The sequence below is a fragment of the Arsukibacterium sp. genome (genome assembly GCF_033721375.1).
Lineage (GTDB): Bacteria > Pseudomonadota > Gammaproteobacteria > Enterobacterales > Alteromonadaceae > Alishewanella.
In genome coordinates, this window is sequence record NZ_JAWWAP010000007.1 from 1 (window position 1) to 57671 (window position 57671).

Below are 57671 nucleotides of genomic sequence, written 5' to 3' on the forward strand. Positions count from 1 at the left end.
CAGCACACTTTGTTCTAATTCGTATGCTATTAATTTTAGTAAAGTGGCAGCTAACCGCCTGGCTTTATCAAGAATGATTGATCATATAAATCTGGTGCTTAGACCAAAAGGTGATCAGCAGTTTTCACACAGCCTGAGCGAATAACGGACACTCAGGTTAATTAATTTGTAACATGTGCTACCCTGCAAAATAGTTAATTCCATCAGGTCACACGACCAACTCAAGTCGCTTACAGGGAAAGTCTAAATGCGCACCTTTTTCTTTTTAATATTGCTAGCAACCACAACTCAGACCATTGCCACACAACAGGCTCCTGACGTTTTGTTATTTGAGGGAAAAGAACTAAGGCTTACAACAAGTTGGGCTTACCCATCGCCTCTAGAGACTTATTACAAACAATCAGGACAAACGTCACCTTTCAAGGCGACAGGTACAGCTTTATATAGAGGGCATATAGCCACGTGGTTAATTGAAAACGAATACCTGTACCTCAACAAAGTTGAATCTAATGACAAAGAGATTCAGCCATCAGAAATAGGAAGTAAATTAGGCAAAAAGCAATCTTCCAACGGTTCTCTTTCTGCGGATTGGTTCAGCGGTGTGTTGAAAGCGACTGAACTGAAATATACCGAAACAAACGATATATTTGTGGCTGATTACTATCTTAATATTCAGCATGGTCGAATCCTAGAATTAGTGCGGTTAACCAGAGAAGATTACGATAATTATGAACAGAACAGAGCAAACGAAGATGCTCAATCAAAGAAGGTTGCAATAACAGATCTTTACCAGCGTTACACTGATTACTATTTTCGCTTGAGTGAACCAGACGAAATAAATTGGAATGGCAAAGCGTTAAAGTTGAAGACTACTTCAGGCATGAGTCCACTCCTTCAGCTATATAATAATGATCACTTGAATTGGCCTTTTAACTGGAATAATAAATCAAAGACTGGGGCACCAAACTGTAAATGGTATATTGACAAAGACAACCGTCTATTTATTGATGAGATTCAATTATTAACAGGTTCAAATATATATAAAGCTGAGAAAAGTAAACTCCTGTTGAGTGAGGTGATTCCGAAAAATGACAATGAAGAAGCACTTTTTGCTAATTGGGTAAACGGTATATTTATCTTTGAAGAAGGCAATATGGTTGAAGAGAACGGGTATTCTTCGTTTAAAGCAGATTTTGCACATTTTGTAAAAATTGAGAATGGCGTTCTTAAAGAACACTATGAAATCGATGCTACAGCCGACATGAAACAACTTGAATCAAGCTCTAATCAGGGCTTAATAAAGCTTTTTAAAGAGTGGAAGCAGAAAGCTGAAATATAAAAATGATCATCAATAACCGTGTCAAAAAGTGGCTATGGTTTCAACTTCTGCTTTTGGCACCAAGCAGCCAGATGGTTGAATACCGCTAGCTAAATCGCCTTCTAAACAAAAGTACGTATCCCTGCTTTTTGCAGATAAATAAAGGCATTCAACAACATGTCTGGGAATTGTTTGGTTTACTGAAGACGATGCCGCGTTGCTGGCTATCGACTATCGAAAAAAACGCCGCCCTTAGGCGGCGTTTTTACGGCTAATCACTGAATTTTTTGGCTTTTAGTGACTTAACCGACTTCACCATCTTACTAAACTTCCGCTCGTGGGCGCGCCTTTGTTTCAGTGACGCCGCGTTGCGTGCCTGTTCAGCATTCAGCTTCTGATAGTTGGTTAATCGCCTTGCTGCTAAAGCTCCTTGCGTTATAGCCTGTTGTACCGCGCAGCCTGGTTCAGCAACATGCTGACAGTCACTAAAGCGGCATTGACTGGCTATAGCGTCAATGTCGGCAAACGCGCGGCGAATGCCGTCATCACAGTCTGTCAGCTGCAGTTCACGCATACCGGGCGTATCAATTACCACAGCACCACCGGCAATAAAATGCATGGAGCGCCCTGTTGTGGTATGCCGGCCTTTACTGTCATCCACTCGTATTGCTGCGGTTTTTTGTCCACCGCGGCCAGTGAGAGTATTCACTAACGTCGATTTGCCAACACCAGAAGACCCCACCACCGCCAAGGTGTTACCAGCTTTACACCAGTGCTGCAAGGTACTGCTGCAGCTGGCATCAAGTGCATTAACCACCTCGACCATCAGCATGGCGTCTAGCTGTTTAACCTGTCGCAAAAAGGCATCTACATCGGCGCATAGGTCCATTTTGGTTAATACCAGTAACGGCTCGGCACCGGCATCGTGCGCCAGGGTTAGAAAACGCTCTATCCGGCTTAAATTAAAGTCATGGTTTAACGAGCAGACAATAATCAGCGTATCGACGTTAGCGGCAATAAGTTGCTCGGCCAGTTGGCTACCCGCGGCTTTACGTTTAAACAACGACTTTCTGGTTAACAGGCGCACAAAGCCGCCGCCGGCATCTAGCAGCAACCAATCGCCAATGGTTATCGGCGGCAAAGTGGTGCTGGCCATTAAACGGCAGGAGCCCTGCAGTGTTATCAGCTCATAACCACTGCGGTGATGTGCCGTAACCCGGGCGATAATGCCGTGTTCAAATTCCGGTAAAGTAAGTTGTTGTTGAAAAAAAGCCTGCCACCCCAGGTGTTGCAATGTTGGGGGTAAGTTCATGTCATTTCCTTCTGCCCACAGTGAAGCACTGCGCGCACAGTAAAAATGGTTAGGAGCTCTGGAATAAGGCTAAGGTAACCGTATTAATCGGTTAGCAGAGTTCCCGGTCAGCAGACACCGGGCAAAGGCAGGTTAAGGCAAAAGGTAAAAGTTTTACTTACGCCGCAGCCTTCGCCGGGTGGGTCATTGCAACAATCATCAAACTTTCCTTCTGAGGCTAAATAACGCACAAAAGTATACCGATAGTGAACGGGAAAAGCCAATTGGTTGTGCAGTAACACGATGCTGTCTGTTTTCACATCTGTTTCACGCCGCGGTCGTTACGCTTTCATGCCTAAACCATTGAAGAGGTAACCGCATGTCGCTATCTGCTTTAAGTACCATAGCACTGACGAATGTCAGTCAAAGCTTCAGCCACCATGGCCATCAGGTGCAACTGTTTCAGCAGCTGAGCCTGTGTATTGAACAAGGCCGGTCTTATGCTATTACCGGGCCGTCGGGCTCGGGCAAGTCCAGTTTGTTAATGCTGATGGCAGGGCTGGAGCAGCCAAGCGCCGGCCAGGTGGCCTACCTGCAGCACGGCCGCAGCATGAAGCTGACGCAGTTGCGACAAGACATTGGCTTTGTATTTCAGCAGTTTCATTTATTGCCGGAGCTGACAGTACTGGCTAATGTGGCCTTGCCGCTTAAACTACGCGGCGAAAAAAATGCCGAAGCCACAGCCAGCACCTGGTTGGAAAAAGTCGGCCTCGGCCACAGGCTTAACCACAAACCGCAGCAACTCAGCGGCGGCGAGCAGCAGCGGGCCGCCATTGCCAGAGCGCTGGTATTTCAACCAAAGTTTATTTTCGCCGATGAGCCCACCGGCAATCTCGATAGCAAAAGTGCCGCTAACGTGGCCGATCTGCTGTTTGACTGCTGCCGGCAAAACGGTGCGGCGCTGGTAATAGTAACCCATAGCCCGCCATTGGCCGCACGGGCACAGCAGGTGCTGGCCTTTAATAATGGCAACTGTGCCTTATTGGTAAAGCCGCAGATGGAGGTGCAAGATGCATGCTACTGAGCAATTACGGCAGAACCTGCAGTTGGCCTGGCATTTTTATCAACAACAAAAGCAGCACAGCAAAGAGCGCGTGCTGCGCTGGGTACAAGGCATTCTGTTGCTGTTTATTATTACACTAAGCCAGACCAGCGCCAGCATTCAGGTTTATCTGGGCCAGAATTTAGCCAACCTGCTGGGCGCCGACTTAGTGCTAAGCCAACCGCGTGCGCTAACGGCCAGCCAGCACAATGAACTCAGCGCTATGGCAGAGCAAATCGTACTAAGCCAAAGTTTAACCACGACTTTGACCTACAACGACCAATGGCAACGGGCAACGCTAAAAGCCGTGGCTGAAGATTACCCATTACAGGGTGAGCTACGCAGTGCGGCATTTCCCGGTGGGCCGGACAGCGCCAGCAGCCAGGGCCCGGCAATTGGTGAAATCTGGCTTGATTCGCGCTTACTGGCCGCCTTAGGGCTGCAGATTGGCGAACCACTGCGTATTGGCGACCAGCAGCTGACTGTATCGCGCATTTTACTGCATGAGCCGGACCGGCTGATGGAGGGCCATAATGTGGAGATGCGCGCCCTGCTACACCGCCAGGACCTGCAGCAGTTTCGTGCTGCCGAAGATATTATTCAGCACCGCTATCTGGTTGAAGCTAATACCCAGCAAATCGCTACTATCCGGCAGTGGCATAAAACGCATTTGCCGGCGGCACAGCTGCACCATAAGCACGGAGCCCACCCGTTAGCCTTGTTTTGGCAGCGTACCGAGAATTTTATTGGTTTAGCCTCGATATTATTATTTTTTATGGCCGCCATCGCCATGCAGCAACTTAGCCGGGCGCAACTGCCGCAACAGCAGTTTTTCAGTGCAGTGTGCTTAAGCCTCGGGGCGTCGAAACAAAGGGTGCTGCAAATATCAGTGCTGAAGTGGCTGTTCGGCTTGCTGTTGTTACTGCCGCCGGTACTGCTGCTGTCTGCGCTGTGTCACTGGTTGGCGCTGCAATGGTTAAAGGCGCACGTCTTTGCCGGGCAAGAGCTGGCCGGCAGCGTCGCCACGCTAATCTGGCAGCCCGACATAACGCTGGCAGTAAAAACCGTATTTGCCAGCGCGGCGATCTTTATTGTGTTCAACTTACCGTTGTGGCTGGCGCTGCGCCAATGCTCGGTTCGGCAGTTAATTCAGCAACAGCAGCGCAGCATCAGTAACGCCGTGCTGTTTGGCTGCGCCTTGCTGGTGTTGGGAGGTGTGGCGGCACATTACTCGGATAACGGCCTGCTTACCGCTATGCTGCTGGGCTCGATGATAGCAAGCATTGCACTGCTATTAGTGCTGAGCTGGCTGGCACTGTCGCTGGGCGAAAAGCTGAGCCAGCCGTTTTCCGGTTTGCTGCCGTTTGCGCTGTATATGATGAAGCAGCGTTTGCTGAGCAAAACCACCCAGATTTTAGGCATAGGGTTGGCCGCTTTTTTATTGCTGTTTACCCTGATGCTGCTAAAAGATTTGGGCGACAATATGGCGGCCCATCAGCGGGCGCATGACGGCAATTTGTTAGTGACGCAGGCAAGTGCAACGCAAATGGCCGACATAGAGGTATGGGCAGCGCAGCACAACATTACCATTCGCCAGCACAAGCCGTTTATCTACGCCCAACTTAGCCATATCAACGGCGGCCTGCTAACTGAGGTGATGCAAAAACCCAGCGACAGTCTGGCAGCCTTTAACCGCCCGGTGCGGCTGCATTGGAGTGCAGATATGCCCGGCAATAACCGGCTGGTAAACGGCCAATGGTGGCACAGCGCCGCTGACAACTGGCAGCAGCTGTCGGTAGAGCAAGAAGTGATGACCGACCTTGGCCTGCAGTTGGGCGATAAGTTAGAGCTGGTAATTGGCGGGCACTCTATCGAGTTCAGCATTGTGGCCTCGCACGCCTACCAAAGCGGCGCGGGCGCTATTACATTCTGGCTGCAAATGCCGCCTGCTGCGCTGGCACATATCAGCGCGCCGCAATACAGCATGGCCAGCCTGGAGCTGCAGCCACAGCAGTTTTCGTTGCTACCCCAGCTGTGGCAGCAACACCCGTCACTGCGCATGGTATCACTGCAAGAACTTACCCAGCGCTTTGACAGCAGCCTTGCCATGGTAACCCGGCTTATCAGCGGCTTCGCCGGCTTAATTATGCTGCTGGCCGGCATTGTGATGCTGTCTTCGGTGCACGCCGTTGAAGCCAAAGAGCAGAAAAAGAACAGCATTATTCTTAGTTTTGGCCTGTCAAAACGCACCTGCCTGCAGCTGACTATGATCGAGTGGCTGGTAACCGGCGCTATTGCCGCCTGTGGCGCCATTGTTGCCACCTGGCTGGCCGGTTTACTGATATATCAGTCGCAGTTCTCCCTGACTTACCAGCCTGATATGGGCTGGTTGCTGGGCACTCTGGCCGTCATTATCACACTGGTGACAACACTGGGTATGCTGCTGAGTAAACACAGCTTGTCCGGCTCGGTCCGTCAGCTACTGGCGGAGTAAAAGCGGTGGCCCAAAAACAGCGCCGCCATTTTTCTCTTTCGTTTTTTCACATTCGTTTCACAGCGGCTTTGCCATGCTGGCAGCGCAACCCCATTGTTAAGGAGCATTAAAATGAAACAACTGACACTGTATATATTAGTTATTGTTAGCCTGCTTAGCGCCTTGGTTAGCGAGATAACAAATCGCGCAGCAATGGCAGCGGTGTCCGACAGCAAGCGTATTTTTATGGTGCTTAGTGGCTACGGCCAGCCAGATCAGCAAGCACCGGGCTATGAATTTGATGAATTTGCCAAAGCGTATTTAATCTTTCAGGCACATGGTATCAGCGTTGATATTGCCAGCCCGCAAGGCGGCAACATTGAGGCCGATAAGTACGACCCGGCCAAAGCCTATAATCAGCAGGTGCTGAGCGACGCGGCGATTATGGCGAAGTTAAACAATACCCTGAGCACAGCGCAGCTAAAGGCCAGCGACTATCACGGCATTTTTATTGTTGGCGGCAAAGGCGCCATGTTTGATTTACCAAAAGATGCTGCCCTGCAGCAACTAATTGCCGATATTTATCAGCAGCAGGGTTCGGTGGCCGCGGTATGCCATGGCCCGGCTGCGCTGGTAAACGTTACATTAGCCGACGACAACTATCTGGTGGCCAATAAAGCGGTAAACGGCTTTACCAATGAAGAAGAGCGGTTATTTGGCAAAAAGTGGCTAGCCAAATTTGACTTTATGCTGCAGGACAAACTGATTGAGCGCGGCGGCCGCTTTGAGCACAGCCCGATGATGCTAAGCCATGTGGCGGTGAATAACCGGTTGATCACCGGACAAAACCCGGCCTCTACGGTGGCGACAGCCAACGCGCTGCTGGAATCACTGGGCATTACCCCGCAGCCGATGGCGCCGCACAAAGATGATGCCACCCTGGCCCTGGTGGCTGAATTTTTAAACGGCAAGGTGACTGCAACGCAGCTGTTAGCGGCCGATGCCGCGCAGTATCAACTTGAATTGCTCGGCATGTACGGGTATTACTACGTGAATACTGCCAACACTACACAAGAGAGGCAGCATGCGCTAACGCTGATGCAAGCGGGCCAAAGCGCCATTAACAATCCGTCGCTGGATATGACTATTGCGCAAACTCAGCTTAAACTGGGCGACAAGGCCGCAGCACGGGCCACTCTGCAGCAGATTTTGGCCGCTAAGCCTGATTTTGCCGCAGCAACAGCATTGTTAGCGACGTTGTAGCTTTAAACTGTACTGATTTAGACCCGAATGGATTGATTGATGAAAGAGCCCGCCGCCCTGCAGGTACTGCTGATTGAAGATGAGCTGAGTATTGCGAAAAACATTGCCGGCTATATGGAACAACAAGGCCATATCTTTGATTTTGCCAGCAATGGCAAACATGGGCTGGCGTTGGCGCTGCAACAGCATTACGACCTGATCATTCTGGACTTAAACCTGCCGGGTATGGATGGTCTGCAGTTATGCACAGCGCTGCGACAACAGGCCGACCGCCATATCCCACTGTTAATGCTGACCGCACGCGACAGCATCGATGACAAGCTTGCTGGTTTTCACGTCGGCACCGACGATTATCTGACCAAACCCTTTTCGTTACAGGAGCTGGAAGTGCGTTGCCTGGCGTTATCGCGACGTCATCTGTTGCAACAGCAACACACGATAACCCTGGGGCCGTTAGTGCTGGATAAACAGCGCCGAATAGCCAAACGCGATGACCAGCAGCTGGCGCTAAATGCGATGGGCTATAAAATTCTGCTGCTGTTGGCCGAAGCCTACCCGCAGGTGGTCAGCCGCAGCGAACTAAGCCGGCAGCTTTGGCGCGATGAGCCGACAGAATCTGACGCGCTGCGCTCGCATATTTATCAGTTACGCACTGTGCTGGATAAGCCTTTTGCTTATCCGCTGTTAAAAACCGTATTTGGCGTCGGTTTTACGCTGGAGATAACCGAAGCATGAGCGCAAAATCCCGTAACATCAGCACCAAGTTTCACAGTTTAAGCCGGCGTATCGTCGTGCAGTTCTGTATTTTCACCCTGGTGATTTCTGCCGTTTACAGCCTTATTTCTTTTATCCTGATGTATACGCTGGAAGACAGCTTTATTGAACAGCAATTGCAGCAAGAAGCAGCATACCTCAGTACCAAATATCAGCAAACAGCTAGCTGGCCCGCGCCAAGAAGCCAGTCGATGCAACTGCACTTTAGCCGCGACAGCCTGCCCGATGAAATACGCCCAAAAGCGCTGGCAGAGCCAGAACGTAAAGAGTTCTTCGGCCAGCAGGGCAGGCATTATCACTTATATACGGTTAGCGCACAGCCAGAAGTGTTGCTGCTGGCAGAGGTGAGCCGGCAGTTGCTGGTGCGGCCTATTAGTGGCGGTGTGCTGCAATTTCTGCTGGTCAGCGCCCTGCTTGTCAGCAGCATTGCCTGCCTTATCGCCTGGTTTGTCAGCCGCCGCACCACCCGTCCACTGAAACAGTTGGCAGCGCTGGTTGATAGCGCTGCCCCACAACAGTTGCCGCAGCAATTTGCCAATCAGTTTGCTAATGACGAAGTGGGCATTTTAGCCCGCACACTGGAGCAAAGTTTAGGCGGGATCGCTCGCGCGCTTGAGCGCGAAAAAAGCTTTACCGCCGATGTCAGCCACGAGCTACGCACGCCCCTGGCGGTGATTAAAAACACGGTGGAGCTATGGCAAAGCCAACAAACCGGCTATCAACAAAATACTCAGCAACACACTGCTCACCCACGAACAGAACCTGACGCTGATCAGCTACTAATAACGCGCATTTATGATGCTGCGGTGCAAATGGAAAAAACCGTGCAAACCCTGCTTATTCTGGCCAGAGAAGAGCATACCGCCGCTAAGCACAGCAGCACGGCACTGATGCCGCTGGTTGAGCGGGCAATTTTAGACAACAGCATGCTGCTGCAAGGCAAGGCGGTAACAGTGCAGCTGTGTGACAGTTGCCAGGTCATCATTAACGCCAATGCCGACATGCTAAAAGTGCTACTGGATAATTTGCTGAGTAACGCCTTTAAGTACACTGAAGCCGGCGAGATCAGCATTGCATTTAGCGATAACTGCCTGCTGATCCGCGACACCGGCCCGGGCATAGAGGCCAATATTTACCCGCATGTTACCGAGGCCGGAGTAAAAGGCCGGCAAAGTACCGGCTTTGGTTTTGGCTTAGCCATCGTTAAACGATTATGTGAACATCAGGGCTGGCAGATGAGCGTTAGCAGCGACAGTGGTAGTGGCATTAACGATAAAGGCAGCAGCGACCACAGTAACTGCAGCCCCGTTAGAATGAGTACGGGCACCATGGTCAGTGTCGGGTTTAGTCACTAACCTTGCCATCGCTAACATAGCGATAGTCGGAGAAAGTGTCGGTTGAGACTTCATCAATTTGCGTAAAAAAGGCAAAGGTGCCTTTCATCCTCATTTGCTGCTGTTGTGGCAGTATTGCATTGTCGATTTTAGTAAAGCGTAACGTCAGGTTAAATTCGCTGATATTGGCACTAAACAGCGGCGAAAAGTTTGCCGTGTTGCTAATTTCAATGCTGTCGATATAGTGCAGTGTTTTATTAAAGCGCAGCGAGCCTTGCAGTTTTTTACTGACATCATTACCCAGCTGACTAAGATGCACCCCAAAACTGGCCTGCAGATACTGCGGGCTGTCAAACGTCAGTTGCAAGCTATCGAGTTGAATCAGCTCACTAAGCTTCACCGAGAAACTCTGCTGCCCAGCCGCTTTGGCCTGCTGTTGTTTCGCCGCAGCAAACTTTCGCTGCTGTTTGTTATCCGGTGTGCGGCCATTAATGCTCAGCAACTGCCATTGGCTGTCAGGTGCATTTGCCGGGTCATACAGCTCGATACTGCTGCTGATATCGCCCTCTTCGTTTTCATAGCGATCAATACGATAAGCCCAGTCCCGCCGCGAGCGTTGCTCAAACTGGCTAATTGCAGCTGCAATAGTGCTTTGCAAATCTGCCGCTGCAGTGGGCGACTCATCAACCGCCGCATGCTCTGTACCACTGATATCTGCTGCCTGCAGCTGCGCCGCCAAACCAATGCCAAGTAGCAACCGGGAATATTTTTTAGCCATACTATGCCTTGTTGATAAACCAAACAGGCAGTCAACTTAACCCAGGGCTTGTGAAACCGGCGTGAAATGATAATGTCAGCAGCGAATGCAATGGCAAGGCCGGGAAACTGCAACAGACTGCCCGCTCCAGCACATCAGCCGTAAGCCAGCTTTTTGTTTGCTATAGCCGACCATTGGGTTGTCACGTTGCGTGTTAGTTCAACTGCAGCAAATCCCATTTATTGCCGTATAAATCCTGAAATACGACCCAGTGCCGTAACTTTCTTCTCTGGGCTGCTCGTTAAACTCCATCTGTTTGGTTGCTCAGCGGCACTAGCCTGCCCCACACACACGACAGCCTGGGTCTTTACTAAGGGTAAACTGGCGCCACTGGCCGGTTAAGCCATCAAACAGCTGCAATTTGCCATACGACGGGCTACCGACACCCGCGAGGATTTTTACTGCTTCCAGTGCCTGCATTACGCCAATAACTCCCACAACCGGGCTCAGGATCCCCGCTTCCATGCAGCTTAGCTGCTGCTCGCCAAATAGCTGGCTTAAACAGTAATAGCAGGCTTCATCGCCCTGCATACTAAAGCTGGCCAGCTGGCCTTCAAAACGAATGGCCGCACCGGATACCAGCGGTACTTTGGCATTAACACAGGCAGCGTTAATGGCATTGCGGGTAGCCAGGTTATCAGTGCAATCGAGCACGAGTGAAAACCGGGGTACCAGTGTGGCTAAATCTTCCGCGCTTAAACGCTGCTGCAACGCATCGATTTTAATTTCAGAATTTAACTGGCGTAAACTGGCCGCTGCTTGCTGTACTTTACTCTGGCCAATATCGGCCTCCCGGTACAGGATCTGACGTTGCAGGTTGCTGCGGTCGACAGCGTCATTGTCTGCCAGGGTAATACTGCCTACACCACTGGCAACTAAATAAGGTGCAGCAGCGCAGCCTAAGCCGCCCATACCGACAAGCAGCACGTTACTTGCCAGCAGCGCTTCCTGGCCCCGGAAGTCCAGAGCTGGCAGCATTAACTGCCGGCTGTAGCGTATAGCCTGTTCGGTATTAAGTTGTATTGTCATGCTCTTACCTGATGATTGGCCCGCATTATCGACTGCCGGTGCTATCATAAGCTACACTCTAAAATATTACCAAAGGCTGGTTCTTGGGGGCCTTTGGCTTAACCGCCAGAACTATTATGTCATCTAACGTTAAACTGCTGCTGTACATTTTTCGCACCGCCGAGAATATCCACAACATCGCTTAAAATACGTTATATTTTATTGAACCAAATGTAGCGCGTTTCGTCTGCTTATATGTTTTAGCAACAAACTGGCAGCTTTAAACTTGTTTAAGCATCAGCAAGGATGGATTATGAATAAGAATATTAATCATACCGACCCCGCCAAAAATATAAATTCAGCACGTGGTAACGGCGGTGAACCCCATCAGAAAACAGACAAGCGCACCCAGGCGCTGACGACTCAGCAAGGTGTCGTTATCACTGACAACCAGAATTCGCTGAAGGCTGGTAGCCGTGGCCCTACTCTGCTTGAAGATTTTATATTACGGGAAAAAATTAATCATTTTGACCACGAGCGTATTCCTGAACGCATTGTCCACGCTCGCGGCAGCGCCGCCCATGGCTATTTTCAGCTGACCGAATCATTGCAAGAGTACACTACCGCAAATATTCTGTGTGAAACCAATACAAAAACTCCCTTATTTGCTCGGTTTTCTACTGTTGCCGGCAGTAAAGGCTCAAAAGATACACCGCGTGATGTTCGGGGTTTTGCCGTAAAATTGTATACAAATCAAGGTAACTGGGATTTGGTAGGGAATAATATGCCTGTGTTCTTTATCCAGGATGCCATTAAATTCCCTGATCTTATTCATGCGGTGAAACCAGAGCCCGATCGCGGTTTTCCGCAGGCAGCGTCTGCTCATGATACGTTTTGGGATTTTGTTTCTTTAACTCCGGAAACGATGCACAACGTGATCTGGCTGATGAGTGATCGGGCTCTGCCACGCAGCCTGCGAATGATGGAGGGGTTTGGTATCCACAGTTATCGTTTGCTCAACCAGCAGGGTAACAGTACCTTTGTGCGGTTTCATTGGAAACCAGTACTGGGTGTGCAGTCGACCACATGGGACGAAGCCATAAAAATATCAGGGGCCGACCCGGATTATCATCGGCGTGATTTGTTTGAGGCCATTGAGCGAGGCGACTTTCCTGAATGGGAATTGGGTGTTCAGTTATTCACTGCAGAGCAAGCACAGCAGTTTCCGTTTGATCACTTAGACGCCACCAAGCTTATACCAGAAGAGCTGGTGCCGGTTAAAATCGTCGGTAAAATGGTGCTGGATCGTTACCCTGACAACTTTTTTGCTGAAACAGAGCAAGTGGCATTTTGCCCTTCTCATGTGCCGCCTGGCATTGATTTTAGTAGTGACCCGTTACTGCAAGGTCGACTATTCAGTTATCTCGACACGCAATTGTCTCGCTTAGGCTCAGTTAATTTTGCGCAATTACCCATTAACGCCCCTAAGTGTCCCTTTGCCAACATGCAGCGCGATGGCCAGATGCAAATGCAAGTGCCCAAAGGCCGTGTTGCCTATGAACCGCAAAGTTTGGATCCGGATATGCCACGTGAAAGCGCTAAACGTGGCTTTACCTCATTCGAGGAGCAGCTTGATGATGGAGTAACAGGCCGCATTCGGGCAGAAAAATTTGCCGATCATTACAGTCAGCCGCGTCTGTTTTATCGCAGTCAAACACCAGCAGAACAGGCTCATATTGCTTCGGCCTATGCTTTTGAACTGGGCAAAGTGGATACGCCGCATGTACGGTGCAGGGTGCTCAGTCATCTGCGGCTTATTGATGAAAATTTAGCCAACCGTGTTGCGGCAGCACTTGGTATGAAGTTACCAGCAGCAGCTGACGCCGCCGCTGCGGTGCAGGATCTTGCTACCTCTGATGCGTTACAAACTATCGGCCTGACACCTGCCCGTTTAACTGGCCGGCAAATTGGTATGCTGATAGCAAAAGGCTCGAAGCACAGCGAAATTAAAAAGTATCAGCAAGCCTTAGAAGCTGAGGGCGCCAGTATAAAGCTGGTTGCACCGGGGCGGGAGGTTGAGCTTGATGATGGCACACGCCTGCAATCTGCTGAACGCATTGCCGGCGCACCATCTGTATTTTTTGATGCGGTGGTCAGTATTATTATGCCTGAACAAGCCAAAATATTAGCCAACGATAGCTCAACCCTGGATTGGTTTACCGATGCGTACGTGCATTGCAAGGCCATTGCGTATTGCGGTGCAACAGATGAATTTATTTTAAGCAAACTGCCACTGGAAAAAGACGCTTATATTACCCCACTGGCCGATATTGATACCTTTATCGATAATGCCAAATCACGTTTCTGGGATCGTGAGCCCAGGGTGCGTGATCTGGCGTAAGCCTGGCGGCTGATTCGCGGCTATTGAAACTTAAAGCTCAACCTTTGGGTTTCGAAGCAGTTCTTGCTGTTACGATATTCCCCCCTTAACGTAACCACCGCCGTTGATGAAAGCCGCTATTTCCAGCCAATGGTTAGTCTATCACCTCATAGTGAATGGGCTTGTAGGAAAAATTGTTTGACTGACCAGCAGAGCATGCGGTTAATCCGACAATTAAATCCATTTTTGCTTTGAAAATAGTGTAGTCGCCAGCTTTACTTTTCGGTGGTAAAACCTTGATCCGGCCTTTTTCATCGACGGCCACATTCATAAAAGTATTGAAAGTAGTACTTATAAGATGCTCGGGAATACCATAGTCGGCAAAGGCATTAACTAAATTGCCGTAACAGCCTGGCACGGCCTCTTCTTCCGGATAGAAATGGCTAAAGGTATCCTTGCTGCAGGGGGTTAGTAAGAAGTCGTGATCCTCAACTTTATCTTCAATAATTTCAAACATCTCGTTGCTGAAATTGGAGTAGAGTTTGCTGCCCCGGCAAAAGTGCAGCGACTCGTTGTAATCAAGCGAGCGCCCCGACGACAAGTATTCATGAAAGTTATGCTGATTAAAACAGTACAGATCAGCCACCTGTTCTCCTTCAGGATCAATAACCTTAAGCAACTGGCCTGCTTTCATGCTAAATGCGGTGCCACTTCTGGGCATTATGACTTTACTCATTATCTCTCCTTGCTGAAAATGGACAGCGCCACTTAGCGCCGACTGCCCGGCCACTATATTGGCGCGCTTCTGAAACTTCACCGTGATCAGCCAGCACAGGGTTAGGCTCACCACAAAATACGGCATCATTTTTGCGGATTTGTTGTCGCATACTATGAAATTTATTTTCTTCTTTCAGCTGTTCGAACTGATTATGCAGATTAAAAACAATAGCCGGGTAGCGAAACTGCCGTGACTTACGCTGACTATACGGATTTAAACCAATAATAAAAAACGCTTCACCTCCCAGGCTAAAGCTGAAATGCGTCTCTGCCGGCAAATCACTTACCCGGCTATCCCATTTAAAACGTTCGCTGTCTTTATCGTGCAGTGCCTGTAAACGGGCCCACAGCGCGCGTTCAAAACCGGCATCGCTGCCGGTATCGCAGTCCGGGAATACACAGACCAGGCTGAAGAAAATATCATTTTGCTGCTTAAACTGAGAAATGAACTGATAAATGCAGCGTAATATTGCTTCATCGTCTTTGTCACTGCTGATATCACCGAATTTATGAAGTTCAATCCGACGTTTATTCCGCGCTATTTTCGCTCCGACACAAGGATAGCCGTGCTGCGTTATAAACTCATCAAAGCACGCCACCCACTCCGCTCCGTCATCCTGCTTCATCCCCGTATTTACTGGCTTAATTACCGCGTGTTGCATAGGACACCTCTGCAGCATCATCTATATCTGTCAACATCTGAGGCGAAATGCATGCCAGAAAGCTGACTGTGAGGTGAACAAACACACCCAGGGAATAAATACAATATATATCATTAACTTAATGAAATGCTGCGAATAATCTGTAGTTGCCCACTGCTGACCACGTTACAAATTATTGGAAAATAATTCATAAAATTGTATATTTTTCTGTTTTAACGGCAGGCGTTAGTTAGAAGCAGCATGGATTGGTGCCGGTGGTTTAATAACCGCAGCATAAAATGCTACAACTGGGATTTTATCAGGTTAGCCGCTAAACTTTAGATACTGTTGAGTTGCTCAGAAGGTTTAACGATGCGTTTATTACAGCTGATGCTTTTAGGAATTTGTTTACTGGTGCCGCAGGCACTGGCAGAAGAACATCATCATAACTATATTGGCAACCATGGCATGGTGTTATTTGCGGCAGATGATATTCTGCTCGGCTCGTATTTACCACTAAACCAGCCGCCTTATGATTACCAGCTGATTTACCAGCTGACACTCCCCCCAAAAGCGCAAACCGCCGTGCTAACGTTTCTGCAAGCCGGCCGCCAGCTGACATTAATACCAGAGCAATTGAATTTGAACAGGCTGATAGCGGGTGATAGTTTTACCGCTAACGGCACAATTTTTTATGATCATTTTGCCCATGCCGGGCGGGTCTGGTATGAGGATATCGCAGTCAGATTTGCCCGCCTGCTGTACCAGCGGCCAATAAACCAGCCAGGCGATATCACAGAGTCGCGCTATGACGTGCTGAGAGTCAATCAAAGCTACTTTTTAATTCACCAAATTGCTGCCAACGCCGGTTATGATCAAATTTTGCGAACCGATCAGGCGCCACCAGAACCGCTGATATTAAAAGCACCAGCGGATGTCACCGCCCTGCAGCAGCTGAACGCTATGGGTATTCAGGCTACCGAGGTTTATCTGCAAATGGCAGAGCGTAATTAAGCCAACGATGCTAAACGTCAGGGTGTACTGCTCTCTGTCAGCCGGGCGGCGGCAATATCGGCTAACAGGCTGTCAAGCTGTTGCCGGCTTAACCACTGGCCGCGCACCATCACACCAGCAGGCTGATTCAGCACGCTCAAATCGTCTAACGGGTTACCGTCAACCAGCAGTAAATCGGCGCGCTGGCCGGCTTTAACCTGGCCAAACTGATCTTCATCAGCAAAATACTCGCCAACCAGCACGGTGCCACTGCGCAAAATGTCGTAGGGGCTCATGCCCGCTTCAAGCATCTTTGGTATTTCCCGGCGTAATGACAACCCCGGTACACTGAACAATTGCGGCGCGTCAGTGCCCAGTAAAATAGTTACCCCGGCCCGGTATAGCTCGCCCAGCAACAAGCGGCGATTTTCAGCGTGCAGTGCAGCGGTAGCCCCCGTGTAGTAACTGCCACTGGCTTGCTGTAAATAGCGCTGCCAGCCGTCTACTACCCGCGCTGGCATATATTTAAGCTCCGGATAAGCCTGTAGCTTCTCGCTATCGGCAGCGCCGATAATGGTTTGCCATAATGCTTCGGTAGGCACTACCGCCACGTTATGTTGTTTGGTCAACGCCACCAGCGGCGCCATATCTTCGGGGGTTAACACCGTATCAAAACCATCCAGCGCTGCCATATAGCCATCGAGATGATCAATGGTTCTGCTACCCAATAAAATGGCCTGCTTTATACCCACAGCTTCTGGCACATGGCCGGCAAAATCAATATTTTGCTTATTGGCTTCAGCAGCTATCGCCTGGTAATGCTCAAGACTTAAGCCGGGGTGGATTTTCAACAGGTCCCAGCCCTGCTGCTTGTGCTCGCGTACCCGCTGCCGCGCTTGTTCTGTCGACGTTACCGTGTGCTGATTAAAACTGGGGCCGGCCAGATACAAGGTCGGGCCCAGGCGCTTACCGCTGGCAATATCATCTTTAAGCTGCAACTGCCTATCATGGCCCAGCATACCGCGCACCGTAGTGACCCCGCCCGCTAAATAAAGCGTTAATACATCATCCAGATAGCGCTTAGGCACACCACTGAAATCAGCCAGCGGGGGTACATGGCCATGCATCTCGGAAAGCCCTGGCAACAGGTAGCGGCCAGCGCCGTCAATCAGCGTTGCGCCTTGCGGTATTGCAAGCTCATTGGCGGCGCCAACGGCAATAATCCTGTCGCCTTGCACCACCACCCGCTGTTTGCGCAGCACCTGTTGGTCGGGTGCAACCGGCTCGGTATGCATCGGCAATACATGCACCTGGTCAAATACGATATAACCTTGTTTAACTGATGGCTCAGCCTGCTTGCTTTGCGCTGCACCGCTTACTGACGGCAACGCCAGTACCAGCACCAACACCATAAAATAACTAAACCGGAATAATAATGTTTTCAGTAACATGGTACCGCGCCTTATGCCGCCATCAGAGCTTGGTATGATGAACAAGCCTCTGCAGTTTGGCAATGCCTGATAAAATGTTTGGCAATGCCAGATACGATGTTTGTCACTCACCAAACATTTTCTTTGCCCGTTGGGCAATTTCTGCCTCGGTCAGATCCTCAGTATGAGTGGCAAACATCCAGCGATGGCCAAAAGGGTCAACCAGACAACCAGTGCGGTCTCCCCAAAACTGATCAGCCACTTCCATCGAAAGCTTAGCACCGGCCGCTGTGGCCTGTTTAACCAGCGCATCGACATCTTCAACATAAACCATCAGGCTAACCGGACTGTCACCCAGCATATCCGGGCTTTTGCTGCCCCACTCATCGCTTTGCTCGCTTAACATAAACAGCGCAGCACCAATTCGCAATTCGGCGTGCATGACCGCACCATTGGGCATATCCATCCGGCTGATTAGTTCTGCGCCATAGGCCTTTTGATAGAAATCAATGGCTTTGGCCGCACCTTTAACCGTTAAATAAGGGATGGCCGAAGCATAATTTGGTGGGATAGGTAGAATAGACGCCATATCAGTCTCCTTCTGTTGAGTCTCAGGCTCTATCAGTATAGCGGGGATCCAGCGTTACAGTGTCTGCTTCGTCAATTTGCTGATGGTTGCAAAATGACACAATCTATCGGGCAGACAGCAATACAGGTCGGTGTGTCATAGTAGCCGATACATTCGGTGCAAAGGGCAGCAGTAACTTCATAGTGTTCTGGCCCCATGCTGATGGCATCGTTGGGGCATTCGGGTACACACATATCACAGTTAATACAGCTGACGTCAATTACCGCAGGCATAATTATTCCATGGCCTCAGCTGCCGCATTAGTGGCTAAATCACCACCCGGTTGTTGTGCGGGTGTCAGCTGCTTTAGCAGCATGGCAAAGCGCACATCGCAAAGTAGCGGAAGCTGCACTTTCAGCTGATAACAGGCGCCGGGCGCCAGTACAATGTCATTATTTTGTTTATCACGCAGGGCCTGTAACTGAAAACTGTGGTTCCCTTTTGGTGTCATCAGCAGCAGATTATCACCAACAGCAAACTGGTTTTTCACCTCTAGCAAGGCAAAGCCTTCATTATCCGGCTCACCGATAAATTCCCCTACCAGCAGCTGCTCACCGATGCTGTGGCTGGTGTCATAATTCTGGGTGTCCTGCGGTTTATGCCGGCGCAAGAACCCTTCGGTAAAGCCGCGGTTGGCCATACCATTAAGCTCTTGCAGTAAGCTTTCATCAAAGGCTTTACCGGCCATCGCATCGTCTATCGCCTGGCGATAAACCTGGGCGGTACGCGCCACATAATAAGGCGATTTGGTGCGTCCTTCTATTTTCAATGAATGCACGCCCATTGCCGCTAACGCCGGCACATGTTCAATGGCCCGTAAATCTTTGGAGTTCAGAATGTAAGTACCGTGAAGATCTTCGTCTATCGCCATCAGCTCACCGGGCCGGCCTGGCTCTTCAATAAGGGTCGGGCTACTGATTGGGGTAAACTGGCCGACCTCATCCTCGCCCGCGTCGTGCACCTGATAAGGCCAGCGGCAGCTATTAGTACAGGTACCCTGATTTGGGTCGCGCTTATTAATATAGCCTGATAACAGGCAACGGCCGGAATAGGCCATACAAAGCGCGCCATGAACAAACACTTCCAGCTCCATATCGGGCACTTCACGGCGAATTTCAGCAATTTCCTCTACCGACAATTCACGCGATAAAATCAACCGCTCAATACCCTGCTGTTGCCAGAACCTGACCGCTGCCCAGTTAACGGTATTGGCCTGCACCGACAAATGCAGCGCCTGCTTTGGGAAATGCTGCCGCAGCAGATAAACCACCCCTGGGTCGGAGACAATAAGCGCATCGGGCGTTAATGCCACCACCGGTGTCATATCCTGAATAAAGCGTTGCAGCTTACTGTTATGCGGGGCGATATTCACCACAACATAAAACTTTTTGCCAAGGGCATGGGCTTCACTAATGCCGGTTGCCAGCGCAGCTAAGTCAAATTCGTTATTGCGCACCCGTAAACTGTAACGGGGCTGGCCGGCATACACTGCATCGGCGCCATAGGCAAAGGCCAGCCGCATCGCTTTTAAACTGCCGGCGGGGGAAAGTAATTCAGGTTTTAACATCAGGGCTGCTCTTAAATCTGCAAAATGGCCGCTATTTTAGCGCCAGCCCTGCCAATGGCTTTGATCTGGCGCAAAGCCCGGTTAAACCGCTACACCACTTTAGAGTAGCGCTGCTGGCCTTTTGCCAGATAAGCATCAAAACAGGCACAGATACTACGCACCCAAAGCCGGCCGGCAGCAGTTACTTTAAGTTGGCGCTCGTTTGCTAATACCAGGCCATCTTCGATAAACGGCTGTAATCGTGCTAATCCATCAGTGAAATACTGCCAGAAACTGTCAAGCTGCCATGTCTGGCAAAATGCAGTAATATCAAGCTCAAAATGGCAAATTAACTGGCTGATTAGTGCCGCACGCAGTTTATCATCGTCATTTAAACTAAAACCGCGCTCCACCGCTAAGTTGCCAGCATTAATCGCCCGGTAATACTCCGGTAAGTCCTTGCTGTTTTGCCACAACACCCCGTTTACCTGGCTGATACTGGATACTCCCAGACCAATCAAGGCATCCTGTCCTGCTGTGGTATAGCCCTGAAAGTTGCGTTGTAGCTTACCTGCGCGCTGGGCTTTGGCTAAGCTATCATCCGGTCTGGCAAAATGGTCCATGCCAATAAACTGATAACCGGCAGCAACAAAGCGGTTGATGGCCAGTTGCATCAGCTCAAGCTTTAACGGGGCGTCAGGCATACTGCTGCTGGCAATTTTGCGCTGCGCGGCAAACCGTTCCGGTAAATGCGCATAGCTGAATAACGAAATACGATCTGGATTAAGCCGGATAACTTCTTCGATTGTTTCAACAAAACTTGCTGGTTGCTGATACGGCAGGCCGTAGATTAAATCCAGATTAATGGAGCTGAAACCCAGCTCGCGACTAAGCATCACCTGGTGGCGGATAAGGTCAGTATCCTGCACGCGGTTAATGGCAATTTGCACTTTTTCATCTAAATCCTGGACGCCAAAGCTCACCCGGTTAAAACCGAGCGTTTTCAGATGGCGCAGCTTATTATCGCTGCAACTGCGCGGGTCAATTTCAATACTGATTTCAGCATCACTATCAATAGTAAAGTGCTGCTGTAACAGTGCCATCAGACGGCTTAGTTGCACTTCAGTTAAAAAGGTCGGGGTGCCGCCGCCCAGATGCAACTGATCAATACTTTTATTTAGCAATATTGGCTGATACAGCGCCATCTCCTGAGCTAAGGCATCGAGGTAAATATCAGCCTTATGTTGATGGCGGGTAACGACTTTATTGCAACCGCAGTAATAGCAAAGCTTGTGGCAAAACGGGATATGCAGATAAAGACTCAGCTTAGCGGCAGCCTGACTGATCGCCTTGTTGATTAGTGTTTGATCAAAAGCGGTATCAAGCGCCAGCGCAGTCGGGTAAGAAGTGTATCGCGGACCATTAATATTATATTTGCTTATTAATGGCGGATCCCAAGTCAGACACTGCATCACTACCTCTTCGCTATTGATTTATCGCCGGCCAGTATAATCGGCTCTGGGCAGCTGCGGTTTGATCTAACGCAGGTTAACGGTCTGCTTTGCGCAGGATCAAACCAGATAATTGATTTCATCTTTATAATTACCACTGGTTTATCGGACAAAGCGGTACAGAAGTGGTAACCAATCTTAGTCAGTTACTTGCAATACCTCAGGAACAGGAACCAAAGGTTTCTCAACTTATCAGTAAGCAATTGCTCTGCTGCAGCCCGGACACCAGTGTCCAGCAGGCAGCCCGCCTGATGCATCAGCATCAGGTCAGTTGTATTCTGATCACTGAGCACCATAACGTACTGGGGATCTGGACAGAAGCCGATGCCAAACGGGTCAACTGTCAGCTGACACCAGCCTATCAGCAGCCTATCAGCCAGCTGATGACCACGCCGGTTATCCATGTTGACGCTGACACGCCGCTGAATCAGGCTGCCAGCCTGATGTTGCAAAAGCGGATCCGCCGGCTACTGGTAGTAGACAGTGAACAGCGTCCGCTCGGCATCCTGACTCAGAGTGATATCGTCCGGCAGCAGCGGATTGAACACTACCTGCGGTTAAGAGATGTTGGCTCCTGCATTTCTAAACCGCCGCTGAAGATAGCCAGCAGCACCCCGCTTAGCCTGGCCGTGCAAACCATGCATCAGCACAATGCCGAGGCTGCTATCGTTGAGTTTGCTGATGAAATCCCTGGCATTATTACTGAGCGCGATTTAATTAAGCTGATTGCCGAAGGTAGCTGTCACAGCGAGCTTTCGGATCTGGCCCAGCGGCCGGTATTAACGGTTAGCAGAGATTGCAGCCTGTTGCAGGCGGTTGATATTTTAAAAGAGAAAAACTTTCGTCATCTTGCCGTAACCGATGACCAGCAGAGGATTTGCGGCGTGTTGTCGTTCAGCGATATTCTGATTAATGTTGAATATGCCTATGTTGAACAGTTAAAACAGGCACTGCAAGCCCGGGATCAGGCGCTTCGCACCTCAGCCGATTATCTGCGTCTGGCGCAAAAAGTTATTGATGCGTCACTCGACGGTATTATGATCACCAACGTGCATGGCATTATCGAATCAGTAAACCCCAGTTTCAGTCAGCTTACCGGTTACAGCGCAGCAGAAGCGCTGGGCCAGACCCCGGCCCTGCTCAGTTCTGGCTTACATAATAAAGATTTTTACCGATCAATGTGGCTAACCCTGACTGAGCAGGGTCACTGGCAGGGTGAAATATGGAATAAGCGTAAAAACGGTGACATTTACCCGCAATGGCTGTCAATTACTGCGATAAGAGATGAAAAAGGGGAAACTTGTCAGTTCGCTGCCATTTTCAGTGATATCAGTGAGCGTAAACATCAGGAAAAGAAAATTCATCAGCTGGCCTATCTGGATGAACTTACCGGCCTGGCGAACCGGCGGCTGTTCCTTGACCGGTTAAAACTGGCACTGGCCAATGCGCAGCGCCATCAGCATAAGATGGCCGTACTGTTTCTCGATTTAGATTTATTTAAACGGATTAATGATACCCTGGGCCATCAGGCCGGAGATGAGGCATTGACCGAAGTTGCAAGGCGCTTAACAGCCAGTGTCCGTGATGGTGAATCGGTCGCCAGGCTCGGTGGTGATGAATTTACCATTCTGCTGCCGGAAGTAGATGATATTGCGTCGCTGGAAGTGCTGGCCAGAAGGCTTATCAGCCAGTTTGAGAAACCCTTTCGTTTATTACAGCAGGATTTTTTTCTGACCACCAGCATTGGTATCAGTGTGTTCCCCGCTGATGCCAATACCACTGATCAGCTGATAAAGCATGCCGATGTAGCAATGTATCAGGCAAAAGCTGCCGGTCGTAATCAGTATTGTTTTTATCAGGAACACATTGGCCAGCAAAGCCATGATGAACTGAAGCTTGAACAGGAGCTGCGCCTGGCACTGCAGCAGCAGAATATGGAAGTCTGGTATCAGCCTAAGGTCGACCTTGCCAGCGGTGAAATATGCTCGCTGGAGGCACTGGTGCGCTGGCAGCATTATCAGCATGGTTTTATTGCGCCCGATCGTTTTATTCCGCTGGCAGAGAAACTTGGCTTAATTAATTTACTGGGTGATCAGGTGCTGGCGCAGGTATGTCGTGATATTCGCGATCATCAGCTTAAGGTGCCGGTAGCAGTGAATATTTCGGCGGTGCAGCTTATCGACCCGACCTTTAATCAGCGGCTGCAACATCATCTTTGTCAGTATGATATTTCGCCGCGCTGCATCGAGCTGGAACTGACCGAAAGCTGCCTGATCCCCGAGCAGGCAGAGGCCACGTTCGCCTTACTGACCAGCCTGCGCCAACAGGGCTTTCGCATCTCCATCGATGATTTTGGCACCGGTTACTCGTCGTTGTCGTATTTACGCCGGTTGCCGATTGACTGCCTTAAAATTGATCGCAGCTTTGTCGATGAATTACCGGAAAACGCCGAGGACAGTCAGATTGCACTGGCTATTATTGCTATGGCCAATGCCCTGGGTCTGGATGTGATTGCCGAAGGCGTTGAACACCCAAGACAACGGGATTTTTTACTGCAGGCCGGTTGCGCAACCGGCCAGGGCTACCTGTATGCCCCGGCTATGCCGCGGGCAGAGTTAACAGCATTATTGAAGTGCTAGTTTAACTGTTGCTTTAGTAAATCAACCAGTGGCTGAAATTCAGCTTTATTTTTGTCATTTAAATCAATCAGCGCCTGATGTGCCCGTAAGATCATCTCACCTTGTTGCTGTTCACTATAAGGGCTGGTTGTCACGCTGCTCAGAGTGACATCAGGGCTGGTCGGCTTTTCAACAATCTCAAATGCCTCGTCCAGACACAAGCTGAACAGCAATTCGTTTATCTGGGGCTGGGTCGAAAACAGGGTTGGCTTTGGCAACTGCTGTTGCTGGCAATAGCGTGCCAGGCTGGCCAACAGGCCGACATGGGTACTATCCAGAAAAGTAGCGTCGTTTAAATCAATGATCACCTGCTGACAACTGACCGGTTTGCTGAACAGTCTTTCAATTAGATCATCCATTCCGGCGGCATTGGTGTAACGCAACTCGCCGCACAGCTTAAAAAAACAACAACTATTAATACTTGCAAACAAAATCTGCTGTTGCATCAGGTATTACTCCGGCCACGGGTTACCCTCAGTATAGTTAAATCATCCGGTAGTGTCTGGTCCGGCTGAATATCCAGCGCCTGCAGCAGGAGCGGAATGTCAGTGGTTGCTTTACTCTGTTGCTGCAGAAACTGCAGTTTTTGCTCATTATCCGGCTGCGGCAATAAATCCAGTAAACCGTCAGAACACAACAATAAACTGCTACCGGCCGTCATATTAAGCTGTTTATTCTGATAACGGGCAAAGTCAAACATGCCAGCCGGAGTGCTTTTTAACTCGAGGTAATTTGCATCAGCTGGTTGCGGTTGCTGGAAAAGCGGCCAGGGATAGGCCCCGGCATTGGCATAGCGCAGTTGATGGCTTTGGGTATCAAGTACGGCATAGAACAGCGCAATATATTTGCTGATGTTTTCACGCAGCAATTCACTGTTCAACGCGGCTAACAGTGCTGCCGGGTCCAGCAATATGTCAGTACTCCCCCGCTGGTACTGCTCCAGCGCGGCACTGATAAAACGCTTTAAGTAAACGGTTACAAAAGCCGATGCCACGCCATGGCCCGCCACGTCGGCAATATAAAACACAACGTTATGCTCATCAGCATTAAAATAATCGACAAAATCGCCGCTCATAAAATCAGAAGGATACAACGCATGACTGAACTGATATTCGCCCCAGCTAAACTGCGGGGCGGGCAACATTTTAAACTGAACCTGTTTACCGGCACGCTCGCCGGCCTCCAGTTCAGCCAGTGATTGCTGCAACTGCTGATTGATAACCGCCAGCTCTGCCGTTCTGGCCTGAACTTTTGCCTCAAGAGTTTCATTTAACAGCGCGAGCTCCGATATCGCCGTATAAGCCCGCAGTGCCGACAACACAGTGGTGGTTAAACGTTGCACTGTCAGTTCCGTTTTAGCCCGGTAATCATTGATATCGTAATCCTGAACCACTTTTTGCTCAGGGGCCTGCCCTGGCTGGCCGGTGCGCAGTACAATACGTACCAGATGGTTTTGCAAGGTGTCACGGATATAATGCACCAACGTCAGACCAGCATCGTCAGTTTCCATTACCACGTCCAGCAACACCAGGGCAATATCATCGCGTTCTGCCAGAATGGGCCTGGCTTCAGCGGCACTGTAAGCGCTGATAAATTTAAGTTTATGGTTCTGAAAATTAAAATCACGCAGCGCCAGTAAGGTAACCTGATGAATTTCAGGATCATCATCCACAATCAGCACGGTCCAGTACTGAAGCTCGGCCGTTGTTGTTTCCGGGTCATCAGCAAAAACCATAGCATCATCCGCAGGGTTCGGGCGGGTGGGCAGCGGATTGGTTTCGGTGGCAGAAGGGTCCTGGGTCATTGACGGCCTCTGAACATAATCTAGCTATTGACTGACCGTAGCATAGTTAACTCCGGCAGAAAACACCCAAAAATTGAATGTATAACCACGGCTCTGGTTACTACTTTCAGCTTGCAAAGCCGCACTGGTAAAAACTACCGGTTTGTTAACAGAAGCATGAAATAACTGCGGAGTATTTTAGCAATGAATGGAAATCATCTCTAATTAACCAATCCGCACAACTATATATAATTCAAATAAATCAATATCTTAATCATTAATTTTGCCACCAGTAGCCTACATGTACCCAAGCTGGCCTGCATGCTGCATTTAGATCATTGTCCTGTCAGATGGATGTGTTTAGTGGCACTAAGCAAAAGCTATAGCTGCCAGATATTAAATTAATATGGAGAACTCACCTTATGGCACAGTTAAATAACCCGGAAATAAAACATGTACATGACATTATTCAGGTGCTGAACAGCGGTATCGATTTTTATGGCGACGCCAAAGAAAAAGTGGATGATCGGCAGCTGGCACAATTTTTTGACCGGATGCTAAACGCTCGCCGGCTGATAAAAGAGCGTCTGCAACCGTTCGCTATTCAGGAAGATGGTGAGCGTGAAGATGGCTCAGCCTTTACTGTAGAGGCCCGTAAAGTATACACCAAGGTAATAGGTGCAATGTCATCTGATAAAGAGCATACCTACATCAGCCAACTTGAAGAAGTCGAAGATAAAACGCTGGAAGAGCTGAAAGCCGCATTAAAGGAAAACCAGCCGCCACAGTTTGAGACGGCCTTGCGCCAGTCATTAACAACGATGCAGGAATGCCATGATGAAATGCGGGCATTGAAAAAAGCGACCAGCCACTAACTGGCTTAAAAACTTAAAAAAACGGCCATTCAGGCCGTTTTTTTCTTGCTGTTACTGCTTGCTTATTGCAGGCTGGCTCACCAGGGACTCAGTGGATACCGTGGCGCTGCAACCAGAGTTCCAGCAAGGTAACCTGCCACAATTTGGAGCCGAATTTACCGGTGTAATGTTCCGGTGCTGCCAGCATGGCATCAATGTAGTTCATATTAAACAGTTTACGGGCTCTGGCTTCGGGCTGGCTGAATACCTCTTTGGCCAGTTCCAGATACTCGCCTTGCATCTGGCGCAAAGCCGGCACCGGAAAATAGCCTTTCGGCCGGTCGATAACCGCACTGGGTATAATATCTCTGGCGACCTGCTTTAACAGGTACTTACCGCCATCGCGCAGTTTTAACGGGTGCGGGATCTGAAACGCCAGCTCTACCAGTTCATGATCCAAAAATGGCACCCGCGCTTCCAGACCAAATGCCATGGTCATGTTATCGACCCGTTTTACCGGATCATCGACCAGCATCACCGAAGTGTCCAGATGCAGTGCTTTATCTACCGGCAAGCGTGAACCACAATTGGCAAAATGCTGCTGCACCAGTTTAAGCGACTCATTACTCAGACAGTATTCCGGTGTCAGCACCTTCGACAGCTCTGCTTCGTCCCAGGAAAAATAAGCCTTGGCATAACACTCTGCGGCTTGCTGCTCAGAAACATCAGTCATCGGCGGATACCAGTGATAACCGGCAAAAACCTCATCTGCCCCCTGACCGCTTTGCACCACTTTTACATGCTGGCTGACCGCCTGAGCCAGCAGGTAAAAGCCGATTACATCATGGCTGACCATCGGCTCAGACATTGCATCAATACAGGGCCGCAAATGCTCTAACAACGTACTGTGCCGGGCAAAAATCTTGTTGTGTTCAGTATCGTAATGCCCGGCAATAATATCAGAGTATTTAAATTCGTTGCCCTCTTCCTCTGCCACATTGTCAAAGCCGATAGAAAAGGTATGCAGTTTTTTCTGCCCCAGCTCGCTAAGCATCCCCACCAGCAACGATGAGTCAACACCACCTGACAGCAGCACGCCTACTGGTACGTCGGCTTCCAGCCGGCGTTTAGCACTGCTAAATAAGGAAGCTTTTAATGCCTCGTGCCAGTCCTGTTCGCTGCGCTTATCACTGTCGTCTACCTTGCTGTTCAGCTGCCAGTAGCAGCCCTGGCTTATCTTTCCCTCAGCACTGACTTTTAACCAGTGACCGGGTAACAATTTATGCACGTTACTGAATAAGGTATCAGCGCCAACAATGGCCCGGAACGACATATACTGATGCACCCCTAACGGGCTTAACGTTGCCGGTACTTCCGGGCACTTTAATAAAGATGGTAAGGTTGATGAAAACCAGAACCCCTGGTGATTATGGTGATAATACAAAGGTTTTATTCCCAGCCGGTCGCGGGCAAAAAAAGTACTGTTGCTGTCGCGATGCCAGATAGCAAAAGCAAACATGCCATTAAAACGGCTCATACACTGCTCCTGCCACTGGGCATAAGCCTTTAGAATCACCTCGGTGTCACTGGTGGAAAAAAACTGATGCCCCAGTTGCTCCAGCTCCTGCCGTAACGCCTTGTAATTGTAAATACAGCCGTTAAATACAATAGTCAGCCCCAGGTTCGCATCGTGCATCGGCTGAGCGCCTGCTGCCGTTAAATCTATAACTTTCAGCCGCTGATGGCCAAAACACATGTTGCCCTGAGCGTTTATGCCCCAACCGTCCGGGCCACGGGGTGCCAGATGCTCCAGCATTGAATTAACATAATGACTTGATGCTTTACCGTGAAAATTAATTTCTCCTGCTATTCCACACATACTTATCCTCTGACTAAATTACCAACAGTAGCAACCACCGGGCCGGCTACGCTATAAGTTAACCAGGCAAAAAACGTTAAACGTCTGTCAAATCCGTGCCTGAAACGTTAAGTCTAGTCGTAAATTTCAATTTTTGGCTGCCCAAATGGCTTTATGTTGCTGTGCTACACTTTACTTTTACATAACAAAAGATGAGGGTTGAATCAGGATGAATATCTGCATTTTATCCACAGACCAGGAACAGGACGATAAACGATTGCTCGACGCTGCCAGAGCTAAAGGTCACAAAGCTGAACGTTACAATATCCGCGATATCAGCATGGTACTGACCAGTGAAAAGCCAGTTATTTACTGGCGGGATCAGGATATCACTAAAAGTCTGGACGCTATTATTCCAAGGTTGAATGTCAACTTTACAGATTACGGAACCAATGTGTTGCAGCAGTTTATCTGCAGCCAGACCTATGTCAGTGAGTCGCCAGCAGCACTGCGACTGGGTCGGGACAAACTTAAAAGCCTGCAATACTTACTGGCCAGAGGCCTGCCGTTCCCGGCAACCGGTATTGCCTATACCCCACAGGGTTTCCGGCAACTAGCCAAAACCATTGGCGTACCAATGATTGTTAAATTAATTGAGAGTACCGAAGGCACCGGTATTTTTCTGGCCAAAAATTTAAAAGAAATGGATAACATTGTTAAAACCTTTGGCCAGCTGGGTGCCAGTTATATTATTCAGTCTTTTATTGCCGAAGCGGCCGGTACTGATGTCAGAGCCTTTGTGGTCGGCGGCAAAGTCGTGGCCGCAATGTGTCGCCGCTCCCAGGATGGTGATTTCAGATCAAATGTCGCACTCGGTGGCCGCTCAGAGCCTTATCAGCTGACAGCCAAAGAAGAAGAGATAGTCTTGTCAGCGACCGCTGCCATAGGTATTAATGTCGCCGGCGTCGATTTTGTTCGCGCTGATTCCGGCCCGATGTTACTGGAAGTTAACGTTTCACCGGATTTTACCGGCGAGCAAGGCATTGAAAATGTGACCGGCATTAATATCGCCGATGCGATAATCGACCATGTGGTCGGTCAGGTGTGCAACTTTTATGAGCATCACTATACTAGTGCTACCGTACTTGAATCACAACGGGGGATTTTATGTGCCGATGGATAGCCTACACCGGCAAACCAGTCTATCTTGATACCCTTGTCACTAAACCTGACCACTCTCTGGTGGTGCAAAGCCGGCACAGCCAGATGAATTTCACCAACAGTGGTGAACTGCTTAGTATTAACGGCGATGGCTTTGGTATCGGCTGGTATGATGAACGCGAAGAACCGGGTTTATTTAAAGATGATCTGCCCGCCTGGCATAATACTAATCTTGACAGCTTATGCCATCATATAAAATCGCATACCTTTCTGGCCCATATCAGAGCTTCTACTACCGGTGATATTCAGCGGGCAAACTGTCACCCGTTCAGGTATAAGAACTGGATATTTCAACATAATGGCCATATCAGCCACTTCAACAAAATACGCCGTGCGCTGCAAATGAAGATTAGCCCGGAACTCTTTCCGCTACTGCAGGGCACCACTGATAGCGAAACTTTTTTTTATCTGGCCATTAGCTATGGCTTGCCGGACAATCCCAAAGCCGCGATGCAGAAAATGGTCAGAGAAGTATTACAGGTGCTGAACGAAACTGAACAAGACGGCGTGCTTAATTTGTCATGTGCATTTTCCGATGGCAATAAACTATACACCTTGCGTTACTCGTATAATGAAGCACCGATGACCCAGTTTGTTTCAACTGATACCAATTGTATGCAGGAGTTTGCCAACAGCAAACCGCAAATACCAGCGGGAAGCACGATAATTGTCTCTGAACCCCTGGACAACATTAGTGATAAGTGGACAAAAATTCCCAATAACTCTTTTACTACTGTGTTCCAGAACGAAGTGAAGACAGAGCGCTTTCTCGACGATTAAACCGCAAATCGCTGTTTTCAGTCATCTGATTAGTAACAAAAGAAATCGGCCCCTGCGGGCCGTTTTTATGTTAATTCAGAGCGTGTTAAATATGCGCACCTTCCTGCTCTGCAACAGGCGGTGGCAGCATATCTTCGCGACTGATCCCCAGCACTTCGGCAATGGCACTGGCAACATACACTGATGAGTAAGTACCTATTGCAATGCCAAATAGCAGTGCTGCGGCAAAGCCATGAATTAGCGCGCCGCCCATAAAAAACAACACCAGCAGCACCAGCACTGTGGTTAAAGAGGTAATGACCGTCCGGTTCAGGGTCGAGGTAATCGCATGGTTTATGGTGTCATCAACGGTTGCGTCACGAAGTTTACGAAAGCTTTCCCGCAACCGGTCAAATACCACTATGGTATCGTTAATCGAATAACCTATCAGCGCCAGAATGGCGGCAAGTACCGTTAAATCAAACTCCAGCTGTAACACGGAAAACAACCCCACCGTTAAAATAACATCATGCGCCAGCGACAATACTGCCCCGACCGACAAGCGCCATTCAAAGCGCAGGGCAACGTACAGTAAAATGCCAATTAATGCGACCAGCAGAGCCATGCCACCATCCTGCTTCAGCTCTTCGCCAACGCTGGGCCCGACGAATTCAACCCGGCGTAGGTCTACCGCCACGGCTTGCTGATAATTCAGCGCCTGCAGTACCGCCTCGCCTACTTTTTCCTGGGCGAGATCGGGGCGCAGCGGAATACGGATCAGCACATCTTTACTGGAACCAAACAGCTGGATAACCGCATCCGGGTAGCCGGCACCTGCCAGGGTGTCGCGGATTGCTGTTAAATCTGCCGGCTGGTTTAAGCCCACTTCAATTACCGTGCCGCCGGTAAAATCGAGGCCCCAGTTAATGCCATTGCTGAAAATTGACGCCAGAGATCCCAGTATCAGCAAAGCTGACAACACTAACGCCGGCCATTTAATCCGCATAAAATTAACCGGCTGGTTAAACTTAAATAATTGCATATATTACTCCTTACAGCGGCAGTGACTGCAAACGGCGGCCACCCCAGCACAAGTTAACCAGCAAACGGGTGCCAACTACGGCAGTAAATATTGACGTTAAAATGCCGATGGCCAGGGTAATGGCGAATCCCTTTACCGGGCCACTGCCCACCCCGAACAGAATGAGTGCCACCAGTAAGGTGGTAATATTTGAGTCAGCAATGGTAGCGAAAGCCCGCTCGTATCCCAGGTTAATCGCCTGCTGAATGCTGCGTCCTTCTGCCAGCTCTTCCCGTATTCGCTCAAAAATAAGCACATTGGCATCAACCGCCATACCAACCGTCAGTACTATGCCGGCCATTCCCGGCAAGGTTAGTGTTGCCCCCGGGATCATCGACAGAAAACCGACTATCAATACCAGATTTGCGGCCAGTGCCACATTGGCTACCAGGCCGAACGCTTTGTAATACACCAGCATAAACAGCACAACTGCAGCCAGTCCCCACTGAATAGCCGCTAAGCCCAGGGCAATATTTTCTTTGCCTAAACTCGGGCCAATGGTCCGCTCTTCAATCACCTGAATGGGGGCTATCAGCGCACCGGCACGTAATAAGCTGGCCAGATTCTGTGCTTCTGCTGGCGAGTTCAAGCCAGTGATATCGAAATCACGCCCCAGTCGCATCTGAATGGTGGCGTCGTTAATCACCTCCTGCTGCTTCACCAGTAATGCTGTACCATCAGCATTGAGCTCGCTGCCTGGCTTATACTCAATAAATACGGTGGCCATTCTGCGGCCAACCGCAGTTTTTGAGGCGTCCGACATTAAATTGCCACCGGCACTATCCAGTTTAATCGACACCTTGGGCTGGCTGTATTCGTCATAGCCTGAAACCGCATCAATAATATGATCGCCGGTTAATAGCACCCGCTTTTCCAACAATACTGGCCGGCCATCGGCACTGTGATACAGATCAGCATTGGCGGACAACCGCCCTGCCACTGCAGCAGCTAAATCACTGTCAGTATCAACCAACCGAAACTCCAGGGTTGCGGTAGCACTTAATATTTCTTTAGCCTGGGCGGTATCCTGGACACCGGGTAATTGCACTACAATCCGATCTGCCCCCTGGCGCTGCACTACCGACTCGGCCACGCCAATCTCATTCACCCGGTTGCGCAGAATGGTGATGTTCTGTTCAAGCGCATAATTGCGGATCTCACGCTGGCGCTGCTCAGTCAGAGCAACCCGTAAACTCAGGTTTTCAGCGCCCTCTGTTATCACTAACTGGTTATCCTGCTTGCTTAACAGTGATGTTGCTTGCTTCAGATCTTCAGACTGGCGAAAACTGAGCGTAATCTGTCCCTGCGCCAAATCAGCCTTTACACTCAGATAACGGATATCTGCCTGACGCAGGTCGCTGCGAAAGGCACTGACCATATCGTTCAGCTGCTTGTCCATTGCAGCTTGCATATCAACGGCCAGCAAAAAATGCACGCCACCGCGCAGGTCCAGCCCCAGCTTCATTGGCGTAGCACCAATTGCTGTTAACCAGCCAGGCGTGGCCGGCATCAGGCTCAGGGCGCTGGTGTAACTGCGACCTAGTACATTTTTAGCCTGATCAAGCGCTTGCAGTTGCTGCTCAGCATTACTAAAACGGGCAATTATTTTACCGTCATGTAACGCTACTGATTTTGCAGCAATGCCGGCATCAATAAATGACTGCTGTAGCTGCAGCCGGGTTTGCTCTGTTATTGTGCCGCCGCGGCTGGCGCTGATATTCAGCGCCGGTTCTTCAGGATATAAATTAGGTAACGCATAGACTAAGGTTAATAACAGCATGCCGATAACGACCAGATAACGCCAGGCCGGGTTTTTATTTAACATAGGTTGTGTCCTTCACATACTCAGCCCCACTAAAGCAGCGTTAGCTATGCTATAGCGGGCAAAAAATAAGCAACAAAGCGTTGCGGTTTGAGTTTTACAGTGAAATAAAAGCGGGGGGCGCGCGGGCAGAGTAAGATTGGCTTAATGCAGCAACAGCAAACCATTGCCGACTTATCTCAGCGGCAGAGCTCGCCAGCTGAAAAGGAAACTGATTGTCAGGTATTATTGCTGCTGGCGGCTCATCATCGTCGCTATTGTCAGCGGCTATCGCTTGTTGATGCAGCGCAGAAGAAATGGCAGGGTTGAGCCCTTGCAGCTGGGTATCTGCCAGCCGTTCCAGCCCGTTGCCATACACTGCCAATGCTTGCGGTGACGACAATAAAGCCAGATAAACCAGAATGGCAAAGCCAGTGAACCAGCGCATAAAACCTCATAACAGACACAGGCGGATGTCGTTAACCTGCTAGCACTATCATGAGGCTTAGCGTTTAAAGAAACAAGCCACTGCTAAATAAATAACGAAAAGTGAGTCGCTCTTTTATCTTTTCAACAGGCAGCGGCTTATTTTTCCGGTTTGTCGGAATTAACCAGCGACAACTGATATACATCATGCCGGCGGTCTTTCATGGTGTTAACACTGCCATGGGTATGCAGCTCTTTTAATAAATCCAGATTAACGTCAACAATCAGCAGCATTTCGGAATTAGGGGTCGCTTCGGCTTTTATCCCGGTAGTCGGAAAGGCAAAATCTGACGGCGTAAATAACGCCGACTGGGCATACTGAATATCCATATTATTAACCCGCGCCAGATTACCCACTGCCCCGGCAATGGCCACATAACACTCGTTTTCAATCGCCCGCGCCATAGCACAGTGCCGCACCCGGGTATAACCGTTCTGGGTATCGGTTAAAAAAGGCACAAACAGAATGTTCATTCCCTGGTCTGATAACAAACGCGCGTATTCCGGAAACTCAACATCGTAGCAAATCATAATGCCAATTTTACCGCAGTCAGTATCGAACACTTTTACCTTATTGCCACCGTGCATGGCCCAGTTGCGCTTTTCTGCCGGGGTGACATGCACCTTATCGTATTGCTCCCAGCTCCCGTCGCGCCGGCACAAAAACCCGCTGTTATGCAGCTTGCCATCATAGATGCACGGCATACTGCCGGTAATAATATTGATGTTATAGGCAATAGCAAACTCAACGAATTTGTCGCGAATAGTATCGGTATATTTTGCCAGTTCGCGAATGCTTTGGGTGACACTTAAATGGTTGTAATGCTCCATCAATGGCGCGGCGAACAGTTCCGGGAACAAAATAAAATCGCTTTTATAGTCGGATACCGCATCAACAAAAAACTCCATCTGTTCAAACAGCTGGTTAATGTCTTTCATATTGCGCATTTGCCACTGCACCAGGCCAAGGCGCACTTCTGCTTTGGGCGCATTAATTAATTTTACCGATTTGGTGTAATAAATATTGGCCCACTCCAGCAAAGTGGCATACTCCTGCGACTGGGTATCACCGGGGATATAGCCTTTTAGCAACTTGCGGACATGAAAGCCATTGGCCAGCTGAAAACTGAGTACCGGATCATACAATTCTTTGCTTTTAACTTTTTCAATGTATTGTTTTGCCGTCAGTTTGTCGGAGTGCTGCTCATAATTGGGCATTCTGCCGCCAGCCATAATGGCGCGTAAATTCAGGTTCTCGCATATTTCTTTGCGAACATCATACAGCCGTCGTGCCAGCCGTAAGCCACGGTAATCCGGATGAATAAACACTTCTATGCCGTATAACACATCGCCATTATGATCATGGTTATCAAAAGAAAAACCGGAAACAATTTGCTCGTAAGTATGATCATCACTGAATTTACGGTAATCAATAATCAGTGAAAACGCACAACCCACTACTTTACCGTCAACACAGACACAGATCTGGCCTTCAGGAAACTTAGTCAGCAAGGTATCAACCCGCTCAGCGGTCCAGGTTAACAATGGTCCTGCTTCATACACCTGCTCAGATGCCTCGCGCAATTCGGCCATATCCTGATTGGTCAGATGGCGGATCTCGACATGATTAGCTTCCATGGTTATTCCTCTGTTTCGTTAAAATTCTGGCGGATCATCCTGAGTCACTAGCTCGCCGGTTAACGGATGCCTGAAGCTGATGCTGCAGGCATGCAATAACAACCTGCCAACGTTACCATTCTTATCCTGTTTACCATACAGTGGATCACCTGCTATCGGGTGTCCTATCGCCTGCAGGTGCAGCCTGAGTTGGTGTGAGCGCCCGGTAACCGGCGTCAGCAGCAAGCGGGTGTGGTTTGTCTGCTGATCACGCCCCTGTACCTGATAATAGGTTAGTGATGCTTTACCGTTTTCGCATATTTTATACAAAGGCCGGTTTTCCGGATCAGCCGCTATCGGCAGATTAATCTCACCCTGGGTTTTTTCGACCAGCCCTGCCACAATTGCCTGATATTGCTTGCTGATAGTGCGGGCCTGAAACTGCTTACTAAGCTCAGACAAGGCGCGTTTGGTTAACGGCAATAACACAATGCCTGAGGTATCGTAATCCAGCCGATGCACCACCGAAGCAGTCGGCCACTCCTGCTGCACCCTGCTGATCAGGCAGTCTTTATTTGCCGGATGTCGGCCCGGCACCGTTAATAACTTAGCGGGCTTACTGACTACCAGCAGCTGTTCATCCTCGTATAACACGCTAAACGGCTGCTCAGTTGCCGGGAGCACTGCCAGTTCAGATAAGTCTGCCATTCAATAACACCCACTCGCCAAAATAGTAAAATACATTCGCCGCTTTATGGCTATTATGCCTGATAAGCGGTTTGTCTGCAGCGCAAAATCCGTTATGCTGCTGACCGGATTGATTACTGCCCCCCAGCTTATGGCCGATACTTTTACCTACACCCCACCTACCGAACCCTGGCTTGATATTTTATATCAGGACAAAGATATTATTGTGCTGAATAAACCCAGTGGTTTGTTAACCAACCCTGGCCGGGCCCCCCATTTAGCGGACTGTCTGTTAAGCCGGGTGCAGGCTGAGTTTGCCTTGGCGCAACTGGTACACCGGCTTGATCTCAGTACCTCAGGTGTGGTGGTTATTGCCCTGCGCCGCAAAGCCGAGCGCGAGTTAAAGCGCCAGTTTGCCGAACGGTTAGTTAAAAAACGTTATCTGGCGGTAGTGGCTGGCCAGCCCGCCGCCAGTCAGGGCAGCATTGACCTGCCGCTGGCCGTGGATACGGACCACGCCCCACGGCAGAAAGTCTGCAGCCAGACCGGCAAAGCCGCCCTGACCCACTACCGGGTATTGCAACCTTTAGCCACGGCGTCGCTGCTGGAATTGCGGCCGGTAACCGGCCGCTCGCATCAGCTACGGGTACATATGCTGGCGCTGGGCCATCCGATCCTTGGTGATGCCTTTTATGCCTCACCACATGTGCAGGCTGCCGCCCCCCGGTTATTGCTGCATGCGGCCAGCTTACAGTTACAACACCCTTACTCAGGCAAAACCCTTGAGTTTAACGCCGATACCGACTTTGTTGCGGCCAATGGCAGCCTGAGCTGGCCTACCGACAATTTCTGAATAAAGCACGCTGGTAAATTTAACCGGCCTGACTATAGTGATTGTACCTGCCATCTAACCAGCACCCGGACTAACACACGGCAACGGAAACGAACGGTAAGGCACGTTAATAACCATAAAACAAATAACAATAAAACAGGAATTTACTATGAGTATGCTCGGTGAGTTTAAAAGCTTTGCCATGCGCGGCAATGTGGTTGATATGGCAGTGGGGATTATTATCGGCGCTGCGTTTGGCAAAATTGTATCGTCTTTTGTCAACGACGTTATTATGCCGCCCATTGGTGTATTACTGGGTGGGGTTAATTTTCGCGATTTAGCGGTGGTCATACAACAAGCGACTGAAACGCAAGCCGAAGTTGTTATTAAGTACGGCATGTTTTTGCAAACTATTATTGATTTTATCATTATTGCTTTTGCAGTATTCGTCGGGGTTAGAGCAATGAATTCGATGAAGGCAAAAGAAGAAGCCAAGCCGGTTGAGGTCGCTGAAATTCCGGAAGATGTTAAATTACTGGTCGAAATCCGGGATTTGCTGAAAAAGCCTTAGCCGTGTTTTAACCAGTTTAGTGGCATAAAAAAACGTCTCATTTAGAGACGTTTTCTATTTCTATTAGCACAGGGATTTCGGCAGCAATACCCGATTGTGCTCGTCGCAGCAACTCGCCCTGCTGCCTGCGGCAGGGCTCAGACACTCTGCGCCGACAAAATCGCGTTTCCTGCCTCATCACCGGATTATCTGCGACCTACAAATTCTGCTCAAACAACTTATAGATACGCCGATATTCGTCCAGCCAGCTGCTGGGCTGGCGGAAACCATGCGGCTCTACCGGATAAATCGCCGTTTCAAAGTCTTGTTTTTCCTGTTCGATTAAGCGCTGGACCAGCCGCACCACATCCTGGAAAAACACATTATCATCCACCATAGGTGCATTGATCAGCAGCGGTTTGGTTAAACCCTGGGTAAAATAAATTGGCGAGCTGCGCTCGTACGCAATCGGGTCAATATCCGGGGTGTTCAGGATATTAGAGGTATACGGGTGGTTGTAGTAAGCCCAGTCACTGACCGGACGCAGCGCCGCGCCCGCCTGGAACAAGTCAGGCTGTTTAAACAACGCCATAAAGGTCATAAAACCACCATAAGAGCCGCCATAAGTGCCGACGCGCTCGCGATCAATATTGGCGTTGGCCACCAGCCAGTTAACACCATCGGCTAAATCTTCAACTTCCGGCGTTCCCATCTGGCGGTAGATTGCTGTGCGCCAGTCGCGGCCATAGCCTTTTGATGCCCGGTAATCCATATCCATCACAACATAACCCTGTTGTGCCAGCAAATTATGGAACAGAAATTCCCGGAAATAACCCGACCAGCCCAGATCGCTGTTCTGCAGATAGCCCGCCCCATGGTTAAAAATAACGGCGCGGCGCGGCTCGCCCTGCTTATAGTCTGCAGGATAATATACTTTGCTGAATATGGGCTGCTTAGTATGGCTGGACGGCACTGCCACCACTTGCGGCGCAACCAGCGGCAAGCGCTTAAATTCAGCCGATACCGTATCGGTTAGTCTGATGACTGCTGCTTTTGGCGTTGCCGCCATCAGATATAAATCTTCCGGCATCAGGCTGGTGGAATGGGTTAACAGTAATTTTTGCTCATCCGGGGCCAGGGTAAAATCTGTCATACCGCCCAGGCTGGTCAATTGCTCAGTCTCAGTATTTGCCAGATTAAGCCGGTATACTTCATATATTCCCGGATGAGAAACGTTTGCTTTAAAGTATAAATAGTTATCGTTAGCGGTTAATGTCGGATCGCTGACTTCAAAGGTACCACTGGTTAGCTTTTGCGCTTTACGGGCGGTTAACGCCTTAGTGTATAAATGCGAGTAACCGCTTTCTTCAGATAGAAAATACAGAGTCTGGCTGTTGTTAAACCAGCCAAAATCGTTAAAGGCGTAGTTGACCCAGGCGTTATCGTGTAACCGGTGCTGAGGTACCAGCGCTTTCTTATCAAAATCAACCGTGGCAATCCAGCGATCTTTGTTATCAAAGGCTTTCAGCATCACCGCAACCTGCTCACCGCTATTGTGCCAGCGCATGGCGCTCTGGCTCCAGTACCAGTCAGTCATCAGGCCAATATCCCGGATCACTTTGGCACTTTTATACTTTTCACCTTTTGCTTTGGCGTTTTCTGCTTTTACTTCGGCCAGCACATCTTCGTTGTAACCTGGCAAAGTGGTGTAGCTTAACGGATACTGGCTGCCATCGGTTAACGACACCAGAATAAGCCGCTGCGGCTCAGGTTTAAAGTCGTTGACCCGCCATCTGACCGGCTGTGCTGCAATATCACCGCTCCCGGTAATATAGTTGGGCATAATATCTTTTTCATTGCGCGGTTTCGCTTTACGTACCGCCACCAGCAGATAATCTGCATTGGGTGATACGCTGGCATCGACAATTTGCTGGTCTTTGCCAAAATAGGCTGCAACGGGAGCCATAGCCGGATTCGCTTGCTGCAGCGCAACTTCAGCTTGGTACTGCTCTACTTTATGGCGATGAACTTTGGCGACATAGTCGATCAGCTTGTGTTGTTCCTGCGCCAGATAACCGCTTGGTACTGCCGGCGCTTTTGGCTGCTCTTCGGTTTTCAGACTAATAAGCTCGCTATTCAGGCCGCTGTTTAAATCTGCAGTGAAAAAGGTCCAGCCCTGGCGGTAAAGCAGCCGGTTGTCCCGTAAAAATTGTGGATTGCTATAGCCGGCGTTACTGCGGGTAATTTGCATAATCCCGCCATCGGCTTTACGGACAAAAATATTACCCTCAAATACCCAGGCCTGCAGCTGCTTATCTGCACTGTACTGCACATTGCTACTACCCATCTGATGCAGCTGGGTTAGCGGCACGGCCTCACCATTGTCATTGGCATCAAGCGGCCGCTGATACCAGTCACGCAGTTCACTGCCTGCGCGCTTTTGCTGATAAAACACCTGGCTGCTGTCTGCACCCCAAAAGGCGTTTTCCGGTGTCCGCCCCAACCAGTCAGGGTCAGCCATAATTTGCTCGAGGCTCAGCTCAATAGAAGCATCAGCCTGGTAAACCGATTTGGCTGCAACCGGAGCAGTACGCCAGGTTTGAGGTTCTGGTTTGGCAAAGGCCGCATTGCTGCTGAACAGCAGGCCCGCAGACACTGCAATAAGCATGGTTTGATGGAATAATTTCATAGATTTAGTCTTGTGCTTAATTAACGACGCCCTGTTATACAAAGCCTTGCAGCGGAACGCAACTGATTGCGGCTGATCAGCCGGGATCTGAGCCGGAATAACAGGCTAATCGCCCGTAATTATGTCGGGAAGGTTTACAACTGTAGCGGTAAACGACAAAACAGTTCTGGGGACGGTCTGCAGCAGATATCGTTAGATGACTAATATCAGTAAGAATAAATAGATGAAAAACTAATTCACGCTGTTATGGCACCTTATATGCTTCCAATCGAATTGTAGTAGTAGTAAGACATGGGAAATATCTTTACTCACCCGGTCTGTTAACTCGCTTAATGCAGGATTAAAAGGAGCTTACTATGAATCTTAAACATAAAATTCTGCCACTTTTATCAGCATTGCTGCTGATGATAGCTGGCTCTGTCCAGGCAACACTTGTTCCATTTCAAACCTTTGTAGGCAATTACGGGGTGTCAACTGACGGCTGGGGCTCACTTTCTCAAAGTGGAACGATAAGTGCTTTAGTGCCGGCTGGTGCGACTGTTACCGCGGCGTATTTATACAGTTCAACTTTTAACAATGGATCACTCAGCGGAGTTGGAGGCACGCTGGCGGGGCAAACCGTTAATTATGATACAAATCTTGGTACGATACCGGCGCCGGCCTGTTGTGAATTAACGGCGACCAGAGCCGACGTGACAGATATTATCAAGCCACTGGTTGATGGTGGTCCGGGAGGAGTTTACAACTTTGATATTACTGAAACATCAGCCAGTCAGGATGGCTCTGCATTGGTGCTGGTATACAGCGACCCGTCGCTTGCGGTATCTACTGTCGGGATCCTTGACGGCTTTGCGTTAGTTAACGGCGATACTACTTCCCTGAACTTTGCTGACCCGCTTGACCCGACCGCTCCGGGCTTCTTTGCCCATATGATGCTGGGCATTGGTTTTAGTTGCTGTGGCCAAACCAATACCGTCGAGGTAAACGGTACCTTGATTACCCAGAACGCTGGTAATAATAATGACAGTGCGGACCCAAGTTTAGGTGACGGTAATCTGATTACGATGGGGAGTTTTGATGATCCCTTTTCACCACTGATGCCAGACTATGACTCCGACACTGAACGCTATGCGTTAGCTGATTATATCAGCAATGGCGATACCAGTATTAGTGTTACAACCAGCAATGCAACCAACAATGACAATATTTTCCTGGCAGTGTTTCATGTGTCTGGTGAAGCTGGTGTTAATGAGCCACCACCAGGCGTATCAATACCTGAACCCGGTACTTTAGCACTGTTTGCTTTGGCATTGTTTGGCTTGCGCCGTCGATTCCAAAGCTAGAAAGTAATGTTCCCCCCAACTGTATGCGCGGCTATCAGCCGCGCATTTTTTTGTTGCCCGTAGCCACGAATACCGAGAGATCAGGCCGCGACTTTGTCGCTGAGATGGCCCAGTTGCTGCCGCGCTGCTGTCAATGCTTGCTGAGCTGCTTCTTCGCCCATATTCAAGCCTTCCGCATAGACAAAGTGCAGTTGGGTTAAGCCAATGAAGTTAAAGAAACTGGTTAAAAACGGCGTTTGGCTATCAGCTGTGGTTCCCTGATAAATGCCGCCACGGGTTGCCAGTACGATCACCGGTTTATCTGCCAACAGGCCAACCGGGCCAGTTTCAGTGTACTTAAAGGTGATACCTGCCCGGGCCAGTCGGTCCAGCATGGATTTAAGTTGAGATGGAATACCAAAATTATACATCGGTACCCCAAACACAATAACGTCGGCTGAACGCACCTGCTCTATCAGCTTATCTGAAAAATCGGCAAGTTGCTGTTGCTCTGCCGTGCGCTCCGCTGCTGGTGTCATCCAGGCCGCAAGCTCTGCCATCTCTAAATGGGGTAACGGTTCAGCACTTAAGTCAATTTCAGTCAGTTTGATGTTGCCGCCAAGCTCAGCCAGAAACGCTTTGCTTAATTTATTGGAATGGCCGTTGTCGCCGCTTATTGAACTGTTAATTACCAGAACATTTTTCATAATTGTCTCCTTAAAAGATGTCTGATGATAATACATCAAATTTATAGAATGTTAATTGCATTAAAACGGCAATTCCTTTCTATTTTATGGATGATTAAATAGCAAACCGACGCTGAATCAGCAGCGTATAAGGCTGAACTCTGAATAATATTTTTTAATAACTGCAGACAGCCGGGACAAACAAATATGTTGGAATCTACCGTGCTAACAGGGCATCATGATGGTTTACCGAAACAGAAGCGAATAAGCCAGCGGATGACGATTAATACCGACAATGAGCCACGTACCGGACAATGGGAAGATGCCCTGACTCTGGTAGCCTTGCATCAGGACAAAGCGGCGTATGCTGAGTTGTTCAGTTATTTTGCCCCCAGGTTAAGAGCCTTTGGCATTAAGATGTTTGGTAATGAACAGCAGGCAATGGAAATGGTGCAGGACGCCATGCTCAATGTCTGGCGTAAAGCACGGTTGTTTGATGCCAGCCGCGGCTGTGCCTCAACCTGGATTTTTACCATAGCGCGTAACGTCCGGTTTGATATGCTGAGAAAAAAGCAGAGCCGCAAAGACGATATCAGTGCTGATGATTTGTGGTTTGACGGTGATTACCCCGAACAGGAAAGTAATAGCAGCGACAACTGGGATACCATGTTGATGAGTGAAAAACTGGCGCCCCATTTTGATGCTTTACCGCCTGCACAACGGATGGTCATGCAGAAAGTCTATTTAGAAGAAAAATCTCATCAGGAAGTATCTGATGAACTGGCAATACCCTTAGGTACAGTGAAATCCCGGATCCGACTAGCCCTGGACAGATTGAGAGAGGCATTAGATGACACACGCAGTTAAATTTCATCCAGGTTTGATGTTACTGGAACAGTACGTTGAAGGGTCACTGTCAGCCGACGTTGCTCTTGCGGTGTCAGCCCACATTGATTTGTGTCCGCATTGTCAGCAGCAAAGCAGAGACATTACTAATGATCAGGCCGCCGTGCTGGCCGAACAGGACGTCAGTAACCGCGATGCTGAACAAGAATGGCAACAGATGCTTAATTTTATCACCAGTCAGCCTGCGCTAACTGCTGGTGCTGCAACGGAATTAAACATTGCACCGCAGGTTGCCAGTGTTACAGTCAATGGCAGAACCTTTGAAATTCCACGCGCTTTAGCCAGATTGGCCCAGAAGCAGAATAAGTGGTTACACCTCGGTGGTATTGCCACAGCAAAATTGCCAACAGCAGACAAGCAACATGTGTCGTTACTGTATATCGATAAGGGTACTGAGGTCCCCAATCACACTCACCTTGGCCTGGAAATGACTCTGGTACTGGCCGGTAGAATTGTTGATGAGAATGGCGAGTACGGCGTTGGTGATTTACTGATTAATTCACCGGATGACACCCATACCCCAAGGACGCTGGCTGACGAAGATTGCCTTTGCTTATCAGTGCTTAGCGCGCCGTTAAAATTTAACAAGGGTTTGACCCGGTTACTGAACCCGTTACAGCAGTTCTTCTACTGATTTTAAGTTATCAGCTTGGTGGAGCAAGCTTAGCGCCGTGTAAACGGCGCTTTTTTTTTGCACTGAGTCAGAACTGAGTTAGTGCAGGCCTTACACTAACATCGCCATCCCGCCGTTTAAATTGTAAACCGTTGCAAAGCCAAAGCGACGCAGTACCTTGCAGGCCAGTAAACTACGATTACCGCTACGACATACCAGCAACAGCGGCCGCGTCGGTGTAAGCTGCCGGCTGATTAATGCATTGCATAATTTAGACAATGGCACTGCATTTATCTCTGTTGCCACAGGTAAATGCTGCTGCAAGGGCCCGGCGGTTTGCTCGTGTGGCTCCCGGACATCGACCACCTGCAGGTCTGGATGCTGCACCAGTACATCAGCCAGTTCTGCTTTATCCAGCACCCGGCTGGCATCAGTAGGTGTGACCTCAACCAGACCACAATAGTAATGACTGGCCTGCTGCAATTCTGCGCTCTGGGCATTTAACTGCTGCTGCCACTGCGCTGCCGGCAGTCCCGCCAACACCATAGAGAACAGCTCACTTTCCTGTTGTGCCAACCGCAGCGTAGTGGCAAAACGCTGGGCATAGTCATGACTGGATAACAGCAAGGTATCGCCGTTAATTTTCCCGGCCAGAGTTTGGATACTACTCTGTAATGTCCGGGCATCACCATCGGCTAAATCGGTGCGCCCTATGCCACCTGGTAAAATCACATCACCAACAAAAGCGGCCACTGGCTGCTGTTGCTGGTGCATAATAATGCTGATCGCACTGGCACAGTGCCCCGGGGTAGCGATACGGCTTAGCTCTGAATTTGCCAGCGACAGCTTATCGCTGCCGGCTGGCCAGCCAAATTCATCACAGTTATGCTGGTTCACATCTAACGCCTGGCGCAGCAGCAACGCAGCGTTTTGCTGTGCAAAATGTTGATGGGTTTCCAGTATAGCCAGCAGTTTTAACTGCCGTCCCTGGACAATATTGATAATCCGGTTAACCAGCGCAGGCACCGGATCGATTACCACCGCTTCAGCGCTGGCAGCATCAATCAGCAAATAACTGCAACTGTCTTCATGCTTTAACTGCAGCAAGCCATCGGCATGGATCTCCAGCGTTGGCGTGGCATCTGTTACCACCAGACAATGTTTGTTGACCACCGCCTTCAATGCCTTAATCGCAGCGCAGGCATCCGTGCATTCTGTTGCCGTCATGGCCGGCCCGAACGATAAACGAATGGCGCCCTGACTGCGCCAGGGTGCCAGGCCCATTGCGTCCAGCACAAAGCTGGTAGGCACTTTTGAGCTACAGGCCGAACCGGAACTTATCCGGATCCCGGCCGCGTCAAATAAATCCATAATATCTTTGCTGAAAAAGCCCGGTACTGAAAAATTTACCGTTGTCGGCACGATATAAGGCGGCTCGCTGTTTAATACCAGTTCGGGGAAAACATAACGCAGCGCTGCAACCAGCTTTTCCCGGTATTGCCACAATGTTTGCTCTGACTGAAACACCTTGCCATCCGGCTGCTGCAACTGGGCAAGTACTGCCCCGAGCGCGGCAATGCCGGGTAAGTTTTCAGTGCCGGAGCGCAACCCTCCCTCCTGACCACCGCCTGTAATAAACGGCTGATAGGGAGCACTGGTTCTGACATACAAAAAACCTATTCCTTTAGGGGCATAGAGTTTATGGCCGCTAAAAGGCGCATAATCGATAGTGGTCTTTGCCAGTTGCAGCGACATTTTACCCAGCGCCTGGACACAGTCGACTAACCAGTACACTGCAGAGTTGGCATCGCGGATGCAGGTTTCAAGTTCTTTTAACGACTGCTTAATCCCGGTTTCGTTGTTTGCTGCCATCGTGCAAATAAGTCCGGCTGCGGGCGCATGCTGGCTAATAAAGGCTAAATCAAGCTGACCGTTCTGATCAACCGGAATAGCTTTAATTGTGGCATTGAGCTGCAGCACAGCGTTCCAGTGTTTCAGACTCTCCGGTACCGCTTTGTGCTCCGTCGCACCATACAACAGCAAGGTTGCCGGCCCGCACTTTTCTTGTTGACGCAGCGCCAGCAACGCAGAGACGACAGAACTCTGAATACCCTCAGTGGCACCGGAGGTAAACAAAATGCGGCCTTCCCCGGCCCCGGTCACCTGACGAGCCAGACTGCGGGCATGTTCCAGCGTCGCTTTTGCCTTAATGCCAGTGGTGTGACTACTGCTTGGATTACCAAACTGTTGTTGCATGCATTGCATAGCGGCCGCTGCAGCAACCGGCAATACCGGCGTGGTAGCATTACAATCTAAATAAATATCTGAATTAATTTCAGATGGGCAGATTCGGGGGCTTACTGGTGGGTGGTTCATCCTCGGGCCTATTTGACACGGCGCTGCCGCTTATAGCTAAAAGAAATATCTTATAACCATGCATCATAAATGGCAGCGCGATAAACAACAAGCGCCAGGCTGTGACATAACGCGGAAAAACACCGATAAAAAAGGCTGCAATCAGCAGCCTCAGGTATTATTCAATCAGATCTTTTGGAATGTCAGGCCGTAACTCCTGCCATATTTTACCGCTTTCAATCCCGTATTTGCGTACCGCCATCACCACTTCATCATGCTTGCCGGCTTCAGCATATTGCTTTAACTGAGCATAATATTTACGGGCCAGTTCACGTGCTGCCGGATGCGAAAAGTAAAAACGGGCGATTTTGTTATACAGGCCGCGAAAGCCATTTAATATCAGCACATAGATCCGGTTTGACGAGTGTAAAGCCAGTTCATGATTCAGATTGTAATCAAACTCAGCAAAGGCCGCCGCGGAATCATCCAGCACTTCGGCCCCGGTAAAAGCGGCAATGACTTCCTGCTGATGGGTTTTAATCGCGCCACGAATATAAATAGCACTGATATTAGTGCGCGCTGACAGCAGATCATCCACCAGTTTTGGCATTTGATCTTCATCCAGCCGGGCCAGCGTTTCCAGAATATTCAGGCCTGACGTTTCCCAGTAGTTATTCACTTTAGTCGGTTTGCCGTGTTGAATAGTCAGCCAGCCATCACGCGCCAGGCGCTGCAATACTTCACGCAGGGTTGTCCGGGTAACACCAATCAATTCTGACAGTTCACGCTCTGCCGGTAAAATTGAGCCGGGGGCAAATTTGCCGTTCCAGATCGAGTCCACAATATATTCTTCTGCAAAACCGGCAGGGCTTTGCGCTTTAATCAGATTGGTCATGCCAAAAAATCCGTCAGGGTCATCATTCAATTTGACTGATTGTACCAGAGCGCTGCCAGTTAACAAGTCGACTCTGAAAAATAGCCAGTCTGTGCTAACACAACAATTGTGTAATGTTGGTAAATCCCTTAAATTAGCCAATTAGCTGATTGTTATACCAATAGGAATATCTATGCTGGCTACAATAAAAAAAATATCGCGCCATCGCTTGTCCTGGTTTTTACTGCTACTAAGCGCGCTGGCGTTGCTGGCCAGCGGCTTATATTTTCAATATGGCCTTAATTTACAACCTTGCATAAAATGTATTTATATCCGGGCCGCCTTTGCCGGTGTGCTGCTGGCAGGCTTGCTGGGTTTACTGGCACCAAAACAAAGCATTATGCGCCTGCTGGCGATAGCGCTATGGCTGATAAGTGCCGGTTCTGGCCTTTATCATGCGGTGGAACTAGTCAATATTGAGCAAACCCTGGCCGCAGGTGGTTTTAGCAGTTGTGCGTTATTTGCTGAATTTCCTGCCTGGTTAGCACTGGATAAATGGCTGCCGGCCGTATTTGAAGTCACCGGTAGTTGTGGCGGTGTCGACTGGCAGTTTTTAGGTTTGAGCATGGCGTACTGGAGTATGTTGATCCTGGCGGCTTATTTGCTTAGCGCCGTTGTGGTATTAATTGGTCAGTTAGGCCGCATCTCCAATAACCCTTATCGGTAATATTATCGGGTTAAAGCCGTAAACGGTATTTGTATTAAAAAAAGCCCTGCAGATGCAGGGCTTTTTGTTTGTTGCGCTAAAAAGCATTGAGCAGTAGCCGTTACAGAATAGCCAGTAACTCTACATCAAATACCAGGGTGCTGTATGGGGCGATAGCATTACCTGCACCGCGCTCGCCGTAGGCCAGGTTTTGCGGAACATACAAGCGTAGTTTTGAACCCACAGCCATTAATTGTAGTGCTTCAGTCCAGCCGGCAATAACGCCTGATACCGGAAACTCTGCCGGCTCGCCACGCTGATAAGAGCTGTCGAATACGGTGCCGTCAATCAAGGTACCGTGGTAATGGGTGCGGACGGTAGAGGCCGTAGTCGGCTTCTCACCTTCAGCTGCAACCAGCACTTCATATTGCAGGCCAGAGGCGGTAACCGTCACTTCAGCACGTTTGGCATTTTCTGCCAGAAACATTTCGCCCGCTTCGGCAAGGGCTTTGGCTTTTTCCTGTTCCGCTGCCTGCATCCGCTCGCTGATAACGCCAAATGCCGCCCGGATCTGATCTTCGCTGACTTCCGGCTGCTGCTCGTTGTATGCGGCAGCCAGGCCCGCAGCTACAGCAGTAATATCCAGACCGTCAAACGGGTTGTCAGCCAGTTGCTGGCCCATCTGTAAACCAATACCATAACTGGCGTGTTGTTCTAGCGTTGTATATTTATCAGACATAAGTTCCACTTTTGCTGGGCTGCCGGCAGCAACAATTTGCCAGGCAGTAGTTAAATTCGGGCGCAATACTACCCTATTGCGGTGCGAAAGTCTTGCCGTAACACCTTACAGCTTTTGAACCTGCTGCCATAGTTGCTGTACATGCTGCTCATCATCGGCAGTCAGCTCACCGCCGGCAATGGCCTTTGCCAGGCTTTGTTCCACCCAATGACATAGCTGCGGTTTATCAAAAGGCTCTGCACTGACTTCCAGGCTGCCCACGGCCAAATCGAAATGACCACGCAGATAACCGGCAGCAAACAGCTGATCGTCAGTCGCCTGGGGGATCAAACTGTCAAAATAATCGGCGACGCTGTCGATAAACTGGGCTGGTGCGCTAAGTTGATTCATTTTACTCCTCGTCCTGATAACCTAAACGGTAAATAACATAGTCGTTGTAACCGGTCAGCACATGTAATAAGCCATGCAATGCTTTATCGAGCGCCTGATCCCCGGTATCAGCCAGCAGTGGCCGGCCGTTTAATTGCTGCAGTTTAGTTTTGGTTGCCAGCAACATGATATTGTCGCGGCCTATCGCTTTTATTACTGCCGGCGATAGCTGCTGATTACCCCGGCCAAATACATGGCCCTGGCCGCCAATCAACGTGATCACCAGTTTGCTCGGATAATCTTTAACCAGCTCCAGTAGCTGAGTTGCTGTTACATCGCTGGCAAGCAATTTACCGTTTTCTACCACATCAACACCCAGTAAGGTGTTCGCCAGGCCCAACTCTGCCATAACGGCGGCGACAGTGCTGCCCGACCCCATCACATAGCGCACGTTATCTTCCATTAAACCGGCGACATAGGCAGCGAGATCATCCAGCACCAGCTCCTCAGATTCTTTGCCTGCGGCTTTGACACTCTGCACATAGCGAAGCTCTGCCGGAATACGCATTTCGCCATAGCGACGGGCTTTTACCACGCCACTCCGAAATGCCGTTTCGTCAATATCCATCACCGGCGCTTCTGCCAGCGTGACTAACTGACCGCTGATAAGCCGCTGCACCAGTTTCCCTGCAGCCTGGGGCGAAATAGCATAAACGCCTGAGTGAATTTTGCAGCCCGCCGGAATACCCAGCACAGTGGTATTGTTGCCAATAACACTGCACAGGTTACGCGCCGTGCCATCACCGCCGGCAAATAACAGCAAATCTACGCCCAGTGCTGCAATTGCCAGCGCCGCCTGCTCGGTATCATCAGCCACAGTGGGATAGCTGTCTGGGCGATAACATACCTGATAGTCCAACCCTAATTGCTGGCAGACATCAGCCCCCATCTCGCCGTCGACGGTTATCACCTGAAACTGCTGTTTTAAATCCAGTAGCTGGCTGAGCGCAATAGTCGCACGCTCACCGGCCATCGGTACTGCGCCCAGTGCCAATGCTGCTGCGGCCATGCCGTCACTACCTTTAAGCGCAACACTGCCGCCAAGGCCCGCCAGCGGATTAATAATAAGCCCTAACCGAAATGGATTTATCATAGGTTCAGTTGTATCCGAATAGCTGTCTGCCAATGGCGCGCATTGTAACGACTTCCACCGTGCTTGCCCAGTATTGCCGCTCTGAGCCCACTGCCAGCCCGCGGATCTTGGCAATGACGGCGCGTGCTTGCTGCACTGGTCTGACTGGTTTAGAGTACAGCCAGACTATTACCACTTTTCAGGGAAAACGATGTCAGCACTTCAGCTGCAATTTGCGCAACTAAAACAAGCTTACAGCCAGAGTCCTTATCCGGATTATCAACAGCGCCGGCAACAGCTGACCGCGCTGCGTCAGGCTATCTCACAACACAGCGACGCACTGTGTACTGCCGCAAGCCAGGATTTTGGTTATCGCAGCAGCGATGAAACCCGCTTACTGGAAATTATGCCGTCACTAAGCGGGATTGATTACCATAAAAAGCAGTTAAAAAGCTGGCTCAAACCTGAAAAGCGCCATGTCCATTATAGTTTTATGCCTGCCAGCAACCGGGTTATGGTGCAGCCACTGGGTGTGGTTGGCATTATCGTGCCGTGGAATTACCCTGTTTATCTGGCACTGGGCCCGTTGATGGCCGCCATTGCCGCCGGCAACAAAGCGATGCTGAAATTATCGGAGTATACGCCGGCAACTAATAAAGTGCTGACAGCCATTTGCCAGCAGGCGCTGGCAGCTGATGTCATTGTAATTGAAGGGGATGCTGAGATAGCGGCTGAGTTTTCGCGCCTGCCCTTTGATCATTTGTTGTTTACCGGCTCTACCGCGGTTGGCCGCAAAGTGATGCAGGCCGCAGCAGCAAATCTGACCCCGGTAACGCTGGAACTCGGTGGCAAAAGCCCGGTGGTGATTGCACCAGATGCTGATATAAAGCAGATCGCAAAACGTATATTGTTTGGTAAAACCGCCAATGCCGGTCAGACCTGCGTCGCGCCCGACTATGTGCTGGTACCGGCTGACAAGCTGGAATTGCTCATTTCTGAACTTTGCCAGGCATTTATCGCGTTTTATCCCGATTTTGCCACTAACCCCGATTACAGCGCGATAATAAATGAAGCCCAGTACCAGCGGCTGATGACCATGCTTGAGCATGCCCACAGCAGCGGCGCCCGGGTGATTAATTGTGACGTCAACAGTGACGCTGCCAGCGTTAACAGTGAACGGCGACTGGCGCTGCAGTTAATTGTCGGCGCTGATGACAACAGTAATTTAATGGAACAGGAAATATTTGGCCCCTTGCTGCCACTAATTCCCTACCATACCCTTGAAGAAGCCCTCCATTATATTCAGCAGCGACCAAGGCCTTTGGCGCTGTATTTAATGAGCAACGATAGCGATACCCAGCAACAGGTACTGAAACAAACCCATGTCGGCGGTGTGTGTATTAATGACACCCTGGTCCATGTGGCACAGGACGACCTGCCATTTGGCGGCATCGGCCCGTCAGGTTTGGGTAATTACCATGGCAAAGAAGGTTTTCTGCGGTTTTCGCACCAGAAAGCGATCCATAAAAAGGGTTGGTTTAACAGCGGCCGCTTTATTTATCCACCGTTTAACCGCAAAGTATTTAAAGCGATCCTGAGCTGGTTAACCCGTTAAATATCAGGTGTTGCGAAAGTACAGCCTGTGCAGCATTCATGCTGCTGTTGCGAAAAGACAGCAACGCAGGGTGGCTGGAAATACTTTCTTCACCGGCTTCAAGGATCACCTCCCTGTGCCCCTTCAGCCTGCGCAGCATCCGTGCTGCTGTTACGTAAGTACACCAGCCACCCTGCTCAGATTTCTGAGTAGCCTCAGCAAAAACCCGCTATTTATTCTATATTCGCTATATTTTTCGGCAGTGTTAGTACCAACAGGCAGGCCAGCAGGGCAAAGCCGGCGGCGAAGATAAAGGTTTGCGCTGCACCAGCACCATTTTGCCAGCTTAAACCGGCCAGATAAGCACCGATAGCCCCACCCCCGCCGAAAATAAGCCCGGCATAAATGGCCTGGCCCCGGCCGCGCTGCGCTTTGGGAAATACCTGCTGAATAAACTGCATGGCGCAGCTGTGGGCGATAGCAAAACTGCCGGCGTGCAGCAACATACTGAGGGCCAGCCACCAGGCAGAGTCCGCCAGCAGTGCCACCATTAACCAGCGAATGGCAGTTAAGCCATAACAAATACCTAACAGGATGCGATAGCTGCGGTTGCGCAGAATGCGTCCGGCAAAGTAAAACGCGACGATTTCAGCCGCTACCGCCAGGCTTATCAGTAAACCGGTCTGGCTGCCGCTATAACCTAAATCCCTGCTGTATAGGGTAAAAAAACCGTAAAAAGGTGCAAAACTGATTTGCATCAGCAGCGCCGCCCCCATAAAAATCCATAATACCCGGTGTTTTAGCAGTTGCCGGTAAGATAAGCTTGCTGCTGTGGCATCATAGTCCGGCCTCAGCGTCGGTAAATTAAACAGACAAAATACCAGCAGTAATAAAAATGCCAGCGCGGTGGCAGGCATAAACTCACTGCCGTACAACTGATAAAACCAGCCGCCCAGCATCACCAGCACAATATAACCAACGCTGCCGGCCGAGCGGATCCGGCTGTACTGCTCCGTATCGTTATTCAGAAATAAAAAAGTCGATACTTCCAGCTGCGGTAATATAGCGGTCCAGAAAAAACTGAATAACGCCAGAGCAGCCAGTAACAAGCCAAAACCACCATTGATAAAGCTGACAAGCCAGCCAATACAAGCCAGCACGGCGCCTAATTGCATAACAACTAACGGCTTGCTGCTGCGCTCAGCCAGGCTGGCCCAGATAGCCGGGCCGATAATTCGGGTGGCGGTAACGATGGCCAGCATCAGGCCTATCTGGCGCGAGTCAAAGCCGCGGCCATCCAGAAACAGGCCCAGGTAAGGCACAAAAATACCCAAAACCCCAAAATACGTGAAGTAAGCCAGCGCTAGCGCCGGCCTGGCAGCGAGAAGTGTCATAAAGTTCCGAGCACGGCTTGGTTATCGGTTAGCTCTGGCAATATCCGGGGTGCTGACGCTGACTCCGGCATTTTGCGCCCGGTGTCGCAGCAGATGATCCATTAATACAATTGCCAGCATCGCTTCAGCAATGGGCACGGCCCGGATCCCGACACAAGGGTCGTGCCGGCCTTTGGTGACGATATCAACTACGTCGCCATCCACATTAATGCTTTTACCCGGGATGCTGATACTGGAGGTAGGTTTTAACGCCATACTGACCTTAATATCCTGGCCGGACGATATACCACCTAAAGTACCGCCGGCATGGTTGGAACTGAATCCTTCTGGCGTTAACTCATCGCGATCGGTTGAACCGCGCTGCTCTACCACCGCAAAGCCATCACCAATTTCCACTGCTTTAACCGCATTGATACTCATCATGGCATGGGCAATATCGGCATCCAGGCGGTCAAAAACCGGCTCACCGAGGCCCACAGGCATGCCCGTTGCCACCACATTCACTCTGGCGCCTACTGAGTCACCGTCTTTTTTAAGCTGGCGCATATATTCATCCAGCTCGGCAATTTTATCCGGATCGGGGCAAAAAAATGGGTTATTTGCTATTTCATCCCAGTTGAGTTTTTCTGCTTTAACCGGGCCTAACTGCGCCAGATAGCCACGGATTTCAATACCACAGTGCTGCTTTAAGTATTTTTTGGCAATGGCCCCGGCCGCTACCCGCACCGCGGTTTCGCGCGCCGAGGAGCGCCCGCCGCCACGGTAATCCCGGATGCCGAACTTATGCCAGTAAGTATAATCAGCATGGCCGGGCCGGAACAAATCTTTGATATTTGAGTAGTCCTGGGAGCGCTGATCAGTATTTTCAATTAATAAGCCAATGCTGGCGCCGGTGGTGGTGTCTTCAAACACGCCGGACAGAATTTTTACCTGATCTTCTTCGCGTCGGGCCGTGGTATAGCGTGAGGTACCGGGTTTGCGCCGGTCTAAATCCAGTTGTAAATCTGCTGCTGTTAATTGCATTCCCGGCGGGCAACCATCAACAATCCCGCCGATGGCCGGGCCATGGCTTTCACCAAAGGTGGTGACTTTAAACAACTGACCAATGCTGTTGCCGGCCATTTAGCTCTCCTCAAACAAGTGTTGGTAGGCAATAAGCTGAGCTTTACTCAGCGCAAATACGCCAAGGCCACCGGCAGTAAACTCAAGCCAGTCAAATTGGACGTCTGGATATCTATCCTGTAATTCAACCATACTATTGCCTACTTCACAAACTAAAATACCGTGCTCGGTTAAATGGGCTGCCGCCTGCGCTAAAATACGCCGGGTTAACTCAAGGCCGTCATGACCGGAGGCCAGCCCCAGCTCAGGCTCATGCCGGTATTCTTCCGGTAAATCTGCCATGTCTTCAGCGTCAACATAAGGCGGATTGGTGACAATAAGATCATACTGCTGGCCGCTCAGCGCCTGGTAACCATCAGACAGAATAGGGTAAACCCGGTCCAGTAAACCATGCTCGTTAATATTAATATCTGCCACAGCTAACGCGTCCGGGCTGATATCAACGGCATCAACCTGTGCATCGGGAAAGGCGTAAGCACAAGCAATGGCTATGCAGCCTGAACCTGTGCATAAATCGAGGATCCGCTCTGGCGCTGCAGCAAGTTTAAAGCGACTGAATTTTTTATTTATCAGCTCAGCAATCGGTGAGCGTGGTACCAATACCCGCTGGTCAACATAAAAGGGCAGCTGACAAAAATAGGCCTGCTGGGTCAGATAAGCGGCCGGGATCCGCAGCTCAATCCGCTGCATTAGCAGATCGATAAACGCCCGCCGCTCCGGTTTAGTCAGCCTTACCGTCAGCAACTTATCATCGGTTAACGGTGGCAAAAACAAACAATGAGCCAGTAACACTGCGGCCTCATCCCAGGGGTTATCAGTACCATGGCCAAAATAGACACCGGCTTCATTAAAGCGACTGACCGCAAACCGCAGCCAGTCGTGCACGCTGACTAACGCATCAAGCGCCTCATTAATATCAGATTCTGAAAACATCGGGTTATAATCGGCCATATCCAGTATTCGCTCTTTGTAAAAAATGGGCAGATTGTATAGACTTGCGCGATGCAACGAAAGAAGCTTTCTCAACAACCCCGCTTATCTGCCGCAGACAGTGACCTTTTTCGCCAGTCGGTTACCGGCGCTCGTCCGCTATTGCAGGACAAGATAGCCCCTGTTGTTAAAGCCAGCAAGAAAAAAGCCCCGCCTGTGACAAAAATGCCGCAGCATGAGCAGGATCTGTTTTACTTCTCAGACGGATATGAAGGTTTTATCAATGATGGCGGGACAATGTCTTATGTCCAGCCCGGCGATGATCCCAGGTTAGCCGGGCGCTTAAAACGGGCAGAGTTTCAGCCGCAGGTTGTCCTCGATTTACATGGCCTGACCCAGCTTCAGGCCAAAACTGAATTAGCTGGCTTACTGGCCTACTGCCAGCAGCAGCAGTTTAACTGTGCCTGTGTGGTTCATGGCAAAGGCTTAGGCATACTGGCCCGTAAAGTACCTAACTGGTTAATCCAGCATCCTAATGTGCGGGCATTTCATACGGCTCCTAAAAGCTGGGGCAAGCATGGCGCACTATTGTTGCTACTTAAAATTAATCAGCCGGAGTTTGAATTACGCTGCTAAAACCGGCGCTGACCAGGAAGCGCCGGAGCAATCGCTCCGGGTTTAACCGGGAAGCATGGCCAGGTCCTGCGGTGCGACTTTCTCCAGTAAACGACCACGACTGGCGGGCTGATAATCGATACAACATAATGATGCCGTACTGAACACCGGCGTCTGGCCGGGCTGAGTCAGGATTTCGACCAGAAAACTGACTAAAGGCATATGAGACACCAGCAATATTCTGGCATCGGGCTCTGCAGCTAATTTTGTATCAATCAAATCAAGCAACAGTAGCGGATTACCATCGGGCACCAGCTCGTCATGAGTCTGCAACAGACATTCAGAGCTTTGTTTACTCAGCATAATCTCGGCAGTCTGGCCAGCGCGCAGATAAGGGCTGGTCCAGACATCAGTAAAGGCGCTATAGCAATTTTGCAGCCACTGCGCCATTTGCAGTGCTTCGCGCTTGCCTCTGCTGGTCAGTTGTCGCTGACTGTCTTGCTTCGTCAACGGTTCTGCTTCACCATGGCGCATAATAACAATGTTAACCATTTATATTGATACCGTACTACTTAGTCAGTGTGTTTTGTTTGCCATTGTTAAAAAGCATACGCTGGGCAAAAATTGTGCGCTATGATAAATAAAGTCTGGCGTGAACGTAACTGCTATTAACGCATAACACAAAGCCTGTTTATTACTAAATGCTATCAAAAATCGGCCGTCTTGCAGTACTACCATACCGACATAGGATAATTTTTGGAAAAAGTACATATAAAGCAAAGTCCAAACGATAACAGAGCCTACCAACACCTGACACTCGACAATGGTCTTACTGTGGTGCTGGTAAACGACAGCAGTGCCGAAAAAAGTGCTGCTGCCCTGACAGTCAACGTCGGCCATTTTGATGATCCGGCAGATTATCAGGGTATGGCGCATTTTCTGGAGCATATGCTGTTTCTCGGTTCAGAGAACTTCCCTGATCCGGGAGAATATCAGCAATTTATCAGTCAGTATGGCGGCAGCCATAATGCCTGGACCGGCACAGAGCACAGCCACTTTTACTTTGATATCGATACGCCACAGTTCCAGCAAGCTATTGCCCGTTTTGCGGACATGTTTTGCCGGCCGTTATTTACCGCTGCCTATGTTGAAAAAGAACGCCATGCGATTGAAGCGGAATACTCGCTAAAACTAAAAGATGACAGCCGGCGCATTTATCAGGTGCATAAGGAAACCATTAATCCGGCGCATCCGTTTGCAAAATTTTCTGTCGGCAATCTTAATACCCTCAATGACAAGCCCCAGCAAACATTACGGGCTGCCCTGCTGCAATTTTATCAGCAGCAATACAGTGCCAGCAGAATGAGTTTATGTCTGGTGTCGCCCTGCTCGCTGTCCGCTATGGAGCAATGGGTAAAACAGTTATTTGCCGGACTTCCCTCAGCTTTGCCGGCAAAGCCACCACTGGCCGAGCCGCTTTACCTGGCCGAACATCAGGCCATTTTGCTGAATATTAAACCGCACAAAGATTCCGAACGGCTGGTTGCCAGCTTTGCCCTGCCGGACATACAGCCATGGTACCGGCATAAAATTGTCAGTTTTCTGGCATCACTGCTCGGTGATGAGAGCGAGGGGTCGTTGCTCAGTTATCTGAAAAACGCCGGACTGGTAAACCAGTTAAGTGCCGGTGGCGGTATTGATGGTAGTAACTATAAAGATTTTACCGTATCTTTTGAGCTGACCCGGACAGGCCGTGCTGATACCACCGCGGTGTTAACAGCGCTGTACAGTGCTCTGGCCAGAATTAAGCAGCAACCACTGCCACAACAATTGTATGTAGAGCGGCAACAGCTGCTGCATTGGTCATTTATTTATCAGGAGCCCGCCGATGCGTTGCAAACCGCCAGCCAGCTCTCGGTAAATTTACAGCACTATCCGGTTGAAGATACTATTTTTGGCGATTACCGGATGGAGTTGCCGCCTGAATCGTTGTATCAGCAGCTGCTAAGCTGGTTCAGACCTGACAATATGCGACTGATGCTGATAGCCCCTGACGTGCCGGTGCTGTCTGAAGCAAAGTGGTACAATACCCCCTACTCTGTTACCCGATTAAGTGACTCGTTGTTGCAGAC

General features: G+C 49.8%; 50 protein-coding genes (1 of these 50 running past the window's edge). 21 read left to right on the top strand and 29 right to left on the bottom strand.

All coding sequences use genetic code 11. The annotated features are described in order from the left end of the window. Nucleotides 1-247: 247 nt before the first annotated feature. Nucleotides 248-1339, top strand: a complete 1092-nt coding sequence (locus R3187_RS11715) for a hypothetical protein (protein ID WP_290612693.1) — start codon at nucleotides 248-250, stop codon at nucleotides 1337-1339. A gap of 250 nt (nucleotides 1340-1589) precedes the next feature. Here R3187_RS11715 and rsgA read toward each other — a convergent pair whose 3' ends face one another. Then, nucleotides 1590-2630 (bottom strand): ribosome small subunit-dependent GTPase A, encoded by a 1041-nt coding sequence (gene rsgA / locus R3187_RS11720; protein ID WP_318967241.1) that lies wholly within the window; start codon nucleotides 2628-2630, stop codon nucleotides 1590-1592. Nucleotides 2631-2988: 358 nt separating this feature from the next. Between rsgA and R3187_RS11725 the strand changes: the two genes are divergently transcribed. From R3187_RS11725 to R3187_RS11745, 5 genes are all read left to right on the top strand, one after another. Further along, the gene (locus R3187_RS11725) at nucleotides 2989-3693 is read left to right on the top strand and encodes an ABC transporter ATP-binding protein (RefSeq protein WP_318967242.1); all 705 of its coding nucleotides are present in this window, start codon (nucleotides 2989-2991) and stop codon (nucleotides 3691-3693) included. Continuing rightward, a complete protein-coding gene (locus tag R3187_RS11730; RefSeq protein WP_318967243.1) occupies nucleotides 3680-6205 on the top strand; it encodes an ABC transporter permease in 2526 nt (841 codons plus the stop codon). The genes R3187_RS11725 and R3187_RS11730 overlap by 14 nt, the downstream gene beginning before the upstream one ends. 111 nt (nucleotides 6206-6316) lie before the next feature. Continuing rightward, nucleotides 6317-7447 (top strand): type 1 glutamine amidotransferase domain-containing protein, encoded by a 1131-nt coding sequence (locus R3187_RS11735; protein WP_318967244.1) that lies wholly within the window; start codon nucleotides 6317-6319, stop codon nucleotides 7445-7447. A 39-nt stretch (nucleotides 7448-7486) separates the two neighbouring features. After that, nucleotides 7487-8182: a response regulator transcription factor gene (locus tag R3187_RS11740; protein WP_318967245.1), complete on the top strand. Its 696-nt coding sequence runs from the start codon at nucleotides 7487-7489 to the stop codon at nucleotides 8180-8182. Continuing rightward, on the top strand, nucleotides 8179-9576 hold the full coding sequence (locus R3187_RS11745) for a HAMP domain-containing sensor histidine kinase (RefSeq protein WP_318967246.1): 1398 nt from the start codon (nucleotides 8179-8181) through the stop codon (nucleotides 9574-9576). The genes R3187_RS11740 and R3187_RS11745 overlap by 4 nt, the downstream gene beginning before the upstream one ends. Here the strand turns inward: R3187_RS11745 and R3187_RS11750 are convergent. Further along, nucleotides 9566-10333 carry a hypothetical protein gene (locus tag R3187_RS11750; RefSeq protein ID WP_318967247.1) on the bottom strand — a complete coding sequence of 256 codons (768 nt, stop codon included), beginning with the start codon at nucleotides 10331-10333 and terminating at the stop codon, nucleotides 9566-9568. The two genes, R3187_RS11745 and R3187_RS11750, sit on opposite strands and share 11 nt — an antisense overlap. A gap of 312 nt (nucleotides 10334-10645) precedes the next feature. Continuing rightward, the gene (gene moeB, locus R3187_RS11755; protein WP_318967248.1) at nucleotides 10646-11401 is read right to left on the bottom strand and encodes a molybdopterin-synthase adenylyltransferase MoeB; all 756 of its coding nucleotides are present in this window, start codon (nucleotides 11399-11401) and stop codon (nucleotides 10646-10648) included. 292 nt (nucleotides 11402-11693) lie between these two features. On the opposite strand from moeB, the gene R3187_RS11760 reads away from it, so the two are divergent. Next, nucleotides 11694-13781, top strand: coding sequence for a catalase (locus R3187_RS11760; RefSeq protein WP_318967249.1), 2088 nt, complete (start codon nucleotides 11694-11696; stop codon nucleotides 13779-13781). Between the two features lie 133 nt (nucleotides 13782-13914). Here R3187_RS11760 and R3187_RS11765 read toward each other — a convergent pair whose 3' ends face one another. Next, nucleotides 13915-14496 carry an urea carboxylase-associated family protein gene (locus tag R3187_RS11765; RefSeq protein WP_318967250.1) on the bottom strand — a complete coding sequence of 194 codons (582 nt, stop codon included), beginning with the start codon at nucleotides 14494-14496 and terminating at the stop codon, nucleotides 13915-13917. Beyond that, nucleotides 14489-15199 carry a guanitoxin biosynthesis heme-dependent pre-guanitoxin N-hydroxylase GntA gene (gene gntA / locus R3187_RS11770; protein ID WP_318967251.1) on the bottom strand — a complete coding sequence of 237 codons (711 nt, stop codon included), beginning with the start codon at nucleotides 15197-15199 and terminating at the stop codon, nucleotides 14489-14491. Before gntA ends, R3187_RS11765 begins: the two co-directional genes overlap by 8 nt. Before the next feature lie 351 nt (nucleotides 15200-15550). On the opposite strand from gntA, the gene R3187_RS11775 reads away from it, so the two are divergent. Continuing rightward, the gene (locus R3187_RS11775; RefSeq protein ID WP_318967252.1) at nucleotides 15551-16192 is read left to right on the top strand and encodes a hypothetical protein; all 642 of its coding nucleotides are present in this window, start codon (nucleotides 15551-15553) and stop codon (nucleotides 16190-16192) included. Nucleotides 16193-16209: 17 nt separating this feature from the next. On the opposite strand, the gene R3187_RS11780 is transcribed toward R3187_RS11775, so the two are convergent. The 5 genes from R3187_RS11780 to hemN all read right to left on the bottom strand — a co-directional run bounded on the left by R3187_RS11780 (nucleotide 16210) and on the right by hemN (nucleotide 21247). Beyond that, nucleotides 16210-17622: an amidohydrolase family protein gene (locus R3187_RS11780; protein WP_318967253.1), complete on the bottom strand. Its 1413-nt coding sequence runs from the start codon at nucleotides 17620-17622 to the stop codon at nucleotides 16210-16212. A 103-nt stretch (nucleotides 17623-17725) separates the two neighbouring features. Then, nucleotides 17726-18190 (bottom strand): VOC family protein, encoded by a 465-nt coding sequence (locus R3187_RS11785; protein WP_318967254.1) that lies wholly within the window; start codon nucleotides 18188-18190, stop codon nucleotides 17726-17728. 71 nt (nucleotides 18191-18261) lie between these two features. Continuing rightward, nucleotides 18262-18462 (bottom strand): YfhL family 4Fe-4S dicluster ferredoxin, encoded by a 201-nt coding sequence (locus R3187_RS11790; protein ID WP_318967255.1) that lies wholly within the window; start codon nucleotides 18460-18462, stop codon nucleotides 18262-18264. Between the two features lie 2 nt (nucleotides 18463-18464). Beyond that, entirely contained in the window at nucleotides 18465-19796 is a 1332-nt protein-coding gene (gene yegQ, locus R3187_RS11795) for a tRNA 5-hydroxyuridine modification protein YegQ (protein ID WP_318967256.1), read from the bottom strand. An 89-nt stretch (nucleotides 19797-19885) separates the two neighbouring features. Then, nucleotides 19886-21247: an oxygen-independent coproporphyrinogen III oxidase gene (hemN, locus tag R3187_RS11800; RefSeq protein WP_318967257.1), complete on the bottom strand. Its 1362-nt coding sequence runs from the start codon at nucleotides 21245-21247 to the stop codon at nucleotides 19886-19888. A 164-nt stretch (nucleotides 21248-21411) separates the two neighbouring features. Here hemN and R3187_RS11805 point away from each other — a divergent pair, with 164 nt between their 5' ends. Further along, nucleotides 21412-23925, top strand: a complete 2514-nt coding sequence (locus R3187_RS11805) for an EAL domain-containing protein (RefSeq protein ID WP_318967258.1) — start codon at nucleotides 21412-21414, stop codon at nucleotides 23923-23925. Here the strand turns inward: R3187_RS11805 and R3187_RS11810 are convergent. Together R3187_RS11810 and R3187_RS11815 are read right to left on the bottom strand one after the other, a co-directional pair. Then, nucleotides 23922-24410, bottom strand: a complete 489-nt coding sequence (locus R3187_RS11810) for an STAS domain-containing protein (RefSeq protein WP_318967259.1) — start codon at nucleotides 24408-24410, stop codon at nucleotides 23922-23924. The two genes, R3187_RS11805 and R3187_RS11810, sit on opposite strands and share 4 nt — an antisense overlap. Continuing rightward, nucleotides 24410-25768, bottom strand: a complete 1359-nt coding sequence (locus tag R3187_RS11815; RefSeq protein ID WP_318967260.1) for a PP2C family protein-serine/threonine phosphatase — start codon at nucleotides 25766-25768, stop codon at nucleotides 24410-24412. The genes R3187_RS11810 and R3187_RS11815 overlap by 1 nt, the downstream gene beginning before the upstream one ends. 401 nt (nucleotides 25769-26169) lie before the next feature. Here R3187_RS11815 and R3187_RS11820 point away from each other — a divergent pair, with 401 nt between their 5' ends. Continuing rightward, the gene (locus tag R3187_RS11820; protein ID WP_318967261.1) at nucleotides 26170-26622 is read left to right on the top strand and encodes a PA2169 family four-helix-bundle protein; all 453 of its coding nucleotides are present in this window, start codon (nucleotides 26170-26172) and stop codon (nucleotides 26620-26622) included. Between the two features lie 88 nt (nucleotides 26623-26710). On the opposite strand, the gene R3187_RS11825 is transcribed toward R3187_RS11820, so the two are convergent. Beyond that, a complete protein-coding gene (locus R3187_RS11825; RefSeq protein WP_318967262.1) occupies nucleotides 26711-28480 on the bottom strand; it encodes an N-acetylglutaminylglutamine amidotransferase in 1770 nt (589 codons plus the stop codon). A gap of 208 nt (nucleotides 28481-28688) precedes the next feature. On the opposite strand from R3187_RS11825, the gene R3187_RS11830 reads away from it, so the two are divergent. Further along, the gene (locus tag R3187_RS11830) at nucleotides 28689-29642 is read left to right on the top strand and encodes a RimK family alpha-L-glutamate ligase (RefSeq protein WP_318967263.1); all 954 of its coding nucleotides are present in this window, start codon (nucleotides 28689-28691) and stop codon (nucleotides 29640-29642) included. Then, nucleotides 29627-30460, top strand: a complete 834-nt coding sequence (locus tag R3187_RS11835; RefSeq protein ID WP_318967264.1) for a class II glutamine amidotransferase — start codon at nucleotides 29627-29629, stop codon at nucleotides 30458-30460. Before R3187_RS11830 ends, R3187_RS11835 begins: the two co-directional genes overlap by 16 nt. Before the next feature lie 85 nt (nucleotides 30461-30545). Here R3187_RS11835 and secF read toward each other — a convergent pair whose 3' ends face one another. The 5 genes from secF to R3187_RS11860 form a co-directional block, all read right to left on the bottom strand. Beyond that, nucleotides 30546-31481 carry a protein translocase subunit SecF gene (gene secF, locus R3187_RS11840; RefSeq protein ID WP_318967265.1) on the bottom strand — a complete coding sequence of 312 codons (936 nt, stop codon included), beginning with the start codon at nucleotides 31479-31481 and terminating at the stop codon, nucleotides 30546-30548. A gap of 10 nt (nucleotides 31482-31491) precedes the next feature. Next, nucleotides 31492-33345 (bottom strand): protein translocase subunit SecD, encoded by a 1854-nt coding sequence (gene secD / locus R3187_RS11845; RefSeq protein ID WP_318967266.1) that lies wholly within the window; start codon nucleotides 33343-33345, stop codon nucleotides 31492-31494. Nucleotides 33346-33439: 94 nt separating this feature from the next. Then, nucleotides 33440-33769, bottom strand: a complete 330-nt coding sequence (locus R3187_RS11850) for a hypothetical protein (RefSeq protein WP_318967267.1) — start codon at nucleotides 33767-33769, stop codon at nucleotides 33440-33442. A gap of 137 nt (nucleotides 33770-33906) precedes the next feature. Next, on the bottom strand, nucleotides 33907-35445 hold the full coding sequence (locus R3187_RS11855) for a bifunctional GNAT family N-acetyltransferase/carbon-nitrogen hydrolase family protein (protein ID WP_318967268.1): 1539 nt from the start codon (nucleotides 35443-35445) through the stop codon (nucleotides 33907-33909). Between the two features lie 18 nt (nucleotides 35446-35463). Continuing rightward, nucleotides 35464-36132, bottom strand: a complete 669-nt coding sequence (locus R3187_RS11860) for an RluA family pseudouridine synthase (protein ID WP_318967269.1) — start codon at nucleotides 36130-36132, stop codon at nucleotides 35464-35466. 46 nt (nucleotides 36133-36178) lie between these two features. Here R3187_RS11860 and R3187_RS11865 point away from each other — a divergent pair, with 46 nt between their 5' ends. Together R3187_RS11865 and mscL are read left to right on the top strand one after the other, a co-directional pair. Next, nucleotides 36179-36964, top strand: coding sequence for an RluA family pseudouridine synthase (locus tag R3187_RS11865; RefSeq protein WP_413229026.1), 786 nt, complete (start codon nucleotides 36179-36181; stop codon nucleotides 36962-36964). 148 nt (nucleotides 36965-37112) lie between these two features. Further along, the gene (gene mscL, locus R3187_RS11870; RefSeq protein WP_318967270.1) at nucleotides 37113-37514 is read left to right on the top strand and encodes a large-conductance mechanosensitive channel protein MscL; all 402 of its coding nucleotides are present in this window, start codon (nucleotides 37113-37115) and stop codon (nucleotides 37512-37514) included. Nucleotides 37515-37710: 196 nt separating this feature from the next. Here mscL and R3187_RS11875 read toward each other — a convergent pair whose 3' ends face one another. After that, nucleotides 37711-40182, bottom strand: coding sequence for a S9 family peptidase (locus tag R3187_RS11875; RefSeq protein WP_318967271.1), 2472 nt, complete (start codon nucleotides 40180-40182; stop codon nucleotides 37711-37713). Between the two features lie 356 nt (nucleotides 40183-40538). On the opposite strand from R3187_RS11875, the gene R3187_RS11880 reads away from it, so the two are divergent. Beyond that, on the top strand, nucleotides 40539-41525 hold the full coding sequence (locus R3187_RS11880; protein WP_318967272.1) for a PEP-CTERM sorting domain-containing protein: 987 nt from the start codon (nucleotides 40539-40541) through the stop codon (nucleotides 41523-41525). A gap of 80 nt (nucleotides 41526-41605) precedes the next feature. Here R3187_RS11880 and R3187_RS11885 read toward each other — a convergent pair whose 3' ends face one another. Next, nucleotides 41606-42211: an FMN-dependent NADH-azoreductase gene (locus tag R3187_RS11885; protein WP_318967273.1), complete on the bottom strand. Its 606-nt coding sequence runs from the start codon at nucleotides 42209-42211 to the stop codon at nucleotides 41606-41608. A 186-nt stretch (nucleotides 42212-42397) separates the two neighbouring features. Between R3187_RS11885 and R3187_RS11890 the strand changes: the two genes are divergently transcribed. Continuing rightward, complete coding sequence (locus R3187_RS11890) at nucleotides 42398-43057, top strand: sigma-70 family RNA polymerase sigma factor (RefSeq protein ID WP_318967274.1); 660 nt, start codon at nucleotides 42398-42400, stop codon at nucleotides 43055-43057. Next, nucleotides 43041-43730 carry a ChrR family anti-sigma-E factor gene (locus R3187_RS11895; protein ID WP_318967275.1) on the top strand — a complete coding sequence of 230 codons (690 nt, stop codon included), beginning with the start codon at nucleotides 43041-43043 and terminating at the stop codon, nucleotides 43728-43730. Before R3187_RS11890 ends, R3187_RS11895 begins: the two co-directional genes overlap by 17 nt. A 90-nt stretch (nucleotides 43731-43820) precedes the next feature. Here the strand turns inward: R3187_RS11895 and R3187_RS11900 are convergent, their stop codons facing one another. Beyond that, a complete protein-coding gene (locus tag R3187_RS11900) occupies nucleotides 43821-46085 on the bottom strand; it encodes an aminotransferase class V-fold PLP-dependent enzyme (protein WP_318967276.1) in 2265 nt (754 codons plus the stop codon). A 157-nt stretch (nucleotides 46086-46242) separates the two neighbouring features. Then, nucleotides 46243-46959: a fatty acid metabolism transcriptional regulator FadR gene (gene fadR, locus R3187_RS11905; protein ID WP_318967277.1), complete on the bottom strand. Its 717-nt coding sequence runs from the start codon at nucleotides 46957-46959 to the stop codon at nucleotides 46243-46245. A gap of 172 nt (nucleotides 46960-47131) precedes the next feature. Here fadR and dsbB point away from each other — a divergent pair, with 172 nt between their 5' ends. Further along, a complete protein-coding gene (gene dsbB, locus R3187_RS11910; RefSeq protein WP_318967278.1) occupies nucleotides 47132-47665 on the top strand; it encodes a disulfide bond formation protein DsbB in 534 nt (177 codons plus the stop codon). 100 nt (nucleotides 47666-47765) lie between these two features. Here dsbB and R3187_RS11915 read toward each other — a convergent pair whose 3' ends face one another. The 3 genes from R3187_RS11915 to R3187_RS11925 all read right to left on the bottom strand — a co-directional run bounded on the left by R3187_RS11915 (nucleotide 47766) and on the right by R3187_RS11925 (nucleotide 49905). Beyond that, nucleotides 47766-48383, bottom strand: a complete 618-nt coding sequence (locus R3187_RS11915; RefSeq protein ID WP_318967279.1) for an FKBP-type peptidyl-prolyl cis-trans isomerase — start codon at nucleotides 48381-48383, stop codon at nucleotides 47766-47768. A 105-nt stretch (nucleotides 48384-48488) separates the two neighbouring features. Next, entirely contained in the window at nucleotides 48489-48773 is a 285-nt protein-coding gene (locus tag R3187_RS11920) for a YfcL family protein (protein ID WP_318967280.1), read from the bottom strand. Nucleotide 48774: 1 nt separating this feature from the next. Continuing rightward, a complete protein-coding gene (locus R3187_RS11925; RefSeq protein ID WP_318967281.1) occupies nucleotides 48775-49905 on the bottom strand; it encodes an ATP-NAD kinase family protein in 1131 nt (376 codons plus the stop codon). 190 nt (nucleotides 49906-50095) lie between these two features. On the opposite strand from R3187_RS11925, the gene R3187_RS11930 reads away from it, so the two are divergent. Continuing rightward, nucleotides 50096-51499, top strand: a complete 1404-nt coding sequence (locus R3187_RS11930; RefSeq protein WP_318967282.1) for a coniferyl aldehyde dehydrogenase — start codon at nucleotides 50096-50098, stop codon at nucleotides 51497-51499. A 212-nt stretch (nucleotides 51500-51711) separates the two neighbouring features. Here R3187_RS11930 and R3187_RS11935 read toward each other — a convergent pair whose 3' ends face one another. From R3187_RS11935 to prmB, 3 genes are read right to left on the bottom strand one after another with little or no spacing between them, the layout of a single operon-like run. Beyond that, nucleotides 51712-52872: an MFS transporter gene (locus R3187_RS11935; RefSeq protein WP_318967283.1), complete on the bottom strand. Its 1161-nt coding sequence runs from the start codon at nucleotides 52870-52872 to the stop codon at nucleotides 51712-51714. 21 nt (nucleotides 52873-52893) lie between these two features. Next, the gene (gene aroC / locus R3187_RS11940; protein WP_318967284.1) at nucleotides 52894-53994 is read right to left on the bottom strand and encodes a chorismate synthase; all 1101 of its coding nucleotides are present in this window, start codon (nucleotides 53992-53994) and stop codon (nucleotides 52894-52896) included. Continuing rightward, on the bottom strand, nucleotides 53995-54945 hold the full coding sequence (gene prmB / locus R3187_RS11945) for a 50S ribosomal protein L3 N(5)-glutamine methyltransferase (RefSeq protein ID WP_318967285.1): 951 nt from the start codon (nucleotides 54943-54945) through the stop codon (nucleotides 53995-53997). A 51-nt stretch (nucleotides 54946-54996) separates the two neighbouring features. On the opposite strand from prmB, the gene smrB reads away from it, so the two are divergent. Further along, a complete protein-coding gene (smrB, locus tag R3187_RS11950; RefSeq protein ID WP_318967286.1) occupies nucleotides 54997-55560 on the top strand; it encodes an endonuclease SmrB in 564 nt (187 codons plus the stop codon). Nucleotides 55561-55602: 42 nt separating this feature from the next. Here the strand turns inward: smrB and sixA are convergent, their stop codons facing one another. After that, nucleotides 55603-56091 (bottom strand): phosphohistidine phosphatase SixA, encoded by a 489-nt coding sequence (sixA, locus tag R3187_RS11955; protein ID WP_318967287.1) that lies wholly within the window; start codon nucleotides 56089-56091, stop codon nucleotides 55603-55605. 204 nt (nucleotides 56092-56295) lie between these two features. Between sixA and R3187_RS11960 the strand changes: the two genes are divergently transcribed. Then, nucleotides 56296-57671: the 5' portion of an insulinase family protein gene (locus tag R3187_RS11960; RefSeq protein ID WP_318967288.1), read on the top strand. Its footprint extends 1387 nt past the window's final position; only the first 1376 of its 2763 coding nucleotides appear in the window; it begins with the start codon at nucleotides 56296-56298; its stop codon lies beyond the right edge, outside the window.

Coding starts and splice junctions, on each gene's coding strand:
- R3187_RS11715 (WP_290612693.1), top strand. CDS start 248: ATGCGCACCTTTTTCTTTTTAATATTGCTAGCAACCACAACTCAGACC.
- rsgA (WP_318967241.1), bottom strand. CDS start 2,630: ATGAACTTACCCCCAACATTGCAACACCTGGGGTGGCAGGCTTTTTTT.
- R3187_RS11725 (WP_318967242.1), top strand. CDS start 2,989: ATGTCGCTATCTGCTTTAAGTACCATAGCACTGACGAATGTCAGTCAA.
- R3187_RS11730 (WP_318967243.1), top strand. CDS start 3,680: ATGCATGCTACTGAGCAATTACGGCAGAACCTGCAGTTGGCCTGGCAT.
- R3187_RS11735 (WP_318967244.1), top strand. CDS start 6,317: ATGAAACAACTGACACTGTATATATTAGTTATTGTTAGCCTGCTTAGC.
- R3187_RS11740 (WP_318967245.1), top strand. CDS start 7,487: ATGAAAGAGCCCGCCGCCCTGCAGGTACTGCTGATTGAAGATGAGCTG.
- R3187_RS11745 (WP_318967246.1), top strand. CDS start 8,179: ATGAGCGCAAAATCCCGTAACATCAGCACCAAGTTTCACAGTTTAAGC.
- R3187_RS11750 (WP_318967247.1), bottom strand. CDS start 10,333: ATGGCTAAAAAATATTCCCGGTTGCTACTTGGCATTGGTTTGGCGGCG.
- moeB (WP_318967248.1), bottom strand. CDS start 11,401: ATGACAATACAACTTAATACCGAACAGGCTATACGCTACAGCCGGCAG.
- R3187_RS11760 (WP_318967249.1), top strand. CDS start 11,694: ATGAATAAGAATATTAATCATACCGACCCCGCCAAAAATATAAATTCA.
- R3187_RS11765 (WP_318967250.1), bottom strand. CDS start 14,496: ATGAGTAAAGTCATAATGCCCAGAAGTGGCACCGCATTTAGCATGAAA.
- gntA (WP_318967251.1), bottom strand. CDS start 15,199: ATGCAACACGCGGTAATTAAGCCAGTAAATACGGGGATGAAGCAGGAT.
- R3187_RS11775 (WP_318967252.1), top strand. CDS start 15,551: ATGCGTTTATTACAGCTGATGCTTTTAGGAATTTGTTTACTGGTGCCG.
- R3187_RS11780 (WP_318967253.1), bottom strand. CDS start 17,622: ATGTTACTGAAAACATTATTATTCCGGTTTAGTTATTTTATGGTGTTG.
- R3187_RS11785 (WP_318967254.1), bottom strand. CDS start 18,190: ATGGCGTCTATTCTACCTATCCCACCAAATTATGCTTCGGCCATCCCT.
- R3187_RS11790 (WP_318967255.1), bottom strand. CDS start 18,462: ATGCCTGCGGTAATTGACGTCAGCTGTATTAACTGTGATATGTGTGTA.
- yegQ (WP_318967256.1), bottom strand. CDS start 19,796: ATGTTAAAACCTGAATTACTTTCCCCCGCCGGCAGTTTAAAAGCGATG.
- hemN (WP_318967257.1), bottom strand. CDS start 21,247: ATGCAGTGTCTGACTTGGGATCCGCCATTAATAAGCAAATATAATATT.
- R3187_RS11810 (WP_318967259.1), bottom strand. CDS start 24,410: ATGCAACAGCAGATTTTGTTTGCAAGTATTAATAGTTGTTGTTTTTTT.
- R3187_RS11815 (WP_318967260.1), bottom strand. CDS start 25,768: ATGACCCAGGACCCTTCTGCCACCGAAACCAATCCGCTGCCCACCCGC.
- R3187_RS11820 (WP_318967261.1), top strand. CDS start 26,170: ATGGCACAGTTAAATAACCCGGAAATAAAACATGTACATGACATTATT.
- R3187_RS11825 (WP_318967262.1), bottom strand. CDS start 28,480: ATGTGTGGAATAGCAGGAGAAATTAATTTTCACGGTAAAGCATCAAGT.
- R3187_RS11830 (WP_318967263.1), top strand. CDS start 28,689: ATGAATATCTGCATTTTATCCACAGACCAGGAACAGGACGATAAACGA.
- R3187_RS11835 (WP_318967264.1), top strand. CDS start 29,627: ATGTGCCGATGGATAGCCTACACCGGCAAACCAGTCTATCTTGATACC.
- secF (WP_318967265.1), bottom strand. CDS start 31,481: ATGCAATTATTTAAGTTTAACCAGCCGGTTAATTTTATGCGGATTAAA.
- secD (WP_318967266.1), bottom strand. CDS start 33,345: ATGTTAAATAAAAACCCGGCCTGGCGTTATCTGGTCGTTATCGGCATG.
- R3187_RS11850 (WP_318967267.1), bottom strand. CDS start 33,769: ATGCGCTGGTTCACTGGCTTTGCCATTCTGGTTTATCTGGCTTTATTG.
- R3187_RS11855 (WP_318967268.1), bottom strand. CDS start 35,445: ATGGAAGCTAATCATGTCGAGATCCGCCATCTGACCAATCAGGATATG.
- R3187_RS11860 (WP_318967269.1), bottom strand. CDS start 36,132: ATGGCAGACTTATCTGAACTGGCAGTGCTCCCGGCAACTGAGCAGCCG.
- R3187_RS11865 (WP_413229026.1), top strand. CDS start 36,179: ATGGCTATTATGCCTGATAAGCGGTTTGTCTGCAGCGCAAAATCCGTT.
- mscL (WP_318967270.1), top strand. CDS start 37,113: ATGAGTATGCTCGGTGAGTTTAAAAGCTTTGCCATGCGCGGCAATGTG.
- R3187_RS11875 (WP_318967271.1), bottom strand. CDS start 40,182: ATGAAATTATTCCATCAAACCATGCTTATTGCAGTGTCTGCGGGCCTG.
- R3187_RS11880 (WP_318967272.1), top strand. CDS start 40,539: ATGAATCTTAAACATAAAATTCTGCCACTTTTATCAGCATTGCTGCTG.
- R3187_RS11885 (WP_318967273.1), bottom strand. CDS start 42,211: ATGAAAAATGTTCTGGTAATTAACAGTTCAATAAGCGGCGACAACGGC.
- R3187_RS11890 (WP_318967274.1), top strand. CDS start 42,398: ATGTTGGAATCTACCGTGCTAACAGGGCATCATGATGGTTTACCGAAA.
- R3187_RS11895 (WP_318967275.1), top strand. CDS start 43,041: ATGACACACGCAGTTAAATTTCATCCAGGTTTGATGTTACTGGAACAG.
- R3187_RS11900 (WP_318967276.1), bottom strand. CDS start 46,085: ATGAACCACCCACCAGTAAGCCCCCGAATCTGCCCATCTGAAATTAAT.
- fadR (WP_318967277.1), bottom strand. CDS start 46,959: ATGACCAATCTGATTAAAGCGCAAAGCCCTGCCGGTTTTGCAGAAGAA.
- dsbB (WP_318967278.1), top strand. CDS start 47,132: ATGCTGGCTACAATAAAAAAAATATCGCGCCATCGCTTGTCCTGGTTT.
- R3187_RS11915 (WP_318967279.1), bottom strand. CDS start 48,383: ATGTCTGATAAATATACAACGCTAGAACAACACGCCAGTTATGGTATT.
- R3187_RS11920 (WP_318967280.1), bottom strand. CDS start 48,773: ATGAATCAACTTAGCGCACCAGCCCAGTTTATCGACAGCGTCGCCGAT.
- R3187_RS11925 (WP_318967281.1), bottom strand. CDS start 49,905: ATGATAAATCCATTTCGGTTAGGGCTTATTATTAATCCGCTGGCGGGC.
- R3187_RS11930 (WP_318967282.1), top strand. CDS start 50,096: ATGTCAGCACTTCAGCTGCAATTTGCGCAACTAAAACAAGCTTACAGC.
- R3187_RS11935 (WP_318967283.1), bottom strand. CDS start 52,872: ATGACACTTCTCGCTGCCAGGCCGGCGCTAGCGCTGGCTTACTTCACG.
- aroC (WP_318967284.1), bottom strand. CDS start 53,994: ATGGCCGGCAACAGCATTGGTCAGTTGTTTAAAGTCACCACCTTTGGT.
- prmB (WP_318967285.1), bottom strand. CDS start 54,945: ATGGCCGATTATAACCCGATGTTTTCAGAATCTGATATTAATGAGGCG.
- smrB (WP_318967286.1), top strand. CDS start 54,997: ATGCAACGAAAGAAGCTTTCTCAACAACCCCGCTTATCTGCCGCAGAC.
- sixA (WP_318967287.1), bottom strand. CDS start 56,091: ATGGTTAACATTGTTATTATGCGCCATGGTGAAGCAGAACCGTTGACG.